The organism is Candidatus Defluviilinea gracilis, assembly GCF_057138825.1.
In genome coordinates this window covers 1-57,671 of sequence record NZ_DBNHEF010000081.1, presented here as the reverse complement: position 1 = coordinate 57,671, position 57,671 = coordinate 1, and the positions used below count along the sequence as shown (strand labels likewise).

Below are 57,671 nucleotides of genomic sequence, written 5' to 3'. Positions count from 1 at the left end.
TGCTGGCGCGTGTGGCGAATGGGGGAGTGAAGGAGATCATCCTTGCGACGAATCCCAGCATGGAGGGTGACGCGACCGCGTTGTACCTGCAAAATCAATTGAGACAATTCGGCGTGCATGTCACACGGCTGGCAAGAGGTCTCCCCATGGGCGGCGACTTGGAATATGCCGATCAAAATACGTTGCTGAGGGCGTTATCAGGAAGACAAGAGATGTAATAGATCGAGATGGGGATGCAGATAAATGCTGATTCGCGCTGACGAAAAGAGAGAAAAAATCTGTGTTTTTCAGCTCCTACTAGATTTTGTCTGATTACCGATGAAGTCTATTACATGGCTTTTCCATAGTCTGAGGATACTAACGCGAAGTACGCGAATGAGCGAATCGCGCGAACCGGTTCAAGAAAATTCGTGAAATTTGCCGATTCGCGCCATTTGCGTTCCACATTGATCCATTGATCAAGTGACTTTGGGAAAACCATAATCGTCATTAGATCACGAAAATAGGTTCTTGGCGTAGTTGCGCCGCGTCCAGGCAGGCGACACGCTTGGCTGGCGCATCGAACTGCTACCTGAACTTTTGTGAAGCGCCGATCGTGAGAACACTTTTCTAGTCGCTCTCTCAGCGTTCGCTGATGCGATGATAATTTTAGGCTCTTGTTTCGTTGCGCCCATGTACCAAACAATCTTGTAACGAAGGGATCAGGCACAGCCTGCCCCGATTTTTGCAATTCTGTGGAATAATTACTCTTGCTATGCTCAAGATCATTTTCACTGAAAAAACCCCCATCACGCCGTTTAACGAACCGGCGCGCGACCTGCGCATCCAAAACCAGCCGCTGTGGCTTCACCAGCGGAACGTGCTGGCGCCGTACACAACGCGCGAATTGGAGTTGTCGGCAGGTCAGCGGATGCCGCTCGAGCGTGAAGAGACGATCGTGTATCGCGATAATTTGTTTTTCGATGAGGCATATATCAAGGCGTTTCTTTCGACCGCCCGCAAAAAGAGACGACCCGTGCGCGCCGCGTTTTCTGCCGAAGACCCAGCCTTTCGCGAACACGCCCTGCCGCTGTCCAATTCCTATTCCCCGGCGGGAAGTGTGTTCCTCGCCGATCTGTGGTATTACCCGCGCGGTCCCGTGGCGGATGTGGAGCCGCTCATCGTCGATTTGGAGGCGCGCGAGGTCGGTTATTATCACGTGCCGACGTATATGGCAGACCAGAGCGGCGACCTCACCTTTCAAGTTCCGCTTCGGGCTTGTATTGCGATCGATTCATGGGTGCATGTGTTCATCGCTGATGTGGTGTACGGATTGTTTTCACGCGGCGCGCGCTTCGAAAAACGACTTGCGGAAGAGGTCGCTTTCAAACTAAAAATTCTCGGCAAGGCGTTGTATGAGGGCAGGCAGATCCTTCAATCGTCTGCGCTTGTCACTGTTGGTAAAAATTGTGTTATCGACCCCGATGCCATCATCCACGGACCGACGACCATCGGCGATAACGTCACCATCAATGCCGGGGCAGTCATCGAAAATTGCATTATTGGCAACAACGTTAATATTTCGCAGGATGTGCAGCTGATGCTCTCGGTTGTGGGGGATGGGGCGTTCCTGCCGTTCCGCGCCGCGTTGTTCATGACCACCGTTATGGATAACAGCATGGTCGCGCAAAACACTTGTTTGCAAATGTGTGTTGTTGGGCGCAACACATTCATCGGCGCGGGTTCCACATTTACCGATTACAACCTGATCCCCGCTCCGCTCCGCGCGTTGGACGGCAAGGGAAAACTCAACTACTCGAACCGCCCGGTGATCGGTAGCGCGGTTGGGCATAATTGCAGGCTTGGTTCGGGAATGGTCGTGTACCCGGCGCGCACGATCGAATCGGACGTGGTGTTGTTCGCTTCGAAGGAACGCCGCGTGATCGACAAGGATGTGCGCTACGAAGATTCGGATCATCACAAATTGAAATTTGCCAACCTGCATAAGCGAATGTACCCCCGCCCCGGCGAGGCAACTTCAGAATCCTGGTAATCTTGGTTGCCAAGCCTGGTCGAAACATGGACACGTTTGCTTTCATCATCCATCCGATTGACCCAAAACGGGATGTCAGTCGTAAATATCCATTGCTCGGAAGAATGCTGAGTGAAAAACAGATCGACTTTTTTTCCACGTTCTTTCCACCGGTGTTTGTTTCGGAGATCGGCGGCATCGTCTCGCAGGCGACGGGCAAGGAGATCAAAGGTTGGTTCATTGCCTGCCCATACACGCCGCGGCGCATGATGGAACTGCCGGAGAAAATGGTTTACAACAAGATCATTCAAACCGGGCGGTTCGCGGAGAAACTCGGCGCGCAGATGCTCGGTTTGGGCGCGTTCACGTCTGTGGTGGGGGATGGCGGCATGACCATCGCACAGGCGCTGGATGTGCCGGTGACCACCGGGGACTCGTACACGGTGATGGTGGCGGTGGATGCGATCCGTGAAGCCGCGCGCGTGATGGAGATTCCGTTTTCGGGCGCCACGGCGGCGGTGGTGGGGGCGACGGGCGCGATCGGCAGTGTGTGCGCGGAACTGCTGGCAGACGAGGTGGAGCGGTTGGTGTTGGTCGGCAGAAGCCGCGAAAAACTCGAAGGGTTGCGAGACAGACTGCAATCGAAGTGTCGAAGCGAGATCGTGGTCAGCCTGACGATGGATATCCTTGCAGAATCGCAATTAATCCTTACAGTGACAAGCGCGATCCACGATGTGATCCGCCCCGAGCACCTGCAGCCCGGCAGTGTGGTCTGCGATGTGGCGCGCCCTCGTGATGTTTCTGCAATGGTCGCGTCAGCGAGAGATGATATATTAGTCATAGACGGAGGAATGGTAGACGTGCCAGGACCCGTTGATTTCCATTTTAATTTTGGGTTTCCCCCGGGCAAGGCGTACGCCTGCATGGCAGAGACGATTGCCCTGGCATTGGAAGGTCGCTTCGAGGATTACACGCTTGGCAAACACCTCACGAGGGAACGCGTGGAAGAGATCGATGCGATCTGCAAAAAACATGGCTTCCGTGTGAGCGGGTTCCGCTCGTTCGAAAAGGAAGTCACTGAAGAACATATCGACACCGTGCGCCGCAATGCGAAACGCGTTCGCAAATTGCTCGCGGCGCGCCAGTAACTTTGGAGGCTGCTTATGGGAAAAGCCCGCCTGTTGATCGTGGAAGACGATATCGACATTGGGAACATGCTGAAGATCTTTTTTGCCGGCATGGATTTCGAAGTCGATGTTGCCGTGCGCGGCTCAGATGCGCTTGAGAAGACCAAAAACGTCCTGCCGCATTTGATCGTGCTGGATATTATGCTGCCGGATATCGACGGTTACGAGGTGTGTCGCAACCTGCGCACGAACATGCGCACCAGTCACATCCCCGTCATTTTTCTTACCCAGAAAGATGAGCGCAGTGACAAACTGCAGGGGCTGGAACTCGGCGCGGACGACTACATCACCAAGCCGTTCGACATCGAAGAGCTCAAACTGCGCGTGCAGGGCGCCATTCGCCGGGCAGAGCGTGAAAGCCTCACCGACCCGCGCTCGGGTCTCCCGGCGGGGCGGTTGATCGAGGAGCAATTACGGCGCATCATCCGCGAAAAAGGATGGGCGTTGCTCGATGCGCGCGTCAATGAGTTTGAGCCGTTCAAAGATGTGTACGGCTTTGTGGCAGGCGATGACGTGCTCCGGTTTAGCGCCATGCTGATCGGCGAAGTGGTGGATGAAATCGGCACAACCACCGATTTCATCGGTCATGCGGGCGGCGATAACTTCATTATCATCACCCGCGAGGAAAAAGCGCCGCTCATCAAAGCCCGCCTCAAAGAACGCTTTAATAAAGAAGTGCAGACGCACTATAACTTCATCGACCGCCAGCAGGGATTTATGCACGCCCCCGTCGCAGACGGCTCAACGATGCAGGTGCCGTTCATGACCATATCGGTGGGTGTCGTTTCGCCGAGCGGGCAATCGTTTGCGGACATCCGCGAAATTACCGAACTTGCGGCAGAAGCGCGCCGTCAGGATTCTGCGTAAGACACCGGGCGGAATATGCTTGTCGGGCTCGATGTAAGTTTTTGGTTGATCTCTATTGCCGCAGTACTGCTGTTGTTGGTACTGGTGGCGCTCTGGTTTCGCCGTCTGCCGGAGAATGTGCAGGTGGGGGGAGCGCTTAACCCAGCGGTAGAAATTCCATCCTCCACAAATTTAACTGAAGCGATTGTAACGGTCCAGCCGGGCGGACGGGTGGATTATCTCAACGACCTTGCGCGCGATTGGTTTGGCTTGCGAGCCGACGAACCCCCCGAACTCGAAAAACTGATTCGCAAAGCAAGACCCGCGGAAGATTTTCTCAATCTTTGCGCGACGCACGGGCAAAAACGATTGTCTGTCGGCGGAAGGCTGGTGGAGGCGACCTCGTATCAGGTGCCGGGTCCATACCCGTTGATGTTTATCGCCATGCGGGGCGTCAGCCTGGCGTCGAGCGTCGATGCGGCGCTGCCCGATTCGTCTATGCTGAAAATCATCTCGGATTTTGGCAGGGGCGTGACCGAAAGCCTCGATCTGGATTACACGATCTATTCCATTTTATTGCATGTGTCGCATCTCGTCCCGGCCGATGTTATGGAGATCAAGATCTGGGACGCGCTTCGGAAAACATTCGACACCTATGCCCTCGATCCCTCCGGGGCGTCGAAAACGATTCGCGCTTATACATCGCAATTTGGCGCGCTGACCGAAACGCTGGTTGCGCGTCGCGCTCCAATTCTTATCCCCGACATCCGCTCTGCAAACCCAGAGATGGCGCAACTGGGCGAAAAGTCGCCCGTCTTGTCGTACATCGGCTTGCCGTTATTCGCAAATAATGAACTGATCGGCGCGCTCGAATTCGGCCATCTCACAGCGGGCACACTGGGGCAACACGATCTCGATCTGTTGCAACTCGTCTCTTCGCAGGCAGGGTTCGGGATACACAACGCGCGGAAATATGCGAATGAAGTGAGGCGGTCAAAAGAATTAAGCGGCTTGGTAAACCTGACCCAATCTGTGGGCGTGACGCAGGATTACTTGAGCCTGATCAATCGTCTGATCGACAGCATTTCCCCCTTGTTCGCCGTGGATATCCTCGGTTTTCTTCTTTACGATGCCAACAAACGAACGCTTGAAGGCCAGGTTCCATTTCAAGGGTTGCCGCGTCATATTGTCGAAATTTATCGAACAACGATCCTGCCTGAAAGCCCGGCGGAAAAAATGATTCAAGAGGGCAGGCTGATCTCCACGCGTAATGCCGCCGATGACCGAACCTGGGGCGAACTTGGTCTTCAAACGATCGCGCAAGCCGCCAGTTTGCGCGAGTCGGTTCTGGCGCCGATGATCGCGGGCGATCACTTTGTCGGTTTCGTTCAAATCTCCAATCACAAACAGGCGTCCGTTGAATTCTCGGAATCGGAATTGCGCCTGATCGAGACGGTTGCCAGCCAGGCGGCGGGAATTATTCATAACTCCTTTTTAGTGGAACGCACCCGTCAGCGGGCGATCCGTTCCGATGGATTGCGCAGAATCGCCAACCTCTCCACCTCCACCGCAGGGTTGGATGAGATTGTTCAATTATCTGTGGATGAATTGGCGCGCCTGCTTCGGTGCGATCTGGTGGCGCTATTCCTTGAAGATCAAAAGACCGGTGGTTTGCAACTACATGAAAGCTCTGTTGTCGGAGTTTCCACGGAAGCAACAAGCCCGTTATTGAGGCTCCATGCTGAAGGCGTTCCCTATCGCGCCACTGTGGCAGGCACTCGGAAGTCGATCTCGACCGGGCGGTTAAGCCTCGAGCGAAATATTGCTCCGGGGTATCTGCCCCTGTTTTCTCGATTACAAATGGAATCGGTTCTTATCGTCCCCGTGACAGTGCGCGAGAAAAGCCTGGGCGAATTGATTCTCGGGAGCCGAAAAACTGATTTCTTCGGCAATTATGATCTCGAGATTGCCCTTGCCGCCGCGGGCCAACTGGCGGACGCAATTGAAGATCATTCGCGCTTCATGCAAACCGACGAGGTTTTGCGCCGCCGGGTGGAACAACTTTCTTCGCTGGCTCGCGTCAGCCGCGAACTGAATACGACGCAGGATCTCAAATCCTTGCTCGAGGTGATCCGAGACGAGGCTCTGCGGGTCACGCGCGCCGAGTGCGGCACGATCCTGTTGTTCGACTCGAACGTTCCCTCCTTCCCACCATCCGTTTTGCTGACTATCGGCTGCCCCCTCCCTTCGACATTCCCGCACATCGAGCAAACGGTGATCGAGACAGGCGCGCCTCAACTGGTTGAAGACTACACCGAAAACGGGAAGATCCCCATTCACGATGGCGTTGTCTCCGCGCTGATCGTTCCAATGCTTAATCAGGAAAAGACCGTTGGGTTAATGCACTTGCATGCCGGACAACCCTCTTTCTTCGACGCGTCCTCCCTCGAAATCGCCCAGACCCTTGCCTCGCAAGCCGCTGTGGCGATCGGCAATGTGGAACGGTTTCAAAAACAACGCGAAAGCGTGGAAGTTCTGCGCCGCCGCGCTGAAACCCTTTCCCGTCTGACAGACGTGGCGGGAGGGTTGAATTTCGAAAACCCGCTTGATCAAACTCTTCGCGCAATCCTGGTGAGCATGTGCGAAGCCACCCCGTTTGAAACAGCGCTGATCAGCGTTCTCGAGCCGGGCGGGTTATTGAGGCGGATCACCGGCGTCGGCTTCACGCCTGAAATGCTAAACGACCTGATGGCGCGCAGGCAACCGCTTATCAGTTTACAGCAAATGCTACAACCCCAGTTTCTGGTCAGCCGGTCTTATTTTATTCCTGTCGATCAAGCGCCGATCATCCCCAGCGATGTTCTCTTGGTAACCGTAAACCCCGCCTCAGGCGCGGAGCGATCCCCAAGCGCCTGGGACCCTGATGACCTTTTGATCGTGCCTCTCGAAGATGAAACAGGAAACACGTTGGGCATCATCAGCGTTGACTCGCCGCGCAACGGTCTGCGGCCCGATCGCGCCGCGATCGAAGCCCTGGAGGTCTTTGCGGCTCAGGCATCCATTGCCATTCTCAACTATGGACGATTTACCGAACTACGCAACAAAGTAGACTCGCTCAAGTCTGGGCTCGATCGTCAGGAACGCTTCATCAACCTGACGCAAAAAGACCTTCCCATCCTCCTGCGCAAAGACCTCGATCAAACCATCGCCATCCACAACCTGGACCATCGCGGACAGCGCGTGCGCGCCGGGTTGGCGATTACCGAGTCTGTTAGCCGGCAACTTGACGCTTCCTCTGCCCTTCAGGCATTGGGGCGCGAGACCCTCACGCAGTTGAGCATGTCTGTCGCCATGATCGCCGAGTCGGCGAACGAAGGTCCGCGGCTGATGGCGGTGCTTGGGAATGTGACACGCTCCACAAATCCAGAAGCGTTGTTCGGACAACGAAACCCGCTTCGCGCCTGCCTGCAAACCGGCGAAACGATTTTAATTCCCAATGTCGATGAAAACATCGAGTGGCGCGAAACGCCTTTGCTCACCGCGTTGCAGGCGAAATCCGCAATTTGCCTCCCGATCAAGATCGACAAGCGAACGGTTGCCGCCATGTTGGCGATTAGCCGCGAACCGATGCCAGCCTTCACAGGCGAGGACCGGCAAGTATATAACCAGATCGCGCGGCAAACCTCGGTCATTCTTCAAAACATTTCCCTGCTCAACGAAACGCGCAAACGCCTGCAAGAGGTGAACCTGCTCCTCGATTTCAGCCGCCAATTGCGCGGTTTAGATTCGGATCGCATCGTCCGCGCGCTGTTGGATAGCGCGCGCCGAGCCCTGCCGGCGGCGCATGCCGGTGTGGTACTCGTTTGGGATGAGCAAACGAATCAACTATACCCGCATGCCGTTTCTGGCTATGCCGATAACGACTCGATGAAGCGCATTCTCTATCACCCAGGCGAATCTCTTCCGGGGCAGGTGTTTGAGTCGCGCAAGGCGCTGCGAGTGGATGAAATCCAATTCACGCGGGACTATTTATTCTCCACGGAGAGCCAGTTGCTTTATCGACAGGCGACCGGTGGGCGTTTGCCGGTATCCAGCCTGTTTATCCCGGTCCAATCCGGCGATCAGCCTGTGGGAGTTCTTGTGTTGGATAATTTCAACACGCCTGCGGCTTTCACCCCGGAAGATGAAGCCCTGCTTCTCTCGCTCTCTCAACAAGTGGGGCTGTCTCTCCAAAACGTTCGGCTGGTGCGCACCACCCAGGAACGCGCCGCGCAACTCGGAGCGCTGACCGACGCCGCCACCTCTCTTGCCTCAAGTTTGCAACGCAACGAGCTGGTTGCCTCGCTTCTCAATCAACTCGAACCGGTTATTCCTTATGATACCGCCGCGCTGTGGCTAAGAGAAAGGGACAAACTCACTGTTGCGGCGGCGAAAGGATTCCCGGACACCGAACGCCGCCTCGGGTTGACCGTGGCTGTCGAAGATAGCGCGTTATTCAACGAGATGATTCGCACCGGGCAGGGCATTCTGGTCGGCGATGTCCGGCAAGACGCGCGCTTCCCAGCGCTTGAAGCCCCACGCCTCTCGTGGATGGGAATGCCCTTGATCTCGAAGAACGAAGTCATCGGTGTGCTTGCGCTTGAAAAATGGCAGGCGTATTACTACACCCGCGATCACATGCAGGTTGGTAAAACATTCTCCTCACAAGCCGCTGTCGCGCTGGAAAATGCCCGTCTGTTCGAAGAAAGCATCAGCCGCGCCACAGAGTTGGACGAGCGCTCCGAACGCCTCGGTTTACTCAACCGTTTCTCCTCCGCCTTAAGCGGGCTTCTCGATGAAGGCAGAATCTTTCAATTGACCGCGGAAGAATTGCTGGCGGCTATGTTGACGCCTCGCGTTTCAGTTGTGACATTCGAACGCGGGAGCGCCGTGTTGAAGTATGACCTGCCTCGCTCGAAATCGAAACTGCCAGCCAAACTTCCCGACGCGCCGATCTTCCATCGTTTGAAAGAATCGCTGGGCGTCTTCACAACCGATGCCGTTGAGAACGAAGCCGACCTGGCTCCGTTGAGCGGTTTTCTCGGCTCCCGGACAAAGGCGCTGTTGATCCTCCCCTTGGTGAGCGGGGCAAGCCTGCGCGCCCTGGTCTTTGTGCATCAGGGAGAGTCGATCCGCTTCAGCGTAACAGAGATGGAATTGGCTCGCACCTTGACCACTCAGGCATCCATCGCGCTCGAGAATGCCCGCTTGTTCCAAGCCACGGTGTTTACCGCGGAACGCTTCTCGATTCTGAACAAAGCCAGTTATGAAGTTGGGGCAAGCCTCGACCCGGAACAAATCTACACCGCAGTGCATAAAGCCGCGCAACAGTTAATGCCGGTGGAATCTTTTGTGATCAGCCTGTTGGACGCGGAGACAGACGAGATCGAGGGCGTATATCTGGTGGATGGAAATGCCCGGTCGCCCTCCGTCCGCCTGCCCCGCTCGGAGGGGTTGAGCGGTCGCGTGATCTCCACCGGTTTGCCTTTATTGTTACACGGCAGGGAGAACGTGGAAGCAATGGGCGCTGTGATCTATGGAAAGCCCGATGTGCCTGTCTCGATTCTTGCCGTGCCGATGACCCTCGGTGGAAAGACCGTAGGGATGCTTTCCGCGCAAAGTTACCAAACGAATGTGTATACCCAGGAGGATTTACAAATCCTTAGCACCCTGGCGAATCAGGCTGTGGTTGCCATTCAGAACGGACGATTGTTCAAAGAAACACAACGCCTGGCTGAGGAACTTGAACTCCGCGTGGTCGATCGTACGGCGCAGTTGCAACGCGAGCAACAAAGCACCGAAACGCTATTGCGAATCCTTACCGAGGTTTCATCCAGCCTCGATCTGGACCGGGCGTTGAATCGAACCCTTGCCCTGCTCAACGATGCCGTGGGCGCGGAACAAGGCACCATCATGCTGGTCAGCGCTGAAGATAACCTGTTGCATTACCGCGCCGGGTATGGGTACCTCTCTGACCGGGTCACGGCTGAGGGACGCGGTTTTACTTTGAAGGTCGGCGAAGGTTTGGCAGGCTGGATCGTCAGACACCGCGAGCCTGCCCTCGTCAATGACCTGTTCTTGGATGATCGTTGGGTAAAAACCGCCACAACCGCCCGCGAGCACCGCAGCGCCATTGCCATGCCGCTCCTCGTTGCCGAGGATGTGATCGGTGTGCTCATGGTCTATCACCGCAAACCCCATTTTTTCAACGCCGAAATGCTGAGCCTGGTCAAAGCCATTGCGGGCCAGGTGGCGGTCGCCATCAACAATGCCCGCTTGTATGAATTGATCCGCGACCAGGCGGAGCGTCTTGGGAGTATGTTGCGGCGCGAGCAGGAAGATGCCAGCCGTTCGCAAGCCATCCTCGAAGCGGTGGCGGACGGCGTGCTGGTGACCGACCCGAACAATCGTATTTCATTCCTCAATCAATCGGCCGAGGATATTTTGAGTTTGGAATCTGGCAAAGTGATCGGACAGACGTTGGATGTCTTCGGCGGGTTGTTCGGGAAATCCGCCGCTTCGTGGATGCAAACCATCAACAACTGGTCCGAATCGCCATCCTCGTACCATGCGGGCGAAACCTTCGCAGAGCAATTGGTGCTTGAAAACGGCTTGATCGTTTTGGTGCATCTTGCGCCGGTGATCCTGCAAAACGATTTTCTGGGAACGGTATCCATCTTCCGCGATATTACGCATGAAGTGGAAGTAGACCGCTTGAAATCCGAGTTTGTCGCCACCGTCAGCCATGAATTGCGCACGCCCATGACCTCTATCCGCGGTTACGTAGACGTCCTGCTGATGGGGGCGGCGGGCGCCCTGAACGAGAACCAGACCCACTTCCTAAAGATCGTGAAAGGCAATACCGAACGCCTCAATATCCTCGTCAACGACCTACTCGATATTTCCCGCCTCGAATCGGGACGCGTCACCCTTTCACCCCAGGCGCTCGACCTGCGCGAGGTGGCGGAAGATGTTATCGGCGATGTGTTGCGGCGCTCGCAGGAGGAGAACAAGCCCATCGCGCTTTCACTGGATGCGCCGAAAAAACTGCCATACGTATTCGGCGATGCGGAACGCGTGCGCCAGGTCCTTGCCAACCTGGTGGATAACGCCTATCACTACACCCCGGAGAATGGGACGATCCTCGTTCAACTCCACCCATCTGATGCGGGAGGCGAAGTGCAGGTCAATATCAAAGATAACGGCGTGGGGATCGCGCTGGGCGACCAGCCGAGGGTCTTTGAACGCTTTTATCGTGGCGAACATCCGTTAGTGCTGGCAACTCCGGGAACCGGCTTGGGTCTATCCATCGTCAAAGAACTTGTGGAAATGCACAAGGGACGAATTTGGGTGCAAAGCGCGGGTCTGGATGGCGAAGGGAGCACGTTCTCCTTCACGCTTCCGGTATTCAAGAATTAATGAGGCTTGTATGGCGAAGATACTAATTGCTGAAGATGAACGCGATATTCGGGATTTGGTTGCCTTTACACTGCGGTTTGCGGGTCATGAGGTGATTGCCGCCACCAACGGGGAGGAAGCGGTGGAGCTTGCGCCAAAGATCAACCCGGACTTAATTCTCATGGATGTGCGTATGCCGCGCATGACCGGTTACGAAGCCTGCAAAATCATGAAGACCATGCCGGGCATCAAAGAAGTTCCCGTGGTGTTCCTCACCGCGCGGGGGCAGGAATCGGAAATCCAGCAGGGGCTGGGAGCGGGAGCCGAAGAGTACCTGCTCAAGCCGTTTGCGCCCGATCAACTCACTGAGCGCGTGAAAGCAATCTTGGCAAAATTCGGAAAATAATTTGAGCGCGATTCTTCTCGACGGTTCGATTGTGCATTACGAGGTGCTCGGGCGGGGACGCCCGGTCATCTTTCTGCACGGTTGGGTGGGCTCATGGAAGTATTGGATTTCCTCCATGCAAGTCGCATCCACATCGTATCGCGCCTATGCCCTGGATCTGTGGGGGTTTGGCGATACCGCCCATGTCGAGACAAACTTCACACTGACCCAACAGGCTTCATTGATCGACCGTTTCCTCATCGAAATGGGTATCGGCAAGGTTGCCCTGGTGGGTCATGGTTTGGGTGGGTTGGTGGCGTTGTGCTATGCCATCAACTTTCCCGGCAGTGTGGACCGGGTCATGACGATCAGTTGCCCGCCCACCATCGAAGGCGTAAACCAGCGTTTGCAGACCTCCGCGCCCGGCGACTTGGTCGACTGGCTGTCGAATCGCACAGCGGAATCGACAGCCGCCCTTGCAGACGCTCCAAAAGCCAACGTTCAAGCTGTTACCGCCTCCTTGAAGGGACTCCAAGCCGACAATCTGTACCCGAACTTCCGCATTCTCAACATCCCCGCATTGTTTGTGTACGGCGAAACCGACCCGGCGATCAGCGTTCCGGAGGAGAGCGCGGTAACCTCCACGTTGATTCACCAGATCGTCCTTGAAACGTCCGGGCATTTCCCCATGCTCGATGAATCGGTCAAATTCAACCGCCTGCTGACCGATTTCCTCGCCCTCGAATCGGGAGCCAGCCCCAGCGAACTCCAATTGAAAGAGGAATGGAAACGCAGGGTTAGATGATTTGGAGTCGCTCAGCTTGCTGGGCGAAACTTCACTGATCTTCCATAGTTCAACTGCGGAATACCAAAACGTAGTAACAACTTCAGTCGTTTGTTGTGTTGTTCGTTCAACAGTTTAATTGTTGAATAGCATAGCGTAGTAACGACTTCAGTCGTTATTTTCATATTAATCCTGTTCGTTCCGCAGTTCAACTGTCGAACAGCATAGCGTAGTAACGACTTCAGTCGTTATTTTCATATTGACAAAATAACTCACAAGTTTTATAACCATCTCAACAACTGAACGGGGCGTCCCACGATGCGGGACTGAGAGGAGCGAGCCGCGCTCAACCCGAATTACCTGATCCAGATCATGCTGGCGGAGGGACTTCTCTATTGAACCAAACATCCTCCGCTGAGAGGATGTTTTTTGTTTCCCTCGAATCCCCCTCTCCCTGTGGGAGAGGGCAGGGGTGAGGGAGAAATCTAACTATGCACCGCATCCTAATTTTCGCCAACGGCGAACTACCCGACCTCGAAAAAGCCCGCGCTCTCCTGCGCCCCGACGACTTCATCCTCTGCGCAGACGGCGGCACGCGTCACGCGCTTGCGCTGAACCTCGAGCCTAACCTTATCATCGGCGATATGGATTCCATTGACCGCGCCGAATGGAAAACACTTGAAGAAAAAAATATCCCCATCGAACTCTTCCCGCGCGACAAAAACGAAACCGACCTCGAACTCGCCCTCCACAAAGCCATCGAACTGAATCCCGAAGAGATCATCATCGTTACCGCATTAGGCGGTCGCATGGATCACACCCTAGCCAACATCGTTCTCGTCTCCGACCTTCGACTTTCGACCTTCAACCTTCAACTGGATGACGGCACCGAACACCTCCAATTTTGCCGCACCCAAGCCGAAGTCCGCGGAAGAAGCGGAGACATCGTCTCGTTGATTCCGTGGGGCAGTCCCGTTCACGGAGTCCAAACCGAAAACCTGAAATGGCAACTCAAGGACGAAACTTTATTTCCCGAAAAAACACGCGGCATCAGCAACGAAATGACCGCCGACACCGCCTCCATCAAAATCGAATCAGGCTTGCTCCTCATCATCCACCATCGCCAATCTCTAGTTTCCAATCCTCCAATTCTCAAAGGTTAACCTATGAAACATCTCCACTTTCTACTTTCCTCTTTCCTCTTTCTCCTCGCGTCATGCACTCCTCCATCCCCCGCCACCCTCACCATCATGACCCACGACTCCTTCGCCGTGAGCGAAGATGTAGTCAAAGCATTTGAAGACGCCAACAATGTGAAAATTATTTTCCTCCCCAGCGGCGACGCAGGCTCGATGCTCAACAAAGCCATCCTCACCAAAGACGCGCCGCTTGCCGACGTGATGTTTGGTGTGGACAACACCTTCCTCTCGCGCGCGCTCGATGAAGATATTTTTGAACCGTACGTCTCGCCTGAATTGCAAAACGTCACCGACGAATTCAAACTCGACTCCTCGAACCGCGCCACTCCTGTGGATTATGGCGATGTCTGCATAAATTACGACAAAAAATATTTTGCCGAAAATAATTTGGCAGTGCCGCAAAGCCTCGAAGAGTTGACTAAGCCCGAATACAACGGTTTGCTCGTTGTTGAAAATCCCGCCACCTCGTCAACGGGACTCGCCTTCCTGCTTGCCACCGTTGCCCACTACGGCGACTCGTTCACCGACTATTGGCAGGCGCTGAAAGATAACGGCGTGGTTGTCGTGGACGGTTGGGAGACCGCCTACTACACCAACTTCAGCGGCTCCTCTGGCAAGGGACCGCAACCGATGGTCGTTTCGTACGCCTCCTCGCCCGCCGCGGAAGTGGTCTATGCCGAGACTCCACTGGACGATGCCCCCACCGCCTCCGTGGTCGGACCAGACACCTGCTTCCGCCAGATCGAATTTGTCGGCATCCTCACAGGGACGAAGAACCGCGATCTCGCCGAAAAATTTGTAGACTTCATGTTGAGCCAACAATTTCAAGAAGACATGCCGCTTCAAATGTTCGTCTATCCCGTGAATCCAAATGCAGTTCTTCCCGAAGCGTTCCTCAAGTATGCGCAACAACCGACACAACCCGCCACGCTATCTCCCGCCGGTATCGCCGCCAACCGCGACGCATGGATTCAAGCGTGGACGAATGTGGTGTTGAAATAATATGTACGCACGTAGACAAGTAGACACGTACACAAGTAAACAGGGCTTCCTTGTTTACCTGTATACGTGTTTCCGTGTATACCTGTCTACCTTACCCCTCTGGCTCCTCCCGCTCACTTTCCTCGCCCTCGCCTTCTTCTTTCCTCTCTCCAAAATCCTCGCACTCACATTCTCCCCTTCAACATTCACCCCCGAAAACCTACGCAACACGCAACACGTAGTACTCTTCACCTTCTACCAAGCAAGCCTCTCCACCCTCCTCACGCTCCTCCTTGGCGTCCCCTCCGCCATCCTCTTTGCCCGCTTCAACTTCCGCGGCAAGACTCTCCTTCGCGCTCTCACCGCCGTTCCCTTTCTCCTCCCAACTGTCGTAGTCGCCGCCTCCTTCAACTCCCTCCTCGGTTCGCGCGGACTACTCAACACAATTCTCCAATCCTCTAATTCTCTCTTTCATCCTTCATCCTTCCTCCTTCATCCTTTCATAGCCATCCTCCTCGCCCACCTCTTTTACAACACCACCATCGTCATCCGCATTGTCGGCGCCGCGCTCTCCAACCTCAACCCCAAACTTGACCAAGCCGCCCGCACCCTCGGCGCCGACTCGCTCCGCGTGTGGCTCAACGTGACTCTTCCCCTTCTTCGTCCCTCCATCCTCGCCGCCTCGCTCCTCGTCTTTCTCTTTGACTTCACATCCTTCGGCGTGATTCTCCTCCTGGGCAACTCGCGACTCTCCACCCTCGAAACGGAGATCTACTTCCAAGCCGTCAGACAATTCAACCTGCCCCTCGCCGCGCTCCTCTCCATCATCCAACTCCTCTGCACCCTCACCGTCTCCATCCTCTACTCCAAATACGCAATACGCAATACGCAATACAACCCACACCCCACACCTCCCCTCAAACCAAAATCCCTCAAACAAAAACTCTACGTCGTCCCCCTCTGCTCACTGCTCACTGTTTACTTTGCACTCCCTCTCGCCTCCCTCCCATTCCGTTCCCTCACCCGCCTCGAAGCGGACCGTGGTCAACGCGGCGAAGTCCAATACGGATTCACCACCGACTATTACAAAGAACTTTTCATCAACCGTCGCGGCTCCGTATTTTATGTTCCCCCGTTTCAAGCGATCCTCAATTCCCTCACGTATGCCCTTGCGACAACAATTCTCTCAATTCTCCTAGGTTTTCCCGCCGCATTCGCGCTCGCGCATCCCACGCGCCTCGAAAAGATCCTCGATCCCCTCATCATGCTCCCTCTTGGATCATCCGCCGTGATGCTCGGGCTGGGATTCATCATCACGTACGGCAGATGGCTTGCCTCGCCGTGGCTTGTCCCGTTCGCGCACACACTTGTCGCGTTGCCGTTTGTCATCCGCACACTGCAACCCGCGATCGCCTCCATCCCGCAGAGATTACGTCAAGCCGCCTCAACTCTAGGCGCGTCGCCCCTCGACGTGTGGAAAAATATTGACCTCCCGATTCTCCGCCGCGCAACCCTCGCCGCCGCCACGTTCGCGTTCACCATTTCCCTCGGCGAGTTCGGCGCGACCCTTCTAATCACGCGCCCCGAGTACCCAACCATCCCCGTCGCCATCGAACGTTTCCTCTCGCAACCTGGCGGTCTGAATTACGGTCAAGCCATGGCGATGGCGACCATCCTCATGGCGCTCACCACCGTCAGCATTCTGATCATCGAAAAATTCCGCCTCCCATACACAAGTGATTTCTAAATACGAAGTACCCATGCTCACCCTCACCTCCATCACCAAATCCTACAACAACAAACCCCTCCTCCAAAACATCACCTTCACCGTCGCGGAGGGGGAGACGGTCTGCCTCCTCGGCGCGTCGGGGAGCGGCAAGTCCACACTCTTGCGGATGATCGCTGGACTCGAATCGCCCGACTCGGGATTCATCTCCTTCGGCGGACTCGACCTCGCCTCGACTCCGCCTCATCTCCGCGACTTCGGCTTGGTCTTCCAAGATTACGCCTTGTTCCCACACCTCAACGTCAACGACAATGTCGCCTTCGGGTTGAAAATGCGCCGCATGGGACAGGATGAAATCACCCAACGCGTAGCCAATTCGTTGGAGTTGGTCAATCTCAAAGGTTTCGGGGGACGAAGCGTAAACGATCTCTCTGGCGGAGAACAACAACGCGTCGCCCTCGCGCGCGCGCTGGCGATTCGTCCGCGCTTGTTGATGTTCGATGAACCCCTCGGCGCATTGGACAGGACTCTGCGTAAAGGATTGTTGAACGAGTTGCAGACGATTTTACAAAAAACAAAAGTCCCCGCGATCTACGTCACGCACGATCAAGAGGAAGCCTTTGCCATCGCCGACCGCGTCTTGATTTTGCATGAAGGCAACATCATCCGCGCAGGGACTCCCGCCGACGTGTGGGCGAATCCGCAGTCCGCGTATGTGGCAGAATTTTTGGGGTTGGGGAATGTGATTGAGGGAAAAGAAAGTGGAAAATGGAAAGTGGAAAGTGGGGTGGGCGAGTTTGTTGTTGAGTGCAAGCACAAACATTCAAAGGGAGAAAAAGTTTCGTTATTGGCGAGACCGTTCGAGGTCAGGAGTGAAGCGAATGTTTTGACAGGCATTGTCGCGGATGTCGTCTTCCAACAAGATAAATACAAAGTCACGCTCGATAACGGACTGTACGTCTACATGCAAGATGCGCCGAAAGTCGGGAAGAAAGTCTCGGTGAGAGTTAAGGTAGAATGTCTCGGATGAGAACAAGCGAAGCAGTCCTGCGGATCAAAGTACAGAAAAAGAATCCAGCAGGCGAGGTGGTGTATGAATACGAAGGTGACGAATTGCGCCGCGACGACACATCCATTGTGCTTGAGGCGTTATTCGACCGCGCCGATATGCCGTTCCAAGATGTGATCTTCAAACAAGGCGACCGCTTCGTGGAATATTATTACACCGACCGTTGGTACAACATCTTCGCCATCTACGGCGGGGATGATGGGCAGATCAAAGGCTGGTATTGCAACATCGGCAAACCCGCTGTGATCGAAGATGGAGTTGTCTCGTACGTTGATCTGGCGTTGGACCTGTGGGTTTCTGCGAACGGGAGGCAAACCGTTTTGGATGAAGATGAATTTGACGCGCTTGCCTTGACCGATGATCTAAGAAAGAACGCGCTGATCGGATTGGGCGAGTTGAAGCAAGTGTTCTTAAACGACAAACCTCCGCTGTGATGCGGAGGTTTGTCATTTGGTGGAAGCAGTCTAGAATGTGCCGAAGATTTGGTCGCCGTATTGGTATAGTAAACCAACGGTGATACAACAACAGCACAAAAGCACAACGACAACTGCGGCGATGATGATTGTGGTGTTATTTTTCTTCGGCTCGACGGGCATTTGGTCCATGATGGCGTCTCCTGATTGGGAAGATTTCCTGCATTATATCAGGTCGTGACGCGGTTCGCGCGGCGGTATAGCCAATAGATGATGAACGCGCCGACCACGATGATCAGCGTGCCGATGAGGATCGGCAGGATGATGGCGACAATGGACAGCACGGTGGAGATGATATCCTCCGCAATAGACACAGGGACGTTCCCCGCGCCGCCGGTGGTTGCTGTCACTGCTGGGCGGAGCGCGCCTGCCTTGGCGACGTGCACCGTCCCTGCCACGAGCAGACCCGCCGCCAATGCCAGCACGGGACTGACATCCGTCACCACGTTTGCGCTCGCGGCGAAGGCGATCGCCCCCGCAGTAGGGCGGATGAAGGTTTGAATCACGTCGTTGATGTGGTTGACCGCCGGCACTTTATCTGCCAGCATTTCGATGATGACCAAGACGCAAAGCATGAGGATGATCCATGGATTGGACAGCGTGTCCCATGGTTGACTCAGGTTGAGCAGATTCGTATAACGCGCCACCAGCCCGACGATGAGCAGGGGAATGTAGGCGTTCAATCCTGCGCTTGCCGAAAGCCCAAAAGCAGTGAAGATTCCAGTTAGTAGTTCCATAAATTTCTCCTATTCCATGTGCGTAGCAGAGCGCTCTCCAGCGCTCGTTGGTCAGCCAAAAGCGTAGATCAACCCAAAGGGATGCCTCCCCAGGTCCCCGTCAGGTTGAAGCGGAGCAGGTCAATTGCCGAGATCATCAAAAGGGCGAGAGTCAGCCCGGCGAGGAAGGGCATCCACATTTCGTTGAGTCGGTGGAACGCGTTTTCCTGCCGCATGATCATCAGCCATGTCATGGTGAAGACGATGGTGAGCAGGGTGAGGACGCCGAGCGCGCTGAGGATGGCGACAGGATAAAGAACGAGCGGGCTGTCGGTGAGGATGAGCAGATCGACCAACAAGATAATGCCGACCAGCATGGCGAGTTTTTTCCAATCGAGCGCGCGTTCGGGGCTTGTGGTTTTCCAAACGGTTTGATTGAAGGCGGGGAAGAGGATCGAAGCGAGCGCGATGCCCATGCCGCTGCCGGTGAGGAGCCGCAGTGTGGCGTTCGGGATATACAGGTTGGGAATATTTTTGAAGGCGTCGGGGGAGGTCTGTTTGAGCAAATACAGATAGGAGTTCGATCCGTCCAGCCCAAAGGCGAGGAAGAAAAGGATGAGCGGCGCGCCAAGCCTCCAACCGGGAAATCCGCTTTTCTTCCCGCTGGCAAACGCGAAGAAGATGAGCGAGATCGCCGCGGCGTTGAATTCACCGGTGCAGCGCGCGCACAATGGAAGTTGACGGTCGCCGATGTGGAAGGAGCGCTCGCTGATGCGATGACAGACCGCGTACCCGATGCCGTCCGCCTTGCCGAGCAGACCGGGAGGCGCGATAAAGAACCACGCCGCGAAGGCAAACATTGCCGCGATGGGAAGCATCCAGCGCAGAAGATTTTGAAATTTGGGTTGAGTCGTTACCTGTTCCATGGCGTTCATTATATGGGGATATACGTCTGCTTGCAAGAAGGGTTGCCCGGTTTTGCATGGCTTGCGCAAAGTTGGAATATTCTTAACGCGAATGCCGCAAATGAGCGAATTGCGCGAATTGTATTCGGAGTCACGTAAAGCGGTTTGCCGTAGTAACGACTTCAGTCGTTTTTTGCGGGAGAAGGGACTGAAGTTGCCGGTAGGATGCCGGCAATCATGGTCACCCGGAACAATAACCTTTTTACGCAATTCGCGTTCAGTTCGTATTGAACTCTGGAGTATCATTGGCGTTATAGGAGACAATCAATGAAGCGAATCGGAATCCTCACAGGCGGCGGCGACGCGCCAGGGCTTAACGCGGTCATCCGCGCGGCGGTGAAGACCGCTATTTATGAATACGACAGCGAAGTGTTGGGAATTCGCAACGGCTACGATGGGTTTATCGAAGCGGACGGGATCGTCCCGCTCAGTATCGATTCGGTGCGCGGACTGCTCCCGCGCGGCGGCACGATCCTCGGCGCGGCGAATCGCGGCAACCCGTACGCGCGCAAGGTGATCCGCGATGGCAAAGAGGTGATGATCGACGTTTCAGACGAGATTATCAAGGGAATCAAACGCCTCGAAATGGACGCCCTGCTTGTCCTCGGCGGCGATGGGACTTTGCACATCGCGCATGAACTCTGCAAGAAAGGCGCGCCGGTTATCGGTGTTCCCAAAACCATAGACAACGACATCAGCGGCACAGAGTTGACCTTTGGTTTCGACACGGCGGTGAACACCGCCACCGAAGCCATTGATAAACTGCACACCACCGCCGAAGCGCATCACCGCGTGATGGTGCTTGAACTGATGGGGCGCGACGCGGGTTTCATCGCTTTACACGCGGGCGTGGCGGGCGGCGCGGACGTGATTCTGATTCCAGAGATTCCCTTCACATTTGAATCCATTCTCGCCCAGGTGCGTCAGCGCGTGCAGGATGGATACTTGTTCAGCATCATCGTTGTTTCAGAGGGAGCGAAACCGCAAGGCGGGGAACAGGTCTTTTCGCGCGGCGGCGATGAAATTTACGTTCCGCGCCTCGGCGGGATTGGTCTGCGCGTGGGCGATTACATCGAAAAGCACGGATACGAATCGCGCGTCACTGTGCTTGGTCATTTACAACGCGGCGGCTCGCCGACTCCGTTCGACCGCTGGCTTGCCACCCGCTTCGGCGCGGCGGCAGTCCGTTTGGCGGCGCAGGGAAAATTCGACCGCATGGTCGCGTTACGCGCCGGGAAGATCATAGATGTTTCGTTGGAGGAAGTCAACGCAACCGCAAAACGAGTGGACGTCAACGACGACGCCATCCTTACGGCGCGCGGCATGGGCGTTTCATTTGGCGACGAATAGCCCCTCCCGCCGCTACGCGGCACCCTCCCCAAATACGACATGAAATAATTTGTATGCAAACAAAATTATATTGTCGTATTTGGGGAGGGCTAGGGAGGGGTACCACAACGCCGCCCTTTCGGACGGCGTTGGTGGGGCGCTGTGGCTCCTTGACTTACTTGAGGAGGGATGCCACAGCGCTGGGTTTGTTACTACTATCCATGTTAGACATCACCTCCTCCTTTCTATAGGATGGCGATTAATTTGTGTGTTCCCCTGAATGAATGTCAGCAGTATGTCACACTTCAAAAGTAATGTCAATGGGCGAAAACTGCCTCTTACCAAGTTGTAATTTTCCAAACCGATGTCATTCTGAGCCGCGCTCTTGTTCTTTGCGGCGAAGAATCTCTCTCATGGAAAGCGAGACCCTTCGCTAACGCTCAGGGTGACATGTTTGCCAAATTCTGATAGTAATTGAGAGCCTCCGCAAGCGCGGCAAGGCTATGCTTGGCAAAATTTTTCTGGAGGCTGCGCATGAAAACAAATCCAAATCGATTCTGGTTACTCGTCATCCTGCTTGGCTGGGCGTTCGATTTTCTTTTTTGGGAAAAGCCCGCGGGTATCAACTTCATCTTGTGGGTGACTCTTTGTCTTGCGACGGGAATCTACCTTTTGCAGACGGACGGGCTTCGCCTCTCTCGCAGGGGAGGTCTGCTTCTGCTCCCCGTCCTTTTTCTTTCACTGACAGTTTTTCTCCGCCGCGAACCGCTGACGGTCTTCCTCTCCGTTGCAATGACTCTCTTCCTCATGGGCGTTTTCGCGCTCACCTACCTCGGCGGCAACTGGACGCGCTACCGCATCTTCGATTACCTCTTCGGGTATTTGACTCTTCTCGCGAGCATGATCGCCCGTCCGCTTGGGTTCAATGCCGAAGTAAAGCGCGACCAGCCGTCCCTGAGTGAGAAGCGGACTTCTCCGCTTTGGTCCATCCTGCGCGGAGTGGTCATCGCGTTGCCCGTCATTGCCATCTTCGGCGCGTTGTTGTCCTCGGCTGACCTTGTCTTTGCAAAACGATTTGAAGAATTCATTGACCTGTTCAACATCGAGAACCTGCCTGAATATATTTTTCGGCTGGTGTACATTTTGATTTTCGCGTATACCATCGCGGGCGCATTCTTGCACGCCGCGCAAAAATCGGACGACAAGGTGGAGGAGAAGAATCTCGTCCCGCCGTTTCTCGGTTTCACCGAGTCTGCCATCGTGCTGGGAAGTTTGACCATCCTGTTTGCCGCCTTTGTCGCGATCCAGTTTCAATATTTTTTTGGCGGGCAGGCGAATATCAACATCGAGGGTTATACCTATTCGGAATACGCGCGGCGCGGATTTGGCGAACTCGTGGCGGTGGCGTTCTTCAGTCTGTTGATGTTGCTCGGCTTGGGAAGTATCACCAAACGCGAATCGGAAACCCGGCGGCGAGTCTTTTCGACGTTCGGCATTGTGCTGGTCGGCTTGGTGATCGTGATGCAGGTGTCGGCGTTCCAACGGCTTGTGTTGTATGAAAACGCCTATGGCTTCTCGCGCCTGCGGACGTACACGCACGTGTTCATGCTCTGGCTGGCGGCGTTGTTGATCGTGGTCGCCGCGCTGGAACTGCTGAAAAAGGAACGCGCCATCGGGTTTGCCATGGTCATGGCGTCGCTGGGATTTATCGTCTCGTTGAGTCTGCTCAACGTGGATGCGTTTATTGTCAAGCACAATATCCAACGCGAGATCAACGGATATGCTGAAACGCCTGGCGAGGGAAGCGAAGTGGAAAACACGCGCGGGGGTCGTGTCGAATTAGATACGCAATACTTTCTTGAGTTGTCCGATGATGCGGTTCCTGCGCTGGCGGGTGGTTTTCAAAATAAGGCGTTGCCTCTCATGACACGCGAAGAGATCGGCGCGGCGCTGGCTTGCCAGAGGTATGATCGTAATCAAGATGCGGAGACGACCCCGTGGCAGGGAATTAATCTCTCGACCATTAATGCCGACCGCGCCTTTGAAACGATCGAAGCCGATTTATCTACCTACAAGGTCATAGACTCTGATTCGCCGCCAATGGTGAAAACCCCCAGCGGCGAGGAAATATCCTGCTGGGGATACTACAGCGATTAACCTGTGAAGTTTTTTCTTCAAGGTCAAACAGTCCCTGCATACGCAATATGTGGGGACTGTTTGTTTACAAGAATTTTACCTCCGCATGAAATTCCTACAACGTGCCTATCTTAGAATAAACGAAATTCATCCAAAGAAAGGATTGTTATTATGTTTACGATGATACGACGTCTGTTGATTGGTATTTTTGCGCTTATCTTTGTTGTAAGTAGTTTTGGGTGTTCTTCTCCCTCGGCTACGGAAAGCCCCTCGGCTATAACGCCGCCTGCGAACACCGCAGTTGCCGCGACAATGGCTCCTCCGATCTCAACGCCAAATACGAGCGGCGAAACCTATTCGTACATTGTCAATGGGAACAACAAGCTTCCTAAACTAAAACGTCTCTTCGGTGAAAATACGATATTGACTCTGGTCGTGTACGATCTTATGGGAAATGAACTTTTCCGCATCGAAGATGTTTATCATACTTCGACGAATCTCAACGAACTTCTTGCTCCGGGCGAGTACAAGTTAGACTTTTATGATGAACACGGAACGCTTCTTGTGCCGAGTCAAGAAGTGGATGATGTGGTGACCATCAAGGCAGGTAAAGAGACCGATTCGAGTTCGCCGTCCAGCCAAAATGGTTCGCAATCCGCTGGCGGTTACACGTCAACAATAGTTACCTATGCCAATGAAAGTTCTACTGAGCTAAAGTTCAATCTTATCAAGCCAGAGACCGGTGAGAATTTCCCGGTGATTGTATGGATACATGGCGGCGGGTTTGGTCCCGGGGGGTTGAACTCTGCCGAAGGGTTTGAAGACGATTTCACTTCCGAGGGCTACGCAATTGCGGCGGTCGAATACCGAAGTATGTTGGATGGGTATTTCCCCGCTCAAGTTGAGGACTTGAAAGGCGCAATCCGTTACCTGCGCGCGAATGCTTCGCAATTGAATATTGACCCCGATAGGATTTTTATCTTGGGCACATCCTCCGGCGGATTGCTTGCATCGTTGGTGGGCGTTACGACAGACCTTCCCGAATTCGAGGGAACAACTGGAGGCAACACAAATGTTTCAAGCCAGGTTGCAGGAGTGATCGATCTCTTCGGCTCCGTCACAACCGCGCAGATTGACAGTCTCTCCCCCGACATACTCCCCCTCACCTATGAATTATTCGGTTGCTCGCCTTACAGCGATTGCCCAGATCGCGCCAAATTACCGGTTGATAATTACATCACCGCTAACGACCCGCCGTTTCTAATCATCCATGGCACCGACGATCAAACCGTTCCGTATCAAGAATCTGTTGAGTTATCGAATCTTCTTGCCGCTGCTGGCGTCCCAACGACATTCGTAACCGCGGAAGGATTTGGCCACGACAAGGATGGCATTATCACAGCGTATTTCGACGCCATCATTTCGTTTCTTGAAGGGATTAATTAGGCTTCGCTAAGCGCTGTTGCAAGTCGTTTGCGAGGTATCGAATCAGCAACCCATAAAACACGATGATGAGAACCAAGATCCATGGAACATACAGGATCGGGTCGGTGAGGATGTACACGCGTTCGTAGATCACGCCGTATCCCAACACCAGTACGCTCGCCAGTCTCCAGACGTCCAATATGGCGTAGGGAAGAAAGAGCGCCCATAGAGCGGCGCGGACCCATGATTGTTTGACGACTGTGAGAAGGTAAACGAAAATTGGCAACGCCAGTGAAATCTCCCATACCATATTCAGCCAGATGAAGGCGCCGAGGTAGAGCGCGAATCCGAGCGCGAGCGCGGTTTCGGGCGTTTCGCGTCCGCTTTTTTGGATGGGGTTCCTAAGAAATTTCAACGCGACCAACCCAAGCGGGATAAGTAAGATGGCTTTTACAACCAAAGCGAGCTTCATGTTGAAGGAGTTCACGCCGAGATAATACAGGATCGTCTGCAACACCGAGTGATTGTAGCCGAAGAATGGTTTGTCTGGTCCCCACCATGGAAAATCTGGAGTAAGTCGGGAGAGGAAAGCGATGTAATCCTGATATTGCCGCGCCACGTACTCCGCGCCACCTCCCAGGATGGTGATTCCCGTCACGGCGAGATAGGCGAGGAGGGTACCCAGCATCAATCGAAGGAAGAAGCGATATTGTCCAAGTAGGAGGGGAATTCCGAGCGCGAATCCCCAGTGCGGCTTGATGGGGATGATCACTGCGCCGATCCAAAAAGAAGCCCATGGCAGGTTTTCTTCCAGCACCGCCTCAAGCCCAAAGGTGGCGAACAACGCGATGATCAGATAGATGTTGAGGATGGCGAGATCGTCCCAGAAAACGGTGAACAGGAGGAATAGCGGGAGGAGTTGCGCCCAAAGTTTTTCAGCGCCCTGTAGGTTGTATCGTTGGTACAGGCGCGCCCAGCGGTTGTAAAGCAATCCATAGGCGACCAGGTGGATGACGGTGAGCAGGGGTATCTGAATATTGAGCGGCGCGAGGAGGATAGGACTCCAAAAAAAAGCGAATACGGGCGTGTAGAGATAGTGAGTTTCGAGAACCTCGAGCGAGCCTTTGAGGTAGAGGTCTTCCCGGTCTCTGAAATGTTCTGCGGCGGGGATGTAGGCAAATTGCAGATCTGCCGCGGCGAAGGTGTCTTGCGCCAAAGCCTGCGGTGTAAGCGCCTGCGCAAAAAAGTATGCCTGCGCGCCGAAGCGAACAATGGCGTAAACGACGGCAAAGATCAATGCGGCGCGATACCGCTTTGACTCAGCCCAGCATTGGTTGATCATGGGCGTGTTAGATTTCGTCTTTAGGTTTTAACCGCGCGGCGAGGTCGCGCAATTGCCCGAATAGAATTGGTTTGATCATGGCAAAATCCACCTGGTCGCGGAGTTCCTCGGCGAGGCGGGCATCGGCGGTCGTGATCATGATCCAACTGGTGTTAAAGCGCTCGTCTTTTTTCATCACATTCAACAGTAAATCCTTGCCCGAGATATGCGGCAGGTGCATATCCAGCAGGATGAGGAAGGGCGTTGCTCCATGGATTAATCGTTCCCGCGCGGCTTTGCCGTCGAGGGCGTTTTCCACTTCGAACCCGATCCCGCGCAGCGCCTCGGCAAAGATGCTCGCCAGGTCTCTGTCGTCTTCAATGATCAATGCCAGTTTACTCATGAACTTCTCCATGCTGTTGGGTATTCCTTTGGGGCGAGGAGCGGAAAGCGGATGAGAAACACGCTTCCCTCGCCCAGTTGGCTGGTTACACTGATCTCGCCGTTCATTAACCCGACGAGTTGTTTGACGATGGATAATCCCAGCCCGAAACCGCCATGTTCGCGGGTGGCGGCTCCGTCCACTTGACGGAACGTTTCGAAAATATGCGGGATCTCGAACTCCGGGATGCCCTGCCCAGAGTCTGTCACTTCAATGCCCCAGCGTTCATCCTGGCGGAGCAATTTGACATGGACAAACCCGCGATGCGTGAATTTGACAGAGTTCCCCACCAGGTTCACAAGGATTTGTTGCAGTCGCGCCGGGTCGCCGACCAGCCTTTCGGGAAAATCGTCTTCGATCTCGCTGGTGAGTTTCAAGTTTTTATCCGCGGCGGGTTTGTCCATCAGGCTGTGCATGGTTTCGAGCAACTCGGCGGGTCTGATCGTTTGGTTGCTGATGGTGAGCTTGCCCGCTTCGATTTGCGCCTGATCGAGCAGGTCATTGATCAACGCCAGCAGGCGTTGCGTGTTCTTCATGATTCGGTCTGCCATGTTCACTTGTTTTTCATTGACGGGACCGTACACCGCCTCCTTGAACATTTCGGCATAGCCGAGGATCGCATTCAGGGGCGTGCGTAATTCATGCGACACGATCCCAACGAACGTGCTTTTGAGCCGCTCCACTTCCGCCTCGCGCGTAAAATCGCGGAAGACGATGACGGTGCCGGTATCTTCCCGCCGTTGGTCGTAGATCTGAGCCGCGCTGACCGAGAGGGTCTTATCGCCCCATTCGACGCGAAACCCGATGGGCTGGGTGCCATGTTCGATCATGGAGCCGAGGAGCGCGCGGCTGTTAGGAGCGAGGCGGGGATGTTCCACCAGTTCACGGAAGTTTTTGTTGATGATCAACTGCAAAGGAATATCGAGCATACTTTTGATGGCGGGATTCGCCATGGTGGCGTTCCACCTTTTGTCGAAAACGATCACGCCGTCCGCAATCGAGTTCAAGATCGCCTGGTTGCGTCCCGCCTCGATCTTTTCTCTGGCAAGCGATTCCGCGAGAGCCTCTGTCCGCTCTGCCACCACGCGGTCCAGGTTCAAATTGATGGAGCGCAGTTCGCTCAACGCCTGTTCGAGACTGCGAGCCGATAACCATGAGACGAAAGCGATCAGGAAAAACCCGAAGACCCCGGGAATATTGGGAGTAATTTCCAACGATACAGCCAGATACAAAACCACTGCGCCGCTTATTCCCGCAAAAATGAAACTGGAAGCCGGTGTGAGGAGAATGCTCGCCATGAAGATCGGGATGGTGAACGCGAAAAGCGTTCGTCCGCCCACGATCTGGTCGGGAGTATCGCTAAAGAGAAAAATGACGTATAAAAAAATTAGGAATAAAACAGCCGCGGCTCTACCCGATCCAAAATAGTTCACCGCGTACACGATTATCACCAGGATGAACGTGAGCGCGCTGCCCCATAAGAGAAGATAAAATTCGGCGGGGTCTACTGTGGCGGCGAAATAGATGAACGATAACATGCCGAGCAACGCTACTCCCGCCGTGCCTGCCAGCAATATGCCAAGGATCCGCCTTTTACGGGTGTCTTCAGGGTCCGATGTGGAAAAGGTAAATAAGCGTTCGATGAAGTTTTTCATAGCATCAACCAGCCAAAGCCAATGCGCTGATCACCGCGGATCGAATTACCAGGTTGGGGCTATATAAGCACTTACCGATCCATAGCGGCGGATAAGGCTTATCCATATTTTCCGACAGCCAGCGCGCGGCTCGCGTCATGGCGGTTTTAGGCACTCTCGCCGCTTTTTGGTTCCACACCCAAAGCGCCTGCGCGGCATAAGCGGTTTCTTCCGCGGTTTTTAGGTAGGCTCCCCAGGATCCATCCTTATTTTGGGCGCTCAGGATCCAATCCACCGATTCAGCGACCAGGTCATTGGCAATACCGGCGCACGCGATAATGGCATGTGATGTGGCGTAATAAGGCGATGCGTGCCACTTGTCTGCCCAGAACGGATTCGTCCCTCGCGCTTTGTGAAGAAAACGCGCAACTTTTTGCACCGACGAGTTTTTCATATCCAGCCCTGCCTGCCCGAGGGCGCCCAGCACGTGAATATTTGCGCTAATCGAAGGGTTGGCTTCCAAATCGAAACAGCGGAAGTGATCCTTCTCTTCATACGAGAGCACACTGCCCAAGTCCTTTTCGATCCCATACCTAAGCAAGGTATCGAATACCAAACTTGTATCATCGCTGTCTTTGACCGTGTACCCTGCGGCAAATCCCACGCCGCGTTTTGGAACCCAGGCATTGGCAAGAAAGTCTAAATGCGGCTTGAGTTTGGCGTGTTGCTTCAGGCCGGGGATCAGGCTCAGATTCCACAACGACCACCCGATCTCGAAGACATCGAATGGGGCAACGTTTGGAAAACTGCCATCTGGTTTCATGATGTCGCGCAAATAGGCAAGCGCGGCTTTGTCGCCTTTTTTGATGTAGGTTGCAAAATAGGCGGTGGCAGACGGGCTGACTCCCACAGAGCCGTTGCTCTCTTGCAAGTTGTCCACATCGAGCATGTGTTTGCCGTCCACGCCCGCCATCTCAGCCGAAAACGCCATGGTGACATGACGGCTGATCATGTTGTCTTTCAGGTAGGCGAGTTTCACCGCGCGTTGTTTGGATATTCTGCCCAGGATGCGGTTCGCCTGATTTTTGATTAAACCCAGTTTTTCGGCTTCTGCCACCAGGGTGGGAGCGATCATTTCGAAGCCGACAGTTGCCCCGTTTGGGTCGGAGGATAGCCCCCCCGTCGCTTCGCTCACGATTCGTTCAAGGGCGAGTTTGCCTTTGACGATCTGTGCCTTGTCCGCTTCGCGGTGGCCGCGCCGTTCCAGCGCGATCATGGCGGCGAGCGTGCAAACCACGCGGTCGTGGTAGTACATTGGCGCTGGCGCGCCCCAGGTGCCGTCGGGTAATTGATTTTTTGTCAGCCAGGTTAGGGCGTGGGCGCTGATGGATGGATCGATCTCGTCCAGACGGGCCGCCCATGCTGTGTCATAGGCCGTGCTTGCCATATGACCGGGTCCGATTTCGTTGATGAGTGTCGTGATGATGTCTGTCATGAGGTTGGTATCTATTCTGGAAACCATATGCCGAATTTCAGTTTTCCGACGCCGAACACAGAATCTTTATAGCGGCGGTAGTATTCGCGAAGTTCGTTGAGCGCGTCAGGCGTAAGTTTGGCGTAGTCGGGTTCGGGCGCGCGGCGGGTATACAGGTGATCGTACAAAATAGATCGAAGTTGATGAGCCGTCATATATGGTGATGGACTGCGCGAGAAATACAAGTCTTCTTCGCCGGTGGCAAGCAGGGGCATGTCGAACGCGCTGAATTTGTCGAAGCCGATGAATAGGCTCACCGGGGGAAGTTCTTCTCCGTAATATTTTTTTACCAGCGCGGTCTTGTCGGGTATCGCGCCTTCCGCGCGGTAATGCTCAATGGCAAGGCGGGCTATGGTTGCTGAAGCCTCGTCGGCGAAAACGCCGAAGTAGAGACGAAATGCCGAGTTGGATTTTGTCGCTTCGACCACATCCTCCATGGATTGAAGCGCGCCCGCATGGGGTGTCGCTGTCAACGCCGCGCGAAAATCTCCGTAAAACCGAACCTTCACGTTGTAGCGTTCGAAGAATTTGCGATAATTTGCGTCGGTGGCGGTGCGGATGAGTCCATCGATGCCGACGCGCTGGGTGTATTCGTCGCCGCGGCTCAAGAGTTCGCGCCCAAAGACCGGAGCCAGAATGGTTTCGATCCCATGATCGAACAGCAGCGCGCAGAGTTCGATATGATTTTGGATCGACAAATCCATGTATGTTTGAAAAAAATCGTTTTGAATCTTGCCGGCATGTTCAAGCATGAACCAACGCCGCGTGCCGTTGATGGGGAATACGCAGACTTTTGCGCCGCTCGCTTTGACGAGGACGGCAACCTCTTCGGTGGGGAGTTGGAGGAATTCCTCGAACGTGGGCATCAAAGCATCCACAGCCGGGGCAGGAATCGGGGGGTGCGACGCGCGTAGTCGCCGTAGCCGGGGAGCGTCTGCGTGAGCAGTTCCTCTTCCTGTTTGGCGGCGCGCGTGAAATCCCAGATGGCGTAGATCAGGGCGGCGAGCGTGGCGAACGAGGGGTTAACAAAAAACAGCCCCGCCGCAATTCCAAAAAAGGATGTGATGACCGGGTGTCGCATGAGTTTGTAGGGACCGGTGTCGATCACTTTGTGATCGGGTTGAACTTCGACGCGCTCGGCATAGAATTTTCCGAGATGGGCGCGCGACCAGGCGTGTAGCGCGAGCGCCTTCAGGATCAATAGGATGCCGAGGAGTTGCGCGAAGAATCCCCAGGCGGCAGTGGTGCGAAAACTCAATTGCGGGAGCAACACCGGTTGCAGGATCAGAACAGCGACGAGGGTAAAGATGAACAAGGTAAAATCCCAGGCGCGGCCTGTGCCGCTGGCGGCGCGTTGTTTGTCGTAGCGGCGGATGAGGAGGAAATCCATAGCGTAAAAAAGAAGGATGGCGAGGAACGTGAGCGCCGCTTGAATCGTTGCCGGGAACATGGGGTTCAACTTTTTGCCGCGCGCGCGAGGAACCCCGCCATGGTCACCATGGCGTGATTGGTATCTTCCAAATGGAAACCGAGCCTGCGTTTTACATCGTACGCGCCGGCGCCGAAGCGCACGAGGCGAACTTTGTGTTCGAACGCTTCCCGCAAAGCGGCGTGGAGCAGGTAGAAATATCCGCCTGGCACATCGTCTTCCAACCCAAGCGCGGTGGCGAGTTGGAAGTTGTTGTCGCGCACCACAGCGCCGCATCCGACGAGTTTGCCGTCTTTGCGCAGTTCGAGCCAGTCGCCGTCGATCATCGAGAAGTTTTCGAGTAAGCCGCGCATCCATGGGTTGGGCGCGGAGCCGTGCCAGATGGACACATGCTTGATGAGGGTGAGCGCGGTTTCCACGTCTGAAACCGACCGGTGTTTGGAGAGGACGAGTCCCGCTTCCTCCGCTTCTTTCACGCTTTTCTTGTATTGTTGGCGGTCTTTTTTGTTGCCCGATTCGAGATAGGCTTCGAAGTTGTCCCACTCCATCGGCATGAAGGTGCCGGGTTCTGAAACGGTGACGGGTTCGTAGCCATGGGGCCACGCATAGCGCAGTTGTTCGGTCAGCAGGTAATCGAAGACCAGGAATGAGCAACGTTGTTTTTTGAATTCCTCCTGCGCCGCTTGCGCGAGGGCGGCAAGCGCTTCATCGTGGAGTTCTCCGCCGGGAAGCAATAGCGCGGATGTGTCGGCGAGCGGGGAACGGCATACCAATAGCGGGCGGTGCTTTAAAATAGACGCCATGAAGTTGCGGGCAATGCTTGGGAGGGGAAGCGGTTCGTTTGTGACGCGGAACAATGCCGCGCCTCCGACCGGCGTTTTGCCATCCCAGGCGATCAAATAGGTGGCGGGGCTGTCTGCCATGGCGTGTTCGCCGAACACGTACCACGCATGGCTCTGAAAGCCGCGCCCGGCGGCGATGCGGTTCCAAATGTCTGGTTTGATGTCGTGGATGCTGTGAAAAACTTCAACTTTTAACTTTGTCATATTCGCTCCCGTGCTTTTCCATTGTACATGAGCCTATGGATTTTATCGCTGGTATTTGCCTTGCAAAAGTGAAAACCGAGAAGCATGACCGTATAATTGCGCTGGAGGTTCGTCCATGCAAAATTATACCTTTCGATTGAAATCTGGGCAGGATTTGTTCGACAGTATTCAGGACTTTGTGAACGAAAAGCAGATTCAGGCAGGGTGTGTGATCGCATCGGTGGGGAGCCTGCGCCGCGCGGTGTTGCGCTTTGCGAACAGGAATTCCTTCTCGGAGTTTGATGAATTTTTCGAGATCGCGTCCATCACTGGCACGGTGTCTGTTCACGGGTCGCATTTGCATATTTCGATTTCCGACGCGGAGGGAAAAACCATCGGCGGGCATATGGAATCGGGCTGTATGATTTACACAACAGCGGAGGTTGTGCTTCTGGCGTTCGATGAGTCGGCGTACCAGCGCGAGTTTGCGGAGGATTCGGGGTATGAGGAGTTGGTGGTTTACCACTTTGCAAACACAAAAGGCGCGACGGTCACAAAGAAAAAACGGCTCTCCCGTTTCTGACGGGATTACGACTCGCAGGAAGATTCTTTGCCACGAATTTACACGGATGTTCACGAATGTTTTAAACAATCCGTGTGAATTTGTGAAATCCGTGGCTAAGGTTTTTGGGCTTTCCCGTTAATAACGATAGAGCCGAAAAAACACAAGGAAATTGGGCGCTTTTTCCCTTTGTATACTTTGTGTCCTTCGTGGTGAGGCGGTTTTCCGTTAATTCTGGAGACCCTTATTTTTTCAGCCCCGCTAGAAATTCTTCCTCATTTCGCACTGTCTTTTGAAAGCCCAGCCTTTTGCCCAGCCGTGTGAGTTGAGGAGGGTCAACGTAGGTTGTGGCAAGAATATCTTCCTGCCCAAGCGCATCGTTGGCTTTGCCGTCGAGCAGGATGCGTCCCTGCGACATGGCGATGACGCGCTCGAAATTTTCGGCGCAAAAATCAATGTCGTGCGTGATGGTGATGATGGTTTTGCCGCGTTCTCGTAAGATTTTGATCACGTTGGCGATGCGCGCGATGTTTGCCGCGTCCTGTCCTGTTGTTGGCTCGTCGAAGATGACGATGTCTGTGTCCATGGCAATCACGGATGCGAGCGCGACCATCTTGCGCCATGTTGCGGATAGGTCGTACGGATTCGTCTCCGTTTTATCGGATAACTCGACCATTGCCAACGCCTCTTTTACCCGACGTTGAACCTGCTCCCCGCTCATCCCTAAATTTTTCGGCCCGAAAGCGACTTCGATCCCCACATTCTTAGAGAACAATTGCTCGTCGGGGTTTTGAAACACATAACCGACCCGCCGCGCCATCTTTGCTACCGAATGTTCGCGCGTGTCCCAATCGCCAATTTTTACCGAGCCAGAGGTGGGTTGAAGCAATCCATTCAGATGTTTGACCAATGTCGTTTTCCCCGCGCCGTTCTGTCCGACAATCGCAACTTGCTCACCCGATTGAATCGTGAGCGAGAGTCCACGCAAGGCTTGCACACCGGTTGGATAGGAGAACGTTAGGTTGTGGATTTCGATGTTCATGTTGATTTTGCGCAGCGGACGTTCTCTAACGTCCGCATTAGAGAATGCGGGTTACGCATTTTTGAACCCCTCCACCGCCTCATCTAATGTGACCGGCAATTTATCTTTCTTCCACAACCCGAGCTCTTTCGCCTTTCTCGCCACAGATGTGTAGCGCGAGATGCCGAATCCTTTTTCTGTCAGCAGGTCGGAGGTGAGAACGTCGCTTGGTTTTCCATCTGCAATGATCTCTCCTTCGCGTAAAGCGATCACCCGGTTTGCGAAGTTGGCGATCCATTCCACTTTGTGTTCCGCCATGATGACGGTCATGCCGCGTTCTGCCAACGCGCGGATCACGCCGAAGACTTCGCGCGTGCCGATGGGGTCCATCTGCGAGGTTGGCTCATCGAGGATGAGAACCTTGGGGCGCATGACCAGGATGGAGGTCAGCGCGACGCGTTGTTGTTGTCCGCCGGAGAGGGAGTAGGGGGAGCGATCCGCCAATTCAGAGATGCCGGTCAACTTCATCGCATCGTTCACGCGTGGGATCATTTCCTCGCGCGGCACGCCGATATTTTCCAGCCCAAAAGCGATCTCTTCGAAGACAGTGTACTTGGCGCCGCTGATCTGGTTGAACGGGTTCTGGAACGCCAGCCCAACATTCAACACCCACTCACGCAGATTCGATTTGCTTGATTCCGCGCCGGCAACTTCCACTGTGCCAGCGATCTCGCCTTTGAAAAAATGCGGAACGAATCCCGCCACTGTGTAGCACAGCGTGGACTTGCCCGCGCCGTTCGGTCCGATGACCGCGACGAACTCGCCCTCGTCCACCTGCAGGTTGATATTCTTCAATACGGGCGCGTCGGTGAGTGGATATTTGTAGGTGACGTTTTGCAGGTTTACGATAGCCACACAAATCTCCCCGCGATCAGCAGAATAGTTACGGCGATCATCCCGACCCTTGCGGTTTGCTGGGTTCGAGAATCTGGGATTTCGAGAATACTTGTTTCAACACGACTGGAGTTGAATGCGCGCGCCTCGATAGCAATTGCGCGTTCCTCAACTTCTAAAAGACTGCCGATCACCAGCGGAAGAACCAAAGGCATTAGCGCGCGAGCGCGCGTAACGATGTTGCCTTGCGTTTCCAGACCGCGCGATCGTTGCGCATCCAAAATGATATTTGCTTTGGCGACATATTGAGGAACGAGTTGAAGTGTTGACACAATGATATATGCCAGTCCGCCGGGTAGCCCTGCCTGTTTGAGCGAGATCATCAAAGTGTCTGGACGGGTGGTTAGAGAGAACAGAATAAAATTTGCCATAATATATAAAATTCTGCCAGAACTTTTGAATGCGAAGAGAGCTCCTTCCAATTTTGGCGAGAGGGGTCCAAGTTCAAACAATGGTGTCCCGCTACCCCAAAACAAGGGCTGGATGAGAAAAACAGATACGATCAGGGGCCAACTGATATTGAAAACCAATCGATACATTCTCATTGTGACCTTTCCCCAAATGGAAAGAGGCGTGATGATCGCGATCAAGATCAGATAACCCGATGCGGCGCTTGAAAACGCAAACCCGCCCAACAGAATGCAGAGCGTAAGGACGAATTTGGTAAGAGGGTTTAGTTTATGCAGCCCGCTTGCGCGGGCTGCATAAATACTCAACGAATTCATATCACCATGCGCAGATCGATTAGCGCGCTTTGAATCGCGTGGGGAGGGCGCGGAGTATGAAGAGGACGACCATGAACGATAACATTTTATCGAATGGATCAGATACGCTTCCCTGCGCAAGGACGGAAGCCCAAATATTTCCGCCGCTAGCCCTGAATGCCGCGACCAACAAATCTGTGCCTCCGCCTGTAACACCTCCGAAGACAACAGCGGCGGTGGGGGCAGAAATAATCGCCGCGACCACGCCCGTCACCAGCCCCGCTAACCCAACGTAGCCGCCATTTTGCAGTAGGAAGTAGCCGATAGCCGCTCCAATCGCAATCGCCAGCACAAAGACCACTGCATATTGCGAAACGAGGTCTCTCATGCTGGGGAAGATGGCGAAGCCTTCGCTGGTGTCAATATTGATGAAGGCGAGAACGAACATGGCGAGCGCAAAGAAGAAGACTGCGCCGATCAATACAGAAATCCAACGCGGCGATTCTTTCTCAAACACCCCACGCTTTCCGAAAAAGCCAGCCAACAAACCGATGACAACCGCAACATAGAAGAAAGGCACGGAAAACGTATTTTGAAGGGGAGGAGGAACAACCCCCCAAAGAATATTCGATAAACCACCCGTAACGGCGGCCGCCCAAGGACCGACGAGCGCGCCGACCAATACCGTGCCGATACTATCGAGATAGATCGGCAATTTCAAGTAGAACACTAATTGTCCGATGACGATATTGATCGCAATTGCGATCGCAATGAGCGCCAACGTTCTGGTGCTGAACTCTTTCTTGATATTTTCTACCATGTCATTTCTCCTTTTTTGATTTGACGATTACAACACCCATGATCGTTTTTTGTTTCACCTATTTAATCCACATTTTCGTGGCGAGGGAAAAGCGATACGAATCGTTTTGGGAGGAATTTAAGAACGAAATATACGATGAGCGTCGTAATGACTTTATCCACAGGCTCTTTTACTAGAAAATACGAAAGGTCGAATGTGAAGTTTCCAAACACCAGCGCCGCGATCAGCGATGACATAACCGCCGCAAGAATGGCAATGATCAAGCCTGCCGCGATTACTTTCCACCAGCGTTTGAACCAGCCAGCGTTGGCGAGAAATCCGGTAACGAAACCGATCAACAACGGAACGGACCAATATGGCGCATAGCTCGGCGATACGAACCCGAGGATCACGTTGGTCAACAAACCCGTCAACGCTCCAGCCCATGGACCCGCCACAACCGCGACGAACACCGTCCCGATGGAATCAAGATAAAGGGGAAGACTCGTTTTCGATACTGCCAACGCGCTTGCTCCATTGAGGACGATCCCCAGCGCCATCAATAGCCAGGTGATTCCTTTGAAGTCGTGTTTTATTTTTTCAAGCATCGTTTCCTCCGAGAGAATCTTTCCTTGACAATTTCTCCATGCGCTCCAAAAATAATTCAATGAAATCGCGCGGATGCACGCCCAGCGCAACTTTCATGTTCGCAGGCTTTTGATTGTAATTGTAAAAATCGCCGATGGTCTTGCCGAGCGAAACGCCGCCCGAGATGTCCACATCGACGGGCAAGTCTTGATACTCGCACAATTCAGGCGCAAAGGTCAGCGCGAGCGCGAGTGGGTCGTTGATCACGCAACCCTGCACGCCTTGATATTCATCGTGAAATTCCATGTAGAAGCGCGTCGCGTCGGCGATGAAACGCGTCAGGGGCGAATCGAGTCGCAGAAGGCGATCCACATCCCCCTGAGTCAGAACGCATTGATACGTCACATCCAGCGGCACAAGCGTGGTGGGAATCCCGGCGTGATAGACGATGTGCGCGGCGTGCGGGTCGGCATACGTGTTGAATTCCGCCAGCGCGGTGGTGTTGCCCTCATGGCGGATCGCGCCGCCCATGATGATCAACTCTTTGAGCGATTGCGCGATGCGCGGCTCGTGCCGAATTGCCAATGCGACGTTCGTCAGCGGACCGATCGCCACGAGTGTGACTTCGCCCGGCGCGGACATGATTTGCTCGATGAGGAAATCGCATCCATGCCGACGGGTCGGCTGGGTTCGCGGTTCTGACAGCTTTGCGTAGCCCAAGCCTGTGTTGCCGTGCGTCTCGGGCGCGAGCAGGGAGGGTTGCACAAGCGGCAGTTCGCACCCAACCGCAACAGGGATGTGAGTCGCGTTCGCAAGTTCCAAAATTGAAAGCGCGTTTATTGTCGCTTGTTCGAGCGAGCAATTGCCGTGGACGATGCTCAACCCTTCGAGAGAAATTTCAGGCGAAGCCAACGCCAGCAAAATGGCGAGCGAGTCGTCTATGCCGGGGTCGGTGTCGAGGAGGATGCGTTTCATAAAAGAGTACTTGGTGATTGGTAATTTGTACTTCGCCGTAGGGGTACAGCGAAACGAGCGTTAGTCAAAATCATCTCGCAACTCGCTGTGCCCCTACGAAATGGATCTTGCCAGGGCTTCCATACGCTGAAGGAACAGTTCGATGAACTCCTCGCCGCGCACTTGAAGCGCGACTTTCATGTTGGCGGGCTTGCCAGTTTTGCCAAGGAAATCACCGAAAGCATTGCCCATCGAAACTCCGGTGGAATAATCCACGTCCACGTACAACTCTTTGAACGTTAGTAACTCGGGCGCGATGATGGTTGCCAGCGTGAGCGGATCGTGCATGGCGCAACCCTCGCCGCCGTATGATTTGGAATGCGCGAAGCAGGTTTCCACCGCCTGCGTGATGAAACGGGTGATCGGCGATTTGGTCTCGAGCAGGCGGTCGATGTGTGTTTGCTTGAGCAGGCATTTGTGAGTCACGTCCAGCGGGATCAAGGTGATCGGAATCCCTGAATGAAAAACGATATGCGCGGCGTGCGGATCTGCCCAGATGTTGAACTCCGCTTGCGGAGTGACGTTCCCATGTTCGAGTACCGCGCCGCCCATGATGACCAGTTCCTTCACGGCTTTGGCAAACTTCGGTTCCTTGCGGATCGCCATGGCAATGTTCGTCAGCGGACCGATGGGGAAGATGCTCAACTCGCCCGGCTCTGCAAGCACGCGCTGAATCAAATAATCCACCGCGTGTCCTTCGAGCGGTTTGCTTTTCGGCGCGGGGAGTTTTGAGTTGCCAATTCCGCTTTCGCCGTGGACGTGAGCCGAAGCGCGCAGGGGTTGCACGAGAGGCACTGCGCTTCCCGCCGCGACAGGAATATGACTCGCGTTTGCCAGTTCCAGCACAGCGAGCGCGTTGCGCGTGGCGGTTTCGATGGTGACGTTGCCTTGAGTCGTGGTCAGCGCTTCGAGTTGGATCTCAGGCGAGGCGAGCGCGAGCAGGAAGGCGAGGGCATCGTCGATGCCGGGGTCGGTGTCTATGATGATTCGTTTGGGCATATGAATTATTGGTAATTGGTAATTTGTAATTGATGGTTGAGTAAACGAGGTAGACTCGTCGCGTCAAAACCAGAGACTGGAGACTAGAGACTTGTCCTGAGCGAAGCCGAAGAGGTAGAGATTATTTTTTCGACTTCCTCTTTCATCGGCAACGATGGTTGCGCGCCGAATTTTGTGGTTGCTAACGCGCCGCATGCGCAACCAAAACGGACAGCCTCTTCGAGCGATTTGTTTTCCAGCAGGGATGTTGCAAAACCTCCAATGAATGCGTCGCCAGCGGCGGTGGTATCCACTACTTCCACTTTGAACGTGTGTATCTGCTTGCTTGCTTCCGAGTTCACCAACAACGCGCCTTTGCTTCCCAGGGTCACGATCACGTTCCTCGCGCCGCGTCTCAGCAAGTCTCTGGCGGCAGATTCGGCGGAGGGGATGTCTTCGATCTTCTGACTTGTCAACAATGACAATTCCGTTTCGTTGGGGATGATATAGTCGGCGAGGGCGATCAATTCATCGGGCAATTGTTGCGCAGGCGCGGGGTTCAAAATCACGCGGACGTTATTTTCCTTGGCGCGTTGCGCGGCGCGAAGAACAGCAGGGAGGGGGATTTCGAGTTGGAGCAACAGTAATTGGTAATTGGTAAATGGACTATTGTCTACATCGGCGATTGAAACGTTGCCGTTCGCTCCTGCGGATAACACAATGCTGTTCTGTCCATTGGAGTCTACAATGATGATCGCTGTTCCAGTCGAAGAATCATCGCGTTGGACCAGGCTCGAATCCACTCTGTTTTGCTTGAGATTCTCAAGAAGAAAATCACCGAAGTTATCGTTGCCCACGCGCCCCAGTATCGAAACGTTCGCTCCAAGTCTCGCCGCCGCGACGGCTTGATTCGCTCCCTTGCCGCCGGGGATCACGCGCAGGTCTTCGCCGCTGATCGTCTCGCCGGGTTGAGGAAAGCGCGGCGCGCGCGCGACAAGGTCTGCATTGAGCGAGCCGACAACGAGGATTTGATTCATAATCAAATTATACAGTTATTCAAAATAAAAAGAACCATCTCGCGGATGATTCTTTTATGCCCCATAAACTTATTAGGTCATGGGAAGAGTGCCCCCACGGGAATTCGAATCCCGGTTTAAGCCTTGAGAGGGCTTCGTCCTGGGCCACTAGACGATGGGGGCAAAACTTGAATTAAGCGGCGAGATTGTATCATCCCGAATATCAATCGTCAACGAGAAAGGCGCGCACTTCGCCTGGTCCATGCACGCCGATGGTGTGGACGCTTTCGATGTCGCCCGTGGCGGAGGGTCCCGTGATGAAGACTGACGATTTTGTGTTTTTCACAAGATAGATCGCGTCTTCCAATGATGGATAGATGTGCGACGTGCGCAACACCGCAAGATGGATTTCGGGAAGTAGCGACGCGTGCAATGATTTCCCCTCGCCATCCGCTTCAAGCATGGACCCTGTGTCTGCCACGCCGCATTGAGCCTTTGTCACCCCCGCGCGGATTGCGGGATCGGGTTCGCGGGTGAAGGTGATGCCTGCTTGTGTGAGCATGTCTTCATTCAAAACATTTGGCTCAAGTTGAATTCGATTGATGTCCCGTGATTGCAAAAACTGAATAATGGATTGCGTTGGGTCTTCGGTGTGATGGACATGTCCATGCACGGCGGTTAGTTCTTGTGTGAAGCGTTCCATTATGTCACCCTGAGCGGAGCGAAGGGTCTCCTCTTTTTTTAGAAGTTCATTCGCGTACGTGTTTACTTGTCTACTTGTTTCCGTGTTTACCTTTGTCTCGTTCCATCTCTCCCGAAATGATTTCCCCGCAAAACGCGGCAAATCCTTGCTGTAGCCCCAGCCTGTGAACGCGGGCAAACGAATCCATTGCGAGAAAAGCGACAGGAGCGGACTCGTCAGCGCCGCAAATTTTTGGGCGAGGGTAAACAGGCGCGGGCGGCGGGCGAAGCGGCTGTACATCCGAAGAGAGAAAGTGGAGAGTGGAGTTAATCCATGAGGGTTAGACGACTTGAGACTTGAGACTGGAGACTGATCTGCTCTCACGCGCACCAGCAACTTCGGCAGGTCAATGTCCACAGGGCAGGCGTCTTTGCATGCGCCGCATAGCGTGGACGCTTGCGCGAGCGGGACGAATTCGCTTCCGAAGAGTCCCGCCGAGATGACCGAGCCGATGGGTCCCGAGTATGGACTTTTGTATGCGTGCCCGCCGATCTCGCGGAAGACGGGGCAGGCGTTGAGACATGAGCCGCATCGGATGCAATAGAGAGATTCTTTGAGAGGCGAGTTGCGCAGGCGCGAACGTCCGTTATCGAGGAGGATGAAGTGACGTTGTTGATTCGGTAGCGGGCTGTGGACGATCTGCGTGTATGAGGTGAGTTTTTGCCCAGTGGCTGAACGCGGAAGCAGAGACAGCATCAGCGCGAGGTCGTCGAGTGTGCGGACGATGCGTTCCATGCCGACGAGCGCGATGTGGATCGGAGGGAGAGTTGTGACCATGCGTCCGTTGCCCTCGTTGGTGACGAGGCAGATCGCGCCTTCTTCAGAGACTGCGAAGTTCGCGCCTGTGATGCCCACGTCTGCTGTGAGGAACACTTCGCGCAAAACTTTCCGCGCGGTATTGGTCAACGTGGGAATGTCTTCGGTGTAGGGGATGTCGAGCTTTTCGTGAAAGAGTTGACCCACATCCTGCCGTTTCAAATGCAACGCGGGCGTGATAATGTGAGCGGGCTTCTCGCCGCGCAGTTGCACGATGAACTCGCCGAGATCGGTTTCAACGACGCGAATCCCCTCCGCTTCAAGCGCATGGTTGAGGTTGACTTCCTCGGTGACCATGCTCTTCGATTTTGCGACAAGAGCTTTTTTACCACGAAGGTCACGAAGGGGCACTAAGGATTTTTCTTTTTCACTTTGTGTACTTTGTGTCCTTAGTGGTAAAGATTTTACGATTTCCAACACGATCTTCACCGCCTCCGCCGCGTCTTTTGCGCGATGGACGATGACTCCATTCGCTTGCGCGTTGGCTGTGAATTGATCGAGATACGAATCGAGATTCTCGATCACCTCCGCGCGGACGGCGTGGGCGCGTTGACGTCTCTCGCGCCAATCGGGCAAGGTCTCCAGCGCGTTGATCCTGCGCGTCACGCGCCGCTCGGCGTTGAGGTCTAACGCGTTTTGAAGATGCTGGTTCGCAAGCGATGTGCGAATTCTTTGACGGAATTGATCCATGTTGTTTCTTTCGCTGGTGATTGAGGAGGGAATTTGTCGCCCCAGCGTTTTCGTTTTTCCATCATTCCTTCGGCGGTTTCATTGCGCGTTTGCGCGATGATCTGCATTGCCTGTTCGCTTTCGATTCCTCGCCAACGGAGCAACGCGTACGCAACCAATCCCGTCCGATGGACGCCTGCCGAGCAATGAATGAGTATGGCATTGTTATTGTCGAGCAATTGCGCGAGTTTTGGCATGACTTCAATGAGGCGGTCATGCGCTTCGCCTTCTGGAAAATTTCCATTAGGAAGCGGCGCCCAAACCCACTCAATGTTTGCCGCGCGAGCCATGTCGCCGTACCGTTGCGCTCCTTCGCTTTCTTTGAGCAAGGTGATAATGTGCGTGCATCCCATCTGACGCAAAAGCGGAAAATCGATGCGGCGGGGACGATGATACACGGCAAATCTTCCTTTGCCGACGGGGACAAATTTGACGTTTAGCGAATCGGTCATGTTGCGTTCAACACTTCCGCAATATGAACTACTCGTTGATGTTTCTTCTGCCTGTGCAGTCCGCCTGCGATGTGCATTCGGCACCCCGCTTCGAGCAAAACTAAAGTGGGGGATTCGGAGGATTCTAGATTCGAGATTTTCCGTTTGAGTAGTTCTGCGGAAAGTTCAGGATGTTCCACCGAAAAGATTCCGCCGAAGCCGCAACAATCTTCCGCGGCGGGCAACTCGACGATGGTCGCGCCTTTCACGTTGGCGAGCAGGGCGCGCGGTTGGCGGTCTATCATCATTCCGCGTAATGCGTGGCAGGTTGGATGATACGTGAGGACTCCGTCCCGGCGCGCGCCGACATCGGTGACGCCGAGTCTGTCCACGAGGTATTCGGTGAATTCAAAGACGCGATTCGCCAACGTCTGCGCGCGCGGAAGCCAAACAGGGTCAGCGCGGAATAATTCGATGTAGTTATGTTTCATCATGTGGGCACATGAGCCAGAAGGCAGGACGATGTCGCCTGTCGTTTTCTCGAACACTTCGATGGTATGTTGCGCCATCGGACGCGCCTCCGCGTGCAAGCCCGCGCTGAAGGGAGGTTGTCCGCAACAAGTTTGGTCGCGGGCGAAGTCCACGTCAATGCCGAGGCGGCGGAGAATGCTCACCATCGCCTCACCAGTTTGAGGGTAGAAAGAATCAACGAGACACGTCACGAAGAGTTGGATGCGGGGCATTTGTTTATTGTATCCCAATACAAAATGTCGTTGCGAGGAGAGCCGTAGGCTCGACGAAGCAATCTCCTGTTACATTCAAAGTGCCAGGAGATTGCTTCATCATTGCTTCGCAATTCCTCGCAACGACATGCGCATGGTATGATTATTCACTATGACATCATTCAAAACACAACTTCCAAAACCCGTTGACCTGCCGAAACAAATTTCGCGCTTGCATGAACTTTCATACAACCTGTGGTGGACGTGGCATCCCGAAGCGGCGCGGCTGTTTGGGCGGCTCGATTATGAATTGTGGGAGCGGCTTGGACACAACCCGATTCGACTCTTGCGCGAGATCGAGCGCGCGCGATTGAAACAAGCCGTGAACGATAAGGATTATCAAAAATTATACAAAACAGTTTTTGCGGATTTCGATTCGTATTTTTCGGACTCAAAAACGTGGACGCATCAAACGCATCCCGAATTTGATTCGCGTCCCATCGCGTATTTCTCGATGGAGTTCGGTCTGCATGAAACGCTCCCCATCTATTCGGGCGGACTCGGCGTGCTGGCGGGCGATCATTTGAAAGAAGCGAGCGATCTTGGTTTGCCGCTCACTGCGGTCGGCTTCATGTACGCGCAGGGATATTTTTCGCAACGCATCAGCGAAGACGGCTGGCAGGAAGCGTTGAACAACATGCTCGTGTTGGAAGACCTGCCCGTTCTGCCCGTGATGGATAAAGACGGCAAGCGCGTCACGCTTGAAGTAGAACTCACCGATCGAAGCATCGCGTTGCAAATTTGGGAAGCGCGTGTTGGGCGCGTGCCGTTGTATCTGCTCGATTCGAATGTCGAAGATAATTCAGAATTGGATCGCTTGCTCACCGCGCGTTTGTATTGGTCCGATCTGGATCGCCGCGTGATGCAGGAAGTGTTGTTGGGCATCGGCGGCGTGCGCGCGTTGCGGACTCTGGGATACAACCCCGCGGTCTGGCACATGAACGAAGGGCACGCGGCATTCCTGACCTTGGAGCGGGCGCGCGAACTTGTGGCGGGCGGCGCGTCTTTTGAAGACGCCATCGCAAAGACGCGCGGACAAAACGTCTTCACCACGCATACGCCCGTCCCTGCGGGGAACGATGAATTCCCGTTGTGGTTGATCGAAAAATATCTTGGCGGAATCTATTCTCAACTGAATCTCACGCGCGAACAATTCTTCGACATTGCCAAACATCCAAAGGGACACAGCGAAGCCTTCAGCATGGGCATCCTTGCCTTGCGAAATTCAGACGGGCGCAACGCGGTCTCTGAGTTGCATGGCGAGGTCTCGCGCAAGATGTGGAATTTCTTGTGGGCAGATAAAGCGGAGAAGGATGTCCCGATCACCTACGTGACCAACGGGGTCCACACCGCGAATTGGATGGCGCGGCGTTTGACGAATCTTTTCATCAAGCATCTCGGCTCCGATTGGTACGATCATCTCGACCAGCCCGAGTTTTGGTCACAAATCGACGAGATCCCCGACGCGGAGTTGTGGGCGGTCCGCTTGCATCTCAAACGCAAACTTTCTTTTTACTTGCGAGAGCGCGTCCGTGAACGCTGGACGGGCGGAGGATTCCACCCCGTGCAAGTTGTCTCGTCTGGCGTGTTGATCAACCCCTACGCGCTGACGATCGGATTCGCCCGTCGGTTTGCCACGTACAAGCGGGCGAGTCTCGTCATGCGCGACGTGGAGCGGTTGCTGAACATCGTCAACAAGCCGAACATGCCTGTGCAAATTTTGTTCGCTGGCAAAGCGCATCCCGCCGACGAGCCAGGCAAGCAATTGATCCAGCAAGTGTATCGAACCGTGAAAAAAGCGGAGACGGGCGGTCGCATCGTCTTCATCGAAGACTACGACATGAACCTTGCGCGTTACCTCGTCCAAGGCGTGGATGTGTGGATGAACACGCCGCGTCGTCCGCTGGAGGCGAGCGGCACGTCTGGAATGAAAGCCGCTCTCAACGGCGCGTTGAACTTCTCCGTGCTGGATGGTTGGTGGCGTGAAGCGTATAACGGCAAGAACGGCTGGTCCATTGGGCGCGATGAACAGATTGATAACTCCGACGAGCAGGATGCCGAAGACGCCGAGAGTTTGTACAGCACGCTCGAGAACGAGATCATCCCGCTGTATTACGACCGCGACCCGAAAGAAATTTCCCACGAATGGATCGCGCGCGTGAAAGATAATTTGAAGACGAACATCCCCCAATTCTCCACGCGCCGCATGGTCAAACAATATGTGGAGAATTTATACGTGAAGGCGTTGAAATAGATTTTAAACACAAAGGGCACGAAGAACACAAAGTTATGTTGAGTGATGATCGTGGTATTGGCTTTCGACTCAACTCCCGAAAATGCGTGAAAGAAAGTCTACGGAAATTCACTGTGTTGCGCCACGAAACCAAAACCTTAGTGACCTTAGTGTCCTTCGTGGTAAAAAGAATTTAATGGAGCAACTATGATTCCTGAAATCACCACCACCGACCTCGCCGCGAAACTCAACTCCGATGAGCAATTCATTCTCCTCGACGTGCGCGAACTCGAAGAGTTGACCTACGCCAAATTGACTGACAGCAGGCTGGAGGTCGCGCCGATGAGCCGACTGGCAGAGGAGGGATTGAACGCGTTGTCCGAATCCGCAAGATCACAAGACGTGACGATTTACGTCATGTGTCATCACGGCAACCGCAGTGGGCAGGTCACCGCGTGGCTGTCTCAACAAGGTTGGAAAAATGTCTTCAACGTATCAGGCGGGATTGACGATTACGCGCGGAGGGTGGATTCGTCGGTGGGGCGGTATTGAAATTGTAGGGGCGAGGTACTCTCGCCCCTTTTGATTGATAAAAATATTGGGCGGGGAAACCCCGCCCTACGTGTTACTTCCCAAACACAAACTCTCCGTTCTTATAAAACAACTCCCCATCCACTGTAATTTCAGAATCGGTTCGCAAATCGCAGATCATGTCCCAATGGATCGCGGACTTGTTCTTCGATCCCGTTTCGGGGTAGCCCGCGCCGAGCGCCATGTGGAAGGTGCCGCCGATCTTTTCGTCGAACAAAATATTGCCCGTGAATTTGTTGATGTCGAAATTCGTGCCGATGGCAAACTCGCCGACGTGACGCGAGCCCTCATCCGACTCGAGCATCTTGATGAGATACGCTTCGTTCTTCTCCGCCGTCGCGCGTTGGACTCGTCCGCGATTGAACGTGAGTTCCGCGCCTTCGACAGCCACGCCGCCGTAAATGGCGGGGTAGGTGTATTTGACCCAGCCATTCAATGAGTCTTCAACGGGTCCCGTGTAAATTTCACCGTCGGGCATGTTGTATCTGCCAGTCGAATTCATAAACGTGCGACCTTTGATTGAGAGAGTTAAATCCACGTTCGGACCGCGCAAAGTGACGACATCCTTCCCCGCGAGGAAGTCAATCGCTTTTTGTTGTCCTGCCGCTGTGCTGTTCCAGTACGCGATTGGGTCATCTTCGTGCGCGTGAACTGCCCCAAAAACAAAATCCTCGTAGTCTTTCAAACTCATGCCCGCGTCTTGCGCGTACGCGTCGGTGGGGTAGAGGGTGGTGACCCATTTGAACTTGCCCTCGCCGCCGCGCCTCATCTGCGCTTCTGTGATTCCGCTGATGGCTTTGCCGCGTCGCTGCGCTTTGACGGGGTCAAGGTTCGTCGTGCCGCGCGTGTTCGTCGAAGAGTGGATGCGGATGCGGCTCTCGAATTCGTCGTACGCCAGTTTGTAAAACGTTGGAACGAAATCGAGTTGCGAGTCGTTGGCGTACGTGAGATAAAACTCGTCCTGGCTGAACGGCATCATCCCAGGCAGGGAAACCATCGGGTGCGGATGACCGCCCTTCTCCATGATCTGGATGAACAATTCGCGCACAAGCGGCTCGGCGGCGGTCGTCGCTTCGATCAGCACGCGGTCGCCAGGCACAATGCGCGCGGAATGTTCCACCAAAACTTTAGCAAATTTTTGAACTCGTGAATCAGCCACGGCAATTCTCCTGTTTTATGTCATCAGGCATGTCACCCTGAGCGTCAGCGAAGGGTCTCTATGATGGCGAAAGAGATTCTTCGCTCCGCTCAGAACGACATTCTGTACGTTAAGTTACGCAAATTATAACACTCGCTCATAGGGTATACTTTCCATCGCAACGAATCACCAATCTCTAATCCTCCAATTCTCTGATCTTCATGAAACAACTCCTCCAAAACATCAAAACAGGCAAAGCCTCCATCGAAGACGTGCCGATGCCGACTCCGCGCGAGGGGCAGGCGCTCGTCCAAGTGGCAACCAGCCTCGTGTCCGCGGGAACCGAGCGCATGGTCGTCGAGTTTGCCGAAAAGAGTCTCGTCGGCAAGGCGCGCTCGCGTCCCGATCTCGTCAAACAAGTCCTCGACAAAGCGCGGCGCGAAGGCGTGGTCAACACGATGCAAGCCGCGTTCAATCGCCTCGACCAGCCGATGGCGCTCGGCTATTCGTCCGCTGGCACGATCATCGCACTCGGCAAAAGCATGACGGGCTTCAAAGTGGGTCAGCGCGTGGCGTGCGCGGGCGGCGGATACGCTGTCCATGCCGAATACAATGTTGTGCCGCGCAATCTCTTAACGCCTCTTCCAAAAAATGTTGATTTTGAATCTGCCGCGTTCACCACGCTCGGCGCGATCGCCCTGCACGGATTTCGCCTCGCGGAGCCGCAACTCGGCGAGAACGTCGCGGTGATCGGTTTGGGTCTGCTGGGATTATTGACGATTCAAATCGCATCCGCCGCTGGATGTAACGTCTTGGGCATTGACCTCGACCCCAAGCGGATAGCCCTCGCTTCTTCTCTCGGACTTGATGCTGTCTCGCGCCAACGAGCGGAATCTACCTCCCAGCTTTTTACCGCCAACCGCGGCTTCGATGTGGTTCTCATCTGCGCCGACACTCCTTCAAATGATCCCGTTGAACTTGCAGGTATCATCGCTCGTGACCGTGCGCGCGTCGTTGCAACAGGCGCGGTTGGTTTGACTCTCCCTAGAAAAATTTACTACGAAAAAGAACTCTCCTTTATCAACTCGCGTTCGTACGGACCAGGTCGTTACGATTCCAATTACGAAGAGAATGGACAAGACTATCCCCTCGGCTACATCCGCTGGACGGAGGGTCGCAACTTTGAAGCAGTCGTTGACTTGATGCAAAGTGGAAAGTTGAAAGTGAAACCGCTTATTTCTCATCGGTTTCCAATTGAAAAGGCAACGCAAGCCTATGATGTGATTACGGGAAAGAAGAAAGATACGTTTTTAGGTGTTCTGCTTACGTATCCAGCAGGAAAGACGAAAGAAGAAAGAAAAGTAGTCTTCCCCTCAATCGTAAATCGTAAATCTGAAATCGTAAATCTGGGTGTCTTAGGCGCTGGTCTCTTCGCCAACTCAGTTCTACTTCCCTCCATCAAAAAAGTGGACGGCATTCAACTCGTAGGCATCGCCTCCTCAGGCGGACTCCACGCGCAACACGCGGGCAAAAAGTTTGGCTTCAAATACGCCACTTCGAGTGACGATGAAATCATCAACGATCCAAACATCAACACTATCGCCATCCTCACGCGCCATGATTCACATGCAGAATTAGTCGTCAAAGCCTTGAAAGCAGGCAAGCATGTCTTCGTCGAAAAACCACTGGCGATAAATAGTGAACAGTTATCTGTGATAAGTAAGCAGTTGGCGAAAACTGATAACTGTTTACTGCTCACTGGTTTCAACCGAAGATTTGCCCCTCTTGCAGAAAGTCTCAAGTCTCAAGTCTCAGGTCTCAGGTCGCCCCTCCACGCCCACTACCGCATCAACGCAGGCTACCTCCCTCCCAATCACTGGACTCAAGACCCCAACATCGGCGGCGGACGAATCGTCGGCGAAGCCTGTCACTTCATTGACTTCATTACCTTCCTCGTTGGCGCGGCTCCCGTCTCTGTGACAGCACACGCCTTGTCCAATGAAGGCAAGTACAGCGAAGATAACGTCTCGATGACGTTCACCTTCCCCGATGGCTCCATTGGCGTCGTAGATTATCTTGCCAACGGCGACAAATCCTTCCCGAAAGAGCGCATGGAAGTTTTTTGCAGCGGCATGGTCGCGGTGTTGGATGATTTTGTGTCGTTGCAAATTACTCGAGAAGGAAAGATGAAAGAGGAAAGAGGGGCGCAAGATAAAGGCTGGGTGAATGAGTGGAGAGCGTTCGTGAAAGCGATTCAAGAGGGAGGCGAACCGCCGATCCCGTATGAACAATTGATCGACGTGACCAAGTCCACATTTGCGGTGGTGGAGTCGTTGCGGACGATGCAAACCATCAAGTTCTAAATGAATCCTGTGTGTAGCGGACGTTCTCTAACGTCCGCTCCTACGAGAGTGAAAATCTCAGCCCCTGCAAGAATCCTGATAACAGACAAATGAGGAGAAATCATCCATGACCATCACACCGTGGAAAGTGCTGGGATCGCGGCACATCCATCCGCGTTTTCGAATTGACGATTGCGAACTCCCTAATGGAAATCATCTAGATGCCATTATCTTTGAGTTCCGTTCGTGGGGAAATGTTCTGGCGGTTACGAAAGATAATCAAGGGGTGTTGATTCGACAGTACCGTCACGGTGTGCGGGATGTGATGTGGGAAATCCCTGGCGGGGTGGTGGATGATGATGAGGATCCGATGGAAGGCGTGATGCGGGAATTGCTTGAGGAGACGGGCTACACGTCATCCAATGTAATTCCACTTGGGAAGTTTCTTCCCAACCCCGCCTTGCAGACCAATTCGATGTTCTGTTATCTAGCCCTGGATGCCGAGAGGGTGGCTGACCAGCACCTCGACGGCGCGGAGGAGATCGAAATCCATCTCGTGCCGCTGGATGACATCCTGCCGATGATCCAAAACGGACAGATCGTCCACGCGCTCCAAGTCGCCGCGTTGTATCGAGCGTTTGATTATCTCAAGCAGAATAAATAATCAGTATTTTACGGAAGTTCAGGCGGACAGTTTGATCGGCTTTGCAAATCGTGTCGCCTGTCTTGACGCAGTTGCATGCGTCAAGAACCTGTAAGCGGAGACCCCGAAGGGGTCAAATGATTATAGAAATGATGGATGTTCGTGTCTAACCCTGAAGGGGTGTCAGATGTAACAAAAATAGGCCATCTGTCGCCACGGCGCCACGCGACGCCTTCGGGATTGCCATGCGTGTTAGACAAATAATTTATTTTGTTGGTCGGTCGCCATGGTCGAAGTTAACAAGGTTGCGCTAGTTAAATTCTGTCGCGTCTCAGAGCAAATCCTGGTGTATAATTTTGGTGCAAACGAACAGTGCAAAGGATTGACACCATGCGAGCCGTAAAAGAACGAATGAATTTGTACATCACCAAATCCCTGATGGACGACTTGCGGAAAGCCGTCCCTGCCCGCGAGCGCACGCGCTTCGTGGAGGATATTTTGGCGCGCGAGTTGCGGCGTTATAAACTGAAAGATGCGCTCAAAAAGTCGTTCGGCGCGTGGAAGGATGAAGATCACCCTGACATGTTGACTGGCGAAGATATTGATCGCTGGATCGAGGAAGGACGGAAAGGCTTGCATCGTGACTTCTCCAAAGAGTGGGACCGCAAACCCACCAAGAAAAAGAAGCGATGACCGATTTTCTTCTCGATACCAATATTCTGATTCGTTATCTTCGTAAATCGCAAGGATACGACACCTTGCTTTCCACTTTGTCAGATAGTGATTGGTTGTGTATATCCGTTATCACGCGATTTGAAATCCTACGCGGATTGCGCGAGCATGAAAGGGAGGATACGTTTAGCCTGCTGAACTCACTGGAATCGTTGATCGTAAACTCTGAAATTGCGGATTCGGCGGGGGAACTTGTTCGTTCCTATCGCGCGAGAGGGATTACCCTCAGTGAAGCAGATTCGCTCATTGCGGCAACCGCGCTTCATCATCAACTTTCATTGGTCACGACCAATTCCAAACATTTTCCCATGAGCGATTTGGTCGTGTATCAGGTAGATGATCTTGGAAAAATGGCGTTGCGGGAATCGTAGACTTCATGCGAACCCGCGCGGGCATCGTTCTCATCGAAGATAACAAAGTCGCGCTGATCGAACGTCACCGCGCGGGGTTGGATTATTTCGTCTTCCCTGGCGGGGGCGTGGACGAGGGCGAGACGCCTGAGCAGGCGGCTGTCCGCGAGGCGATGGAGGAGTTGGGGGTTGAGGTTGCGATCAAGCAAAAAGTGGTGGAGATTCAAATCGAAACAAGCAGGCAGGTTTATTTTTTGGTGGAGCGCGTCGCTGGCGAGTTTGGGACGGGGACAGGCGAGGAGTTCACAGACTCGGACCCGAGAGATCCGTCGGAGGGGATTTATGTTCCAGTTTGGATGCCGATTGAGGAATTGTCACAGCGCCAGAAGATTTATCCCACAGCATTGGCACAATTGGTTTTGTACTCTGAAACGAACGGTTGGGGAAATGAAGCAGTCGTGATTAGCGAAAAGACAACTTGACCATGTCATTCTGAGGAGCGGAGCGACGAAGAATCTCTGACACGATACGCGGAGACCCTTCGTCGCAAACAACGCTCCTCAGGGTGACATGTAACAATTGGGGAACAAAACAATTTCTCCCTCGTCAACAATTTAACGCCGTAAGAAAAATCTATTCACTCGGAGGAAGAAATGAAATCTCGCTCTGTTCTATTCACGTTGCTTGTTGTTGGATTGATTGTGCTCGCCGCGTGTGCGCCTGCCGCTCCTGCCGCGACGGAGGCTCCTGCTACCGAAGCGCCAGCCGCCACCGAAGCGCCCGCGTTCGCGTACGACGAGGCTGTCGCTCAAGATGCGGCAAAGGTTGGGGAGGGCGAACCAGCCGTCCCTGGGGTTGAAGCGTTGCCGCTTCCAACGAATGCCGCGTATGAGATCGCGAATCCATCTGGCGATCTCACGGTGCTGGAACGATCCAATCGGATGATCGTCAAGAATGCGAATATCCGCTTGATGGTGGAGGATACCAACGTTGCGATTGACCGCGCCCTGCAAGTGGTGGGCGACGCGGGCGGATACATCGTCAGTTCGCAGGTGTGGTATCAGGATTATTATGGCAACAGTTTGAAGTACGCGTCGGTGACGATCGGCGTGCCTGTGGTGGAGTTCGAAAATGTGATGCGCCGCCTGCGCGGACTCGCGGTGGATGTGTTGGACGAAAGCGCGACGGGCGAAGATGTGACCGACCAGTATGTTGACCTGCAATCGCAGTTGACGAATCTCGAAGCGACGCGCGCCCGCATCCAGGAATTTTTGAAGGATGCGAAGACGGTGGACGAGGCGTTGCGCGTCAATCAGGAATTGGCGAACATCGAGGCGCAGATCGAACAGATCAAGGGACGCATGAACTATCTCAACGACCGCTCGGCGTACTCGACGATCACTGTCAACTTTGAGCCTGAGTTTCCGATCCTGACGCCGACTCCCACTTCGACTCCGAAGCCGACCGCGACGCCGATCCCGTGGCAACCTGCGGATACGTTCAATGATGCCAAAGGCACGGTGACGGTTGTGTATCAGGGAATCGCAAACTTCCTCATCTGGCTGGTCGTGGTGATCCTGCCGATTGTGTTACCGCCTGCGTTGATTTTGTGGGCGATGTGGAAGTTGTTGACGAGGAAGGCGAAGGGCAGTGAGAAGTGATCGGTGAGCAGTGGGGAGTAATTGGTAAGTGGAGATTGGAGACTAGAGATTAGAGACTGTTGAATTGAGACAGGGACGGCGAGGGAGGCGCTGTCTCTGTTTTGCATGTTTTCATTTCTGTCCCAAAGGGGCAGCTTCGATGTTGAATTCGTAATAGGCTGTCTCGCCGCCAAAAGGACCGATATAGATGCTTGGTTTGCCGATTTGCCCTAAATACAACTCGCGCGATCCAATCGATAGATCAAGCCAGCCCTCGGCGTAGAGAAAGCGGCTGGAATCAACCCACTGTATCTGTGTCGCGGGCGTATTGGTGTTGTCAAGTAAGGGGATGGCTTCGCCGCATACACTTCCTAGGAACGGACGAAAAACATTCCATTGTTCATAAACGAAGTGATATGAGTCTGGATGCCAATGCAGAAAATCAACATTCGACATGGCGGTATAAATTGTATCTTTTGTGCCATCGAATGTTGCCAGATGCAACTGGAAATCATTGCTCATGAGTTGGACGCGCTTTTTGTATACAATGTAGTCCCGATTTGGTGAAAGATAAATCCAATAATACGGTGTTGAGAAAGTGTGTAACTCCTGAGCAGATGAACCATCCAATGGAATGTGCCAGGTAGTGGTAGTAGATTCGGCAGAATATAAGTCTCCATTGAATGTAATCGCCAGCAGGGATTGAGAATCAGTTGCCCACTCAATGCGTGGGTAAATTACCCCACCACCTTCGAGAGAAAGTGCGGTCTTGAATTGAAAAACATTCGTTCGTAGATTCGTTCCATCGGCATTCATAAGATCAACCGACGAGTCGTTGATAACGGCGATCTGGCTACCGTCTGGAGAGGGCATAGCATTCCGTGTTTCCACGAGTTCTGGCGGGGGAGACCATGCAGATATTTCTCCTGTATCAACATCTATTTGCCAATAGCCTCCCGATTCACAGCAACCGCCAATAGCTTGATAACCACGGCTGATTTCGAAACCTAACTTGTGCGTTTCATCAATCCATTCCAAGTAAATAACTTCATCTAGGTAAGGATGTTCAGTAGTAGATGGTTCGCCTGCCAATGTATGTAGTTGGTCTTCGGAAATCAGGGGTTGAAGATTCGTGCCATCACGATGGATACCCCACAGTTCGATCTGTCTATATTGTATTCCGCGTGTAAACGCAATCACTTTCCCGTCTGGAGAGAAACTAAAGGATTGAGCGTCGCGCGTATCGCTTATTTGTTGGGCAACTCCGATCTTCTCTTCCCAAACCCATAGATTCCCGTCGCTGATGAGGCGCACCTCCAACGGCGTTTGGCGCGACGGCAACACGCGCGGCTTCGCATCTTCACTCAGACAAACGATGGGTGTAACGGTAGGTGATGGGGAAATCGTTGTGGGAGTCTCTGTTGGAGCAGAGGATGTCGGGGTCTTGGCAACAAGGGGTGTTGCCTCGGGCTGGAAAGGTGAGGCGGTGCATGAAACTGAACCCAAAATCAATAAGACAAGAATCGACTTTGTGAGTCTTATTTCAGTTTTCATTTCTTTCAAAAAGAATAGCACACTTATCACCTGAATACAATCGCTACTACCACCCCAAACACCCCACACGCAAAATTGACCCAATCATTAGACAGCCACTTCCAGCCGCGGAGGTGAATTGTCTCCGTGCCGCAGGTGTGGAGAGGGTGTTTCTCGGTTTCCTTGTTATCTTTCGGGCAGAAATACATCGCTTGGACCGTCGCGCCGAGAAACGAGTCGAAGAGGGAGCCAGCCAGCCCTGCGAGGGTGATCGGTATGAAGAGTGACCAGTGATCAGTGATCAGTGAATCAGTGGGGACAAGCAGTGACGCGAGTGCGGCGATCAGCGCGGAACCTGCCAGGGAGGCGAGGGTGCCGACGAGGGAGACTCCGCCCGAGGTCCCTTTTTCGACGCGCTTGCGGATGTCCGTGATCATGCGCGGAGGGGAAGGGTTCAAGACGCCGAGTTCCGTCGCCCACGTGTCCGCGTTGACGGCGGCGAGCGAGGCGGCGAATCCGATCCAGCCGATGTTTGAGTCGGGATAAAAATAATGGAACAACACGAACGCCGCCGCCAGCCCGCCGTTGCCGAACACCTGACCCGCGTCGCGCTGGTTGCCTTTGGAATATTTTTCGTTCAATCCCTGCTTGCGTTTTTTGAAGGCGCGGCTCAACGCGGACGATGTGAAAAAGAATGTCAGCAATAACACCGCCCACGGAATCCCTCCCAGCCCGAAGATGATCGTGCCTAAGATGATCGCCGCGAATGCGCCGCTTTTGCTGAGCGAGTGCGCGCGATACGCGAGCGAGGCGATGAGGATTGCGAGGAGGAAGCCGTAGAGGGGGAGCATGGGTTGAAAGTTGAAAGTCGAAGGTCAAAGGTCGCGTAAATGACTTTCGACCTTTGACCTTCAACCTGTGACCGATTTACACAGGCGTCGTCACCAAAAACAACACCGCCATTAAAAACAACAACGCGCTGACCGCGCTCGAGATCCACAGGATCACCGCCAGCGGGCGCGTTTTGTCCCAACGATAATAATACAGCCCCGCGATCACTCCGCCGATGAACAGCAACATGCTGAGAAGCGGAAGCAGGATGAGACGACTCGACGCGGTTGGATCGTTGGGCGCGCCGAACGCGTCGAACCCAAAGGGAATTTGACTCAGCGACGGGATCAGAATCCCAACCCAGACGATCAAGCCGATGTTGAGGATGAGTCCGCTGACCCAGAGAAAGCGAGCGATGGGAGTCTGCCATGCTTGAGTCACGATGAACGATGGATACACTGACACAGGCGCGGCAGGAGAGATGCTTCCCATCTCGGTGGCGCGCGCAAACGTGCGGACGAGCAACGCCGCGTCGTTTGGCGAAATAGCGAACACGCGCTTCGATGTCGCGATGAGGATGATGTTTCGCGTGTTGGAGGCGATGAACTCGACCAATCCCAAATCGGGATGGCGACGCGTTCCCAGCACCGCGCCAGGCAAACGGAAGCGCGGCAGGATCAACGGATGAGTCAGATCGGTTGCGGGTCGCACCCATTCGATGTCAGTGAGCGGAACGTCTTCCACTCGCAAGCCCCACAACATGGCGAGACTGTCGCGGTCAATGTAATAGTCCGCTTTGTAGAGCGAGTAGGCGCGATACCCAAAGAACGGAATCGGCGCGAAGGCGATCAACCCCACGAGAAGAAAGTTGACGAACGTCGGTCCCACCGCCGCACGCGTGAGATTCCAAAATCCCCACGCCGACGCGCCAGCCAGCGCAAGGATGATGAGCGCGTGCACAATCAAGCCGAGTCGCTTGGCGGGAGGGAAATGTCCGATCTTGAGGTTGTTCATATTCCAAATCTTTTGGACGCTGATGAACGCAGAAAACGCAGATTTTCTCTTTTTGAATCAGCGTGAGTCAGCGTTTATCTGCGTCCCAGCCTTTTTTCGATGGAGCCTACGATTTCAAAACCGTTTTATCTTTTCAACAATTTCATCAACTTTCACAAGTTGATTCTCTTTTTCTTTACGCGATTTCAATTCTACCATTCCCTCTTTCAATCCCTTTTCTCCCATCGTCACGCGGATGGGACAGCCGATCAAGTCCGCGTCGTTGAATTTGACTCCTACGCGTTCGTCGCGGTCATCGAACAAAACCGAAACGCCCGCATCCTGCAACGAGTTGTAAATCTCTTCGGCTTTGGCGCGGGTATCCAACTCCTTGCCGCCGATGTGCATGAGATACACGTCAAACGGCGCGGCGGGATGGGGGAGAGTCAAACCTTTGTCGTCGTGGTGGGTTTCAGCGAGGGCAAGCAAAACATTTTCAAACTTATCGTTCAATTGAATCGCCCTCAAAAACGAAAGCGGATTTCCGCAATTGACGCACGCGTCTCCGTCTTGTGCCTGAACCAAATCCGCGACGATTTCTGCGGAATAGTCGCGCCCATAATTTGTATTTTTCAGATGAAAACCCGCCTCATTCGCCCCTGCAACCAGATTCGGACTCTGTGGAATCAAATCGTCCACGACGATCACCGCGTCCCTCAACCCTATTGCTGACGCGTACCCCGCAACCGCTCCCACGCTGACAATTTCCTCTGCCCTCGCCGCGCGGATATCGCCCACCTGCGCTTTCAACTTCGCCTCGCTCAATTGCATGTCCCCGCGCACGGCGACGAAGATGAACTTTCCATCACTGACGCGGGTGTACATCAATGCTTTGGCTGTCTGTTCTTTTTGAATCCCCAGAAAATTTGCAAGGGATTCGATGGTGTTGCAATCGGGCGTTGAAACTTTTTCAATTGGCGCAGGCTGTTCGGTTGGTGATGGAATTTTCTTGAATCGCGCGAACTCGATTCGCTCTGCGTATTTGCATGATGAACAATGAGCAACTTCAATGTCGCCCGACGCAATGGGAAAGAAAGTTTCGTTTTGGTTGCCAATGGTGGATAAAGAAAGATGAAAGAGGAAAGATGAGTCGTCTGATAGGCTGCGAAGATGATTCACAACATATTCGCCCAACATCGTCAACACATTCTCGCGCGTCAAATATCCTGCACGGACGAGGAACGAGAATCCCTCCGTCCGCGCGTTGTTGGGCGCTTCGCGTTGAGTTTGGATTTGTAAGTCGCGGTATTTCATAGCCCACCTTTAGCTATGTCATTCTGAATACTATGAAGCCGTCAAGGTTTTTTGAAAAACCAGGGGATTGACAGCAACATAGTTGGGAAGGTAGGGTTGTTGCGAGCGGACGACAGCACAAGCAATCTTGAGGATCTTGTT

At 54.0% G+C, this 57,671-nt stretch carries 50 protein-coding genes, 1 tRNA gene and 1 riboswitch (1 of these 52 running past the window's edge); of the genes, 24 read left to right on the top strand and 27 right to left on the bottom strand.

Annotated features, from left to right (window positions below; translation table 11 throughout):
- From recR to AC16KF_RS17365, 12 genes are all read left to right on the top strand, one after another.
- Positions 1-218: the 3' portion of a recombination mediator RecR gene (recR, locus tag AC16KF_RS17420; protein ID WP_484038630.1), read on the top strand. Its footprint begins 385 nt before the window's first position; only the last 218 of its 603 coding nucleotides appear in the window; its start codon lies beyond the left edge, outside the window; the stop codon is at positions 216-218.
- 536 nt (positions 219-754) lie between these two features.
- Positions 755-2,032, top strand: a complete 1,278-nt coding sequence (locus tag AC16KF_RS17415; protein WP_484038629.1) for a DapH/DapD/GlmU-related protein — start codon at positions 755-757, stop codon at positions 2,030-2,032.
- A gap of 26 nt (positions 2,033-2,058) precedes the next feature.
- Positions 2,059-3,159 (top strand): shikimate dehydrogenase, encoded by a 1,101-nt coding sequence (locus tag AC16KF_RS17410; protein ID WP_484038628.1) that lies wholly within the window; start codon positions 2,059-2,061, stop codon positions 3,157-3,159.
- A 15-nt stretch (positions 3,160-3,174) separates the two neighbouring features.
- Positions 3,175-4,065, top strand: a complete 891-nt coding sequence (locus AC16KF_RS17405) for a GGDEF domain-containing response regulator (RefSeq protein WP_484038627.1) — start codon at positions 3,175-3,177, stop codon at positions 4,063-4,065.
- A 15-nt stretch (positions 4,066-4,080) separates the two neighbouring features.
- Positions 4,081-11,502: a GAF domain-containing protein gene (locus AC16KF_RS17400; RefSeq protein WP_484038626.1), complete on the top strand. Its 7,422-nt coding sequence runs from the start codon at positions 4,081-4,083 to the stop codon at positions 11,500-11,502.
- A 10-nt stretch (positions 11,503-11,512) separates the two neighbouring features.
- Positions 11,513-11,887: a response regulator transcription factor gene (locus tag AC16KF_RS17395; RefSeq protein ID WP_484038625.1), complete on the top strand. Its 375-nt coding sequence runs from the start codon at positions 11,513-11,515 to the stop codon at positions 11,885-11,887.
- A 1-nt stretch (position 11,888) separates the two neighbouring features.
- Positions 11,889-12,671 (top strand): alpha/beta fold hydrolase, encoded by a 783-nt coding sequence (locus AC16KF_RS17390; protein ID WP_484038624.1) that lies wholly within the window; start codon positions 11,889-11,891, stop codon positions 12,669-12,671.
- Between the two features lie 273 nt (positions 12,672-12,944).
- A riboswitch (TPP riboswitch) is annotated at positions 12,945-13,055 on the top strand.
- Between the two features lie 86 nt (positions 13,056-13,141).
- Positions 13,142-13,813, top strand: coding sequence for a thiamine diphosphokinase (locus AC16KF_RS17385; protein WP_484038623.1), 672 nt, complete (start codon positions 13,142-13,144; stop codon positions 13,811-13,813).
- Between the two features lie 3 nt (positions 13,814-13,816).
- Complete coding sequence (locus AC16KF_RS17380; protein WP_484038622.1) at positions 13,817-14,851, top strand: thiamine ABC transporter substrate-binding protein; 1,035 nt, start codon at positions 13,817-13,819, stop codon at positions 14,849-14,851.
- A gap of 1 nt (position 14,852) precedes the next feature.
- Positions 14,853-16,577: an ABC transporter permease gene (locus tag AC16KF_RS17375; protein WP_484038621.1), complete on the top strand. Its 1,725-nt coding sequence runs from the start codon at positions 14,853-14,855 to the stop codon at positions 16,575-16,577.
- Positions 16,578-16,590: 13 nt separating this feature from the next.
- Positions 16,591-17,586 carry an ABC transporter ATP-binding protein gene (locus AC16KF_RS17370; RefSeq protein WP_484038620.1) on the top strand — a complete coding sequence of 332 codons (996 nt, stop codon included), beginning with the start codon at positions 16,591-16,593 and terminating at the stop codon, positions 17,584-17,586.
- Entirely contained in the window at positions 17,583-18,059 is a 477-nt protein-coding gene (locus AC16KF_RS17365; RefSeq protein WP_484038619.1) for a ribonuclease FAU-1 family protein, read from the top strand. The genes AC16KF_RS17370 and AC16KF_RS17365 overlap by 4 nt, the downstream gene beginning before the upstream one ends.
- Before the next feature lie 30 nt (positions 18,060-18,089).
- Here the strand turns inward: AC16KF_RS17365 and AC16KF_RS17360 are convergent, their stop codons facing one another.
- The 3 genes from AC16KF_RS17360 to AC16KF_RS17350 form a co-directional block, all read right to left on the bottom strand.
- A complete protein-coding gene (locus AC16KF_RS17360; RefSeq protein WP_484038618.1) occupies positions 18,090-18,230 on the bottom strand; it encodes a hypothetical protein in 141 nt (46 codons plus the stop codon).
- Positions 18,231-18,268: 38 nt separating this feature from the next.
- Positions 18,269-18,835, bottom strand: coding sequence for a DUF4126 domain-containing protein (locus tag AC16KF_RS17355; RefSeq protein ID WP_484038617.1), 567 nt, complete (start codon positions 18,833-18,835; stop codon positions 18,269-18,271).
- A 68-nt stretch (positions 18,836-18,903) separates the two neighbouring features.
- The gene (locus AC16KF_RS17350; RefSeq protein ID WP_484038616.1) at positions 18,904-19,749 is read right to left on the bottom strand and encodes a DUF2085 domain-containing protein; all 846 of its coding nucleotides are present in this window, start codon (positions 19,747-19,749) and stop codon (positions 18,904-18,906) included.
- 297 nt (positions 19,750-20,046) lie between these two features.
- Between AC16KF_RS17350 and AC16KF_RS17345 the strand changes: the two genes are divergently transcribed.
- The 3 genes from AC16KF_RS17345 to AC16KF_RS17335 all read left to right on the top strand — a co-directional run bounded on the left by AC16KF_RS17345 (position 20,047) and on the right by AC16KF_RS17335 (position 24,690).
- Positions 20,047-21,129 (top strand): 6-phosphofructokinase, encoded by a 1,083-nt coding sequence (locus AC16KF_RS17345; protein WP_484038615.1) that lies wholly within the window; start codon positions 20,047-20,049, stop codon positions 21,127-21,129.
- A gap of 513 nt (positions 21,130-21,642) precedes the next feature.
- Positions 21,643-23,265, top strand: coding sequence for a DUF4153 domain-containing protein (locus AC16KF_RS17340; protein ID WP_484038614.1), 1,623 nt, complete (start codon positions 21,643-21,645; stop codon positions 23,263-23,265).
- A 291-nt stretch (positions 23,266-23,556) separates the two neighbouring features.
- Positions 23,557-24,690 carry an alpha/beta fold hydrolase gene (locus tag AC16KF_RS17335; protein WP_484038613.1) on the top strand — a complete coding sequence of 378 codons (1,134 nt, stop codon included), beginning with the start codon at positions 23,557-23,559 and terminating at the stop codon, positions 24,688-24,690.
- On the opposite strand, the gene AC16KF_RS17330 is transcribed toward AC16KF_RS17335, so the two are convergent.
- The 7 genes from AC16KF_RS17330 to AC16KF_RS17300 are packed head-to-tail and all read right to left on the bottom strand — an operon-like array spanning position 24,683 to position 32,075.
- A complete protein-coding gene (locus tag AC16KF_RS17330) occupies positions 24,683-26,011 on the bottom strand; it encodes a glycosyltransferase 87 family protein (protein WP_484038612.1) in 1,329 nt (442 codons plus the stop codon). The genes AC16KF_RS17335 and AC16KF_RS17330 overlap by 8 nt on opposite strands.
- A 7-nt stretch (positions 26,012-26,018) precedes the next feature.
- Positions 26,019-26,393 (bottom strand): response regulator, encoded by a 375-nt coding sequence (locus AC16KF_RS17325; RefSeq protein ID WP_484038611.1) that lies wholly within the window; start codon positions 26,391-26,393, stop codon positions 26,019-26,021.
- Positions 26,390-28,087 (bottom strand): ATP-binding protein, encoded by a 1,698-nt coding sequence (locus tag AC16KF_RS17320; RefSeq protein WP_484038610.1) that lies wholly within the window; start codon positions 28,085-28,087, stop codon positions 26,390-26,392. Before AC16KF_RS17320 ends, AC16KF_RS17325 begins: the two co-directional genes overlap by 4 nt.
- A gap of 4 nt (positions 28,088-28,091) precedes the next feature.
- Positions 28,092-29,561, bottom strand: coding sequence for a type B diterpene cyclase (locus tag AC16KF_RS17315; protein ID WP_484038609.1), 1,470 nt, complete (start codon positions 29,559-29,561; stop codon positions 28,092-28,094).
- 11 nt (positions 29,562-29,572) lie between these two features.
- Positions 29,573-30,466 (bottom strand): diterpene synthase, encoded by an 894-nt coding sequence (locus AC16KF_RS17310; protein WP_484038608.1) that lies wholly within the window; start codon positions 30,464-30,466, stop codon positions 29,573-29,575.
- Positions 30,466-31,050 (bottom strand): methyltransferase family protein, encoded by a 585-nt coding sequence (locus AC16KF_RS17305; protein WP_484038607.1) that lies wholly within the window; start codon positions 31,048-31,050, stop codon positions 30,466-30,468. Before AC16KF_RS17305 ends, AC16KF_RS17310 begins: the two co-directional genes overlap by 1 nt.
- Before the next feature lie 5 nt (positions 31,051-31,055).
- Positions 31,056-32,075 carry a GNAT family N-acetyltransferase gene (locus AC16KF_RS17300; protein ID WP_484038606.1) on the bottom strand — a complete coding sequence of 340 codons (1,020 nt, stop codon included), beginning with the start codon at positions 32,073-32,075 and terminating at the stop codon, positions 31,056-31,058.
- Positions 32,076-32,190: 115 nt separating this feature from the next.
- Between AC16KF_RS17300 and AC16KF_RS17295 the strand changes: the two genes are divergently transcribed.
- On the top strand, positions 32,191-32,637 hold the full coding sequence (locus AC16KF_RS17295) for a PPC domain-containing DNA-binding protein (protein ID WP_484038605.1): 447 nt from the start codon (positions 32,191-32,193) through the stop codon (positions 32,635-32,637).
- A 223-nt stretch (positions 32,638-32,860) separates the two neighbouring features.
- Here the strand turns inward: AC16KF_RS17295 and AC16KF_RS17290 are convergent, their stop codons facing one another.
- The 12 genes from AC16KF_RS17290 to AC16KF_RS17235 form a co-directional block, all read right to left on the bottom strand.
- The gene (locus AC16KF_RS17290) at positions 32,861-33,658 is read right to left on the bottom strand and encodes an energy-coupling factor ABC transporter ATP-binding protein (protein ID WP_484038604.1); all 798 of its coding nucleotides are present in this window, start codon (positions 33,656-33,658) and stop codon (positions 32,861-32,863) included.
- A gap of 51 nt (positions 33,659-33,709) precedes the next feature.
- Positions 33,710-34,552 carry an energy-coupling factor ABC transporter ATP-binding protein gene (locus tag AC16KF_RS17285; RefSeq protein WP_484038603.1) on the bottom strand — a complete coding sequence of 281 codons (843 nt, stop codon included), beginning with the start codon at positions 34,550-34,552 and terminating at the stop codon, positions 33,710-33,712.
- Positions 34,540-35,316 (bottom strand): energy-coupling factor transporter transmembrane component T family protein, encoded by a 777-nt coding sequence (locus AC16KF_RS17280; protein ID WP_484038602.1) that lies wholly within the window; start codon positions 35,314-35,316, stop codon positions 34,540-34,542. The genes AC16KF_RS17285 and AC16KF_RS17280 overlap by 13 nt, the downstream gene beginning before the upstream one ends.
- Positions 35,317-35,335: 19 nt before the next feature.
- Positions 35,336-36,115 carry an ECF transporter S component gene (locus tag AC16KF_RS17275; protein ID WP_484038601.1) on the bottom strand — a complete coding sequence of 260 codons (780 nt, stop codon included), beginning with the start codon at positions 36,113-36,115 and terminating at the stop codon, positions 35,336-35,338.
- Positions 36,116-36,177: 62 nt separating this feature from the next.
- Positions 36,178-36,702 carry an ECF transporter S component gene (locus tag AC16KF_RS17270; protein WP_484038600.1) on the bottom strand — a complete coding sequence of 175 codons (525 nt, stop codon included), beginning with the start codon at positions 36,700-36,702 and terminating at the stop codon, positions 36,178-36,180.
- Positions 36,695-37,657, bottom strand: coding sequence for a nucleoside hydrolase (locus AC16KF_RS17265; protein ID WP_484038599.1), 963 nt, complete (start codon positions 37,655-37,657; stop codon positions 36,695-36,697). The genes AC16KF_RS17270 and AC16KF_RS17265 overlap by 8 nt, the downstream gene beginning before the upstream one ends.
- A gap of 93 nt (positions 37,658-37,750) precedes the next feature.
- On the bottom strand, positions 37,751-38,695 hold the full coding sequence (locus AC16KF_RS17260; RefSeq protein ID WP_484038598.1) for a nucleoside hydrolase: 945 nt from the start codon (positions 38,693-38,695) through the stop codon (positions 37,751-37,753).
- 83 nt (positions 38,696-38,778) lie between these two features.
- Positions 38,779-39,711, bottom strand: a complete 933-nt coding sequence (gene rbsK, locus AC16KF_RS17255; RefSeq protein ID WP_484038597.1) for a ribokinase — start codon at positions 39,709-39,711, stop codon at positions 38,779-38,781.
- Between the two features lie 89 nt (positions 39,712-39,800).
- A tRNA-Glu gene (locus AC16KF_RS17250) sits at positions 39,801-39,873 on the bottom strand.
- A gap of 40 nt (positions 39,874-39,913) precedes the next feature.
- Complete coding sequence (locus tag AC16KF_RS17245) at positions 39,914-41,938, bottom strand: LUD domain-containing protein (protein ID WP_484038596.1); 2,025 nt, start codon at positions 41,936-41,938, stop codon at positions 39,914-39,916.
- Positions 41,875-42,429 carry a protein-tyrosine phosphatase family protein gene (locus AC16KF_RS17240; protein ID WP_484038595.1) on the bottom strand — a complete coding sequence of 185 codons (555 nt, stop codon included), beginning with the start codon at positions 42,427-42,429 and terminating at the stop codon, positions 41,875-41,877. Before AC16KF_RS17240 ends, AC16KF_RS17245 begins: the two co-directional genes overlap by 64 nt.
- Positions 42,426-43,151 (bottom strand): (Fe-S)-binding protein, encoded by a 726-nt coding sequence (locus tag AC16KF_RS17235; RefSeq protein ID WP_484038594.1) that lies wholly within the window; start codon positions 43,149-43,151, stop codon positions 42,426-42,428. Before AC16KF_RS17235 ends, AC16KF_RS17240 begins: the two co-directional genes overlap by 4 nt.
- Before the next feature lie 151 nt (positions 43,152-43,302).
- Here AC16KF_RS17235 and glgP point away from each other — a divergent pair, with 151 nt between their 5' ends.
- Together glgP and AC16KF_RS17225 are read left to right on the top strand one after the other, a co-directional pair.
- Complete coding sequence (glgP, locus tag AC16KF_RS17230) at positions 43,303-45,444, top strand: alpha-glucan family phosphorylase (protein WP_484038593.1); 2,142 nt, start codon at positions 43,303-43,305, stop codon at positions 45,442-45,444.
- Positions 45,445-45,630: 186 nt separating this feature from the next.
- Positions 45,631-45,975, top strand: coding sequence for a rhodanese-like domain-containing protein (locus AC16KF_RS17225; protein WP_484038592.1), 345 nt, complete (start codon positions 45,631-45,633; stop codon positions 45,973-45,975).
- 73 nt (positions 45,976-46,048) lie between these two features.
- On the opposite strand, the gene AC16KF_RS17220 is transcribed toward AC16KF_RS17225, so the two are convergent.
- Positions 46,049-47,173: an aminopeptidase gene (locus AC16KF_RS17220; protein WP_484038591.1), complete on the bottom strand. Its 1,125-nt coding sequence runs from the start codon at positions 47,171-47,173 to the stop codon at positions 46,049-46,051.
- Between the two features lie 200 nt (positions 47,174-47,373).
- Here AC16KF_RS17220 and AC16KF_RS17215 point away from each other — a divergent pair, with 200 nt between their 5' ends.
- The 6 genes from AC16KF_RS17215 (at position 47,374) to AC16KF_RS17190 (ending at position 52,880) form a co-directional block, all read left to right on the top strand.
- Positions 47,374-49,515: a bi-domain-containing oxidoreductase gene (locus AC16KF_RS17215; protein ID WP_484038590.1), complete on the top strand. Its 2,142-nt coding sequence runs from the start codon at positions 47,374-47,376 to the stop codon at positions 49,513-49,515.
- A 106-nt stretch (positions 49,516-49,621) separates the two neighbouring features.
- A complete protein-coding gene (locus tag AC16KF_RS17210) occupies positions 49,622-50,158 on the top strand; it encodes an NUDIX hydrolase (RefSeq protein ID WP_484038589.1) in 537 nt (178 codons plus the stop codon).
- Positions 50,159-50,527: 369 nt separating this feature from the next.
- The gene (locus AC16KF_RS17205) at positions 50,528-50,830 is read left to right on the top strand and encodes a hypothetical protein (RefSeq protein WP_484038588.1); all 303 of its coding nucleotides are present in this window, start codon (positions 50,528-50,530) and stop codon (positions 50,828-50,830) included.
- A complete protein-coding gene (locus AC16KF_RS17200) occupies positions 50,827-51,240 on the top strand; it encodes a PIN domain-containing protein (RefSeq protein ID WP_484038587.1) in 414 nt (137 codons plus the stop codon). Before AC16KF_RS17205 ends, AC16KF_RS17200 begins: the two co-directional genes overlap by 4 nt.
- Before the next feature lie 5 nt (positions 51,241-51,245).
- A complete protein-coding gene (locus AC16KF_RS17195) occupies positions 51,246-51,701 on the top strand; it encodes an NUDIX domain-containing protein (RefSeq protein WP_484038586.1) in 456 nt (151 codons plus the stop codon).
- Between the two features lie 171 nt (positions 51,702-51,872).
- Positions 51,873-52,880, top strand: coding sequence for a DUF4349 domain-containing protein (locus tag AC16KF_RS17190; RefSeq protein ID WP_484038585.1), 1,008 nt, complete (start codon positions 51,873-51,875; stop codon positions 52,878-52,880).
- A gap of 111 nt (positions 52,881-52,991) precedes the next feature.
- Here AC16KF_RS17190 and AC16KF_RS17185 read toward each other — a convergent pair whose 3' ends face one another.
- From AC16KF_RS17185 to AC16KF_RS17170, 4 genes are all read right to left on the bottom strand, one after another.
- On the bottom strand, positions 52,992-54,413 hold the full coding sequence (locus AC16KF_RS17185) for a TolB-like translocation protein (RefSeq protein WP_484038584.1): 1,422 nt from the start codon (positions 54,411-54,413) through the stop codon (positions 52,992-52,994).
- 26 nt (positions 54,414-54,439) lie between these two features.
- Positions 54,440-55,243 carry a DUF92 domain-containing protein gene (locus AC16KF_RS17180; protein WP_484038583.1) on the bottom strand — a complete coding sequence of 268 codons (804 nt, stop codon included), beginning with the start codon at positions 55,241-55,243 and terminating at the stop codon, positions 54,440-54,442.
- 76 nt (positions 55,244-55,319) lie between these two features.
- Entirely contained in the window at positions 55,320-56,237 is a 918-nt protein-coding gene (locus tag AC16KF_RS17175) for a PH domain-containing protein (RefSeq protein WP_484038582.1), read from the bottom strand.
- 114 nt (positions 56,238-56,351) lie between these two features.
- Positions 56,352-57,530, bottom strand: coding sequence for a proline--tRNA ligase (locus AC16KF_RS17170; protein WP_484038581.1), 1,179 nt, complete (start codon positions 57,528-57,530; stop codon positions 56,352-56,354).
- Between the last annotated feature and the right edge of the window lie 141 nt (positions 57,531-57,671).

Excerpts from the sequence above, each read along its gene's own strand:
- AC16KF_RS17415 (WP_484038629.1), top strand. The coding sequence starts at position 755 with ATGCTCAAGATCATTTTCACTGAAAAAACCCCCATCACGCCGTTTAAC.
- AC16KF_RS17410 (WP_484038628.1), top strand. The coding sequence starts at position 2,059 with ATGGACACGTTTGCTTTCATCATCCATCCGATTGACCCAAAACGGGAT.
- AC16KF_RS17405 (WP_484038627.1), top strand. The coding sequence starts at position 3,175 with ATGGGAAAAGCCCGCCTGTTGATCGTGGAAGACGATATCGACATTGGG.
- AC16KF_RS17400 (WP_484038626.1), top strand. The coding sequence starts at position 4,081 with ATGCTTGTCGGGCTCGATGTAAGTTTTTGGTTGATCTCTATTGCCGCA.
- AC16KF_RS17395 (WP_484038625.1), top strand. The coding sequence starts at position 11,513 with ATGGCGAAGATACTAATTGCTGAAGATGAACGCGATATTCGGGATTTG.
- AC16KF_RS17385 (WP_484038623.1), top strand. The coding sequence starts at position 13,142 with ATGCACCGCATCCTAATTTTCGCCAACGGCGAACTACCCGACCTCGAA.
- AC16KF_RS17380 (WP_484038622.1), top strand. The coding sequence starts at position 13,817 with ATGAAACATCTCCACTTTCTACTTTCCTCTTTCCTCTTTCTCCTCGCG.
- AC16KF_RS17375 (WP_484038621.1), top strand. The coding sequence starts at position 14,853 with ATGTACGCACGTAGACAAGTAGACACGTACACAAGTAAACAGGGCTTC.
- AC16KF_RS17370 (WP_484038620.1), top strand. The coding sequence starts at position 16,591 with ATGCTCACCCTCACCTCCATCACCAAATCCTACAACAACAAACCCCTC.
- AC16KF_RS17365 (WP_484038619.1), top strand. The coding sequence starts at position 17,583 with ATGAGAACAAGCGAAGCAGTCCTGCGGATCAAAGTACAGAAAAAGAAT.
- AC16KF_RS17360 (WP_484038618.1), bottom strand. The coding sequence starts at position 18,230 with ATGGACCAAATGCCCGTCGAGCCGAAGAAAAATAACACCACAATCATC.
- AC16KF_RS17355 (WP_484038617.1), bottom strand. The coding sequence starts at position 18,835 with ATGGAACTACTAACTGGAATCTTCACTGCTTTTGGGCTTTCGGCAAGC.
- AC16KF_RS17350 (WP_484038616.1), bottom strand. The coding sequence starts at position 19,749 with ATGAACGCCATGGAACAGGTAACGACTCAACCCAAATTTCAAAATCTT.
- AC16KF_RS17345 (WP_484038615.1), top strand. The coding sequence starts at position 20,047 with ATGAAGCGAATCGGAATCCTCACAGGCGGCGGCGACGCGCCAGGGCTT.
- AC16KF_RS17340 (WP_484038614.1), top strand. The coding sequence starts at position 21,643 with ATGAAAACAAATCCAAATCGATTCTGGTTACTCGTCATCCTGCTTGGC.
- AC16KF_RS17335 (WP_484038613.1), top strand. The coding sequence starts at position 23,557 with ATGGCTCCTCCGATCTCAACGCCAAATACGAGCGGCGAAACCTATTCG.
- AC16KF_RS17330 (WP_484038612.1), bottom strand. The coding sequence starts at position 26,011 with ATGATCAACCAATGCTGGGCTGAGTCAAAGCGGTATCGCGCCGCATTG.
- AC16KF_RS17325 (WP_484038611.1), bottom strand. The coding sequence starts at position 26,393 with ATGAGTAAACTGGCATTGATCATTGAAGACGACAGAGACCTGGCGAGC.
- AC16KF_RS17320 (WP_484038610.1), bottom strand. The coding sequence starts at position 28,087 with ATGAAAAACTTCATCGAACGCTTATTTACCTTTTCCACATCGGACCCT.
- AC16KF_RS17315 (WP_484038609.1), bottom strand. The coding sequence starts at position 29,561 with ATGACAGACATCATCACGACACTCATCAACGAAATCGGACCCGGTCAT.
- AC16KF_RS17310 (WP_484038608.1), bottom strand. The coding sequence starts at position 30,466 with ATGCCCACGTTCGAGGAATTCCTCCAACTCCCCACCGAAGAGGTTGCC.
- AC16KF_RS17305 (WP_484038607.1), bottom strand. The coding sequence starts at position 31,050 with ATGTTCCCGGCAACGATTCAAGCGGCGCTCACGTTCCTCGCCATCCTT.
- AC16KF_RS17300 (WP_484038606.1), bottom strand. The coding sequence starts at position 32,075 with ATGACAAAGTTAAAAGTTGAAGTTTTTCACAGCATCCACGACATCAAA.
- AC16KF_RS17295 (WP_484038605.1), top strand. The coding sequence starts at position 32,191 with ATGCAAAATTATACCTTTCGATTGAAATCTGGGCAGGATTTGTTCGAC.
- AC16KF_RS17290 (WP_484038604.1), bottom strand. The coding sequence starts at position 33,658 with ATGAACATCGAAATCCACAACCTAACGTTCTCCTATCCAACCGGTGTG.
- AC16KF_RS17280 (WP_484038602.1), bottom strand. The coding sequence starts at position 35,316 with ATGAATTCGTTGAGTATTTATGCAGCCCGCGCAAGCGGGCTGCATAAA.
- AC16KF_RS17275 (WP_484038601.1), bottom strand. The coding sequence starts at position 36,115 with ATGGTAGAAAATATCAAGAAAGAGTTCAGCACCAGAACGTTGGCGCTC.
- AC16KF_RS17270 (WP_484038600.1), bottom strand. The coding sequence starts at position 36,702 with ATGCTTGAAAAAATAAAACACGACTTCAAAGGAATCACCTGGCTATTG.
- AC16KF_RS17265 (WP_484038599.1), bottom strand. The coding sequence starts at position 37,657 with ATGAAACGCATCCTCCTCGACACCGACCCCGGCATAGACGACTCGCTC.
- AC16KF_RS17260 (WP_484038598.1), bottom strand. The coding sequence starts at position 38,695 with ATGCCCAAACGAATCATCATAGACACCGACCCCGGCATCGACGATGCC.
- rbsK (WP_484038597.1), bottom strand. The coding sequence starts at position 39,711 with ATGAATCAAATCCTCGTTGTCGGCTCGCTCAATGCAGACCTTGTCGCG.
- AC16KF_RS17245 (WP_484038596.1), bottom strand. The coding sequence starts at position 41,938 with ATGGATCAATTCCGTCAAAGAATTCGCACATCGCTTGCGAACCAGCAT.
- AC16KF_RS17240 (WP_484038595.1), bottom strand. The coding sequence starts at position 42,429 with ATGACCGATTCGCTAAACGTCAAATTTGTCCCCGTCGGCAAAGGAAGA.
- AC16KF_RS17235 (WP_484038594.1), bottom strand. The coding sequence starts at position 43,151 with ATGCCCCGCATCCAACTCTTCGTGACGTGTCTCGTTGATTCTTTCTAC.
- glgP (WP_484038593.1), top strand. The coding sequence starts at position 43,303 with ATGACATCATTCAAAACACAACTTCCAAAACCCGTTGACCTGCCGAAA.
- AC16KF_RS17225 (WP_484038592.1), top strand. The coding sequence starts at position 45,631 with ATGATTCCTGAAATCACCACCACCGACCTCGCCGCGAAACTCAACTCC.
- AC16KF_RS17215 (WP_484038590.1), top strand. The coding sequence starts at position 47,374 with ATGAAACAACTCCTCCAAAACATCAAAACAGGCAAAGCCTCCATCGAA.
- AC16KF_RS17210 (WP_484038589.1), top strand. The coding sequence starts at position 49,622 with ATGACCATCACACCGTGGAAAGTGCTGGGATCGCGGCACATCCATCCG.
- AC16KF_RS17205 (WP_484038588.1), top strand. The coding sequence starts at position 50,528 with ATGCGAGCCGTAAAAGAACGAATGAATTTGTACATCACCAAATCCCTG.
- AC16KF_RS17200 (WP_484038587.1), top strand. The coding sequence starts at position 50,827 with ATGACCGATTTTCTTCTCGATACCAATATTCTGATTCGTTATCTTCGT.
- AC16KF_RS17195 (WP_484038586.1), top strand. The coding sequence starts at position 51,246 with ATGCGAACCCGCGCGGGCATCGTTCTCATCGAAGATAACAAAGTCGCG.
- AC16KF_RS17190 (WP_484038585.1), top strand. The coding sequence starts at position 51,873 with ATGAAATCTCGCTCTGTTCTATTCACGTTGCTTGTTGTTGGATTGATT.
- AC16KF_RS17185 (WP_484038584.1), bottom strand. The coding sequence starts at position 54,413 with ATGAAAACTGAAATAAGACTCACAAAGTCGATTCTTGTCTTATTGATT.
- AC16KF_RS17180 (WP_484038583.1), bottom strand. The coding sequence starts at position 55,243 with ATGCTCCCCCTCTACGGCTTCCTCCTCGCAATCCTCATCGCCTCGCTC.
- AC16KF_RS17175 (WP_484038582.1), bottom strand. The coding sequence starts at position 56,237 with ATGAACAACCTCAAGATCGGACATTTCCCTCCCGCCAAGCGACTCGGC.
- AC16KF_RS17170 (WP_484038581.1), bottom strand. The coding sequence starts at position 57,530 with ATGAAATACCGCGACTTACAAATCCAAACTCAACGCGAAGCGCCCAAC.